Source organism: Mesorhizobium sp. M0140, from assembly GCF_040322475.1.
Classification (GTDB): Bacteria; Pseudomonadota; Alphaproteobacteria; order Rhizobiales; family Rhizobiaceae; genus Mesorhizobium.
The window spans coordinates 1-51,678 of record NZ_JAMYTM010000040.1 but is presented as its reverse complement, the minus strand read 5'-3'; the positions used below and the strand labels follow the sequence as shown (position 1 = coordinate 51,678).

Sequence of the window (51,678 nt, the reverse complement as noted above, 5' to 3'; positions counted from 1 at the left end):
ACGTCTACGGCGCTGGCTACTTCTACATCCCCGGCACCGAAACCTGCCTGCGCATCGGCGGCTATGTCCGTTATGACATCGGCGCTGGTGACATTGGTTCGTTTAATGGTGCTCGTGCTATCGACCGGATGGATGGTGACGTCCAGGATACCTGGAGAAAAAATGCACGCTTCACGCTGAAGACCTGGACCGGCCAGGAGACCGAACTCGGTACCTTGAAGACCTACACCGAGACTCGTATCAATTTCGGCAACACGAATTTTAGCGACGAAGCCTTCAATAAGGGCATTTCGCTTAATTTCGCTTGGATCCAGCTCGGTGGCCTGCGCGTCGGTAAGGACGAATCGGCGTTCGATACGTTTACCGGTTATGCTGGCAACGTCATCCAGGATACGCTCGTTCCTTATGGTGGCTTCGACACGAACGTGATTCAGTACTACTTCGACGCTGGGAACGGCTTCTCGGCTGTGGTCTCTCTCGAAGAAGGCTATGGCGACTTCACGATCGACAGCTACGTCCCTCATGTCGTTGGCGGCGTGAAGTGGACGCAGGGTTGGGGTGGCATCAGCGGTGTCATTGCTTATGACAGCAATTACGAAGAAGTTGCTGGAAAGGTTCGTTTGGATGTGAACGCCACGAATGAACTTTCGCTGTTTATCATGGGTGGCTACGGCACTGATGATAATATCAACGACTTCGGCGGTGGTCGCTCCATGTACAAGCTGTGGGGCGGCAACTGGGCAGTCTGGGGCGGTGGCACCTACAAGTTCAACGAGAAGACCTCGTTCAACGCCCAGGTGTCGTATGATGAAGACGAGAACCTCGGCATCGCGGCGAATATCGCCTATGACGTCGTTCCCGGCTTCACGGTCACGGCCGAAGTCGACTACGTCAATGCGGGCAGCTTCCCGGCGTCCAACTGGACCGGCGCTGACGATGACAGCAGCATCGGCGGTATCCTCCGCTTCCAGCGCTCGTTCTAAGGGCTGGTTCCTTACAGGTGAAATCCAGCCCGGGCGCACAACGCCCGGGCTGTTTTTGTTTCGTGACTGGATCAAGGCAAACGGAAGGATGGGGGTAACGGTAGCTGAATAAATCCGTGGGGTGATTTCGTGGGATCCGCTGATGGGCGGATGAAATCACAACTGCGTGATTAAAATCTCTTGAAAGGACGCTTCCAAGCGGGTAGGGCTGACCTATCCCACTCGGGGGTGTGGCAAATGATGACGAACGAAGCGATTCAAGAGGGCGAGACCTCTGATCATTTTTCGATGTTTTCTTCTCAAAGTCCGAAGATTCGATACACCTACAACAAGATTAGAGAAGTAAAGTCGCATCGGGTCGGAGATCTTTTTTCAGCATATCGGGACATATTATGGGATGATGGGCGGCATAAGTATAATGTCAGCTCGTTCATCGGCGAAATAGACGAGATTCTCCTTGGGGAGCGTTTCAGCGCCTTTGACCAAAGTACCCTGGACAACCTTATCGGCACCTTGCGCCAGCGCGGCAACAGCAACGCAACCATCAATCGAAAGATGGCTGCCCTCAGCAAACTGCTGCGCAAGGCTCACAAGATGGGGGATATCCACAGCCTGCCCGAGTTCCGCCGCCAGAAGGAGCGGGCGGGTCGGATTCGCTTCCTCGAAAGGGACGAAGAGGCGCGGCTGTTCGCCGCCATCAAGAGCCGCAGCGAGGATGCCTACAGGCTTTCCGTCTTCCTGGTCGACACCGGATGCCGTCTCGGCGAGGCGCTTGGGCTGATCTGGAACGATATCCAGGAGCATCGCGTCAGTTTCTGGATCACCAAATCCGGCCGCAGCCGCACCATCCCGATGACCGAGCGGGTCAAGGAGGTCATCAAGCTGCCTCCCACTGAGGGTCGCCGGCCCAAAGGACCGTTCACCAAGCTCAGCCAGGCACAGTTTCGTGCCATCTGGAACGACGCGAAGGCCGAAGTCGGTCTCGGCGCCGACGATCAGGTGGTGCCGCACATACTGCGCCATACCTGCGCCTCGCGTCTTGTCCAGGGCGGCATCGACATCCGGCGCGTGCAGATGTGGCTCGGCCATCAGACGTTGTCGATGACCATGCGCTACGCGCATCTGGCCACCAACGATCTCGATGGCTGTGTCATCGTGCTGGAAACGCCTCGATCGACTCAGCCGGGCGGCAATCGCGCTGAAGGCTCCATGTTTTCTTCGCCCGTGACGACGCCTTCGTCGCCGACGGCAGGGCGAAAAAAGAGGGATGAGGCAGCCGCCGCCGCAAAAGAGTCGCCGAAAGCGGCTCGGAAAAATTCAAAAGCCAAGTAGGCTGAAGAATCCTGTCTATACTATTGTAGCTATCCCGTGACCTTGTTTGGTCATGGGATTTACTTCGAGATATTCCTGCGTTCGGCTTGGTCGAGAAAAGCGGCTATGTCGCCCGGCAGGCTGCCGGTCTCCAGGAATGGCGCATGGCCCTGGCCCTCGACAGTGATCGTCTCCATCATGGAATGTCGCTCTCTCATCTGGTTGAGCGTGTCCATGGACAGCAATCTCGAATTGGCACCACGTATGGCGAGCAACGGGATGGCGGCCAACGCCTCGAATTGAGGCCATAGATCAGGCAGCTTCTGCGTCAGATCGAGGCTCGCCACGGTATCCACCAACTTCGGATCGAAATCCGGCACCAGCCCACCATCCGTTTCGCGGTAGAGAGCCCAGACCATGCGATCCCAATCGGCGCCGGCAAGGGCGGGGAAGTCTTCGCCATGCACGCTGCGCTGGGCGGCCGCCGCCTGCGTGCGGGTTTTCGGTCCCGGGTCGCGCTCGAGATAAGACTGGATATGGGCAAGCCCGGCCGTCTCGATCACCGGTCCGATGTCGTTGAAAACAATGGCTTTCAGGACGGATGGCCGCATCATCCCGAGCACATGGATGATCAGCCCGCCGCGCGAGGTGCCGATGAAGGCCGCTTCTCCGATGTTCAGCGCCGTCAGCCCGGCCAGGAGGTCGCCGGCCTCCACGCCGACATTGTAATTTTTGACGTCGGGATCATAGGTTGACTGCCCGCGCCCACGGTAGTCGAAGGCGACGACCTTTCGCGGAGTTGCCGCATCCGTCGACAGATAGAGCGCCAGCTCGTGAAAATCCCTGGCATTGCGGGTCAGGCCAGGCAGGCAGACAACCGGCCAGGATCCGGTATTGGCCTCACCATAGATGCGCGCATGAAGGCGTAGCCCATCGGGTGCGCTGAAGAAGAAGTCGGAAAAGCCTTTGGTGCTCGACATCTGGATTCTCTTCCGCCATGCCTCAGCCGACTGCTACAGGCGAGCGCGGGGATGGTCAAATAGAGGGCGGGGCGCTGAAGCTGCCGATCTCCCCCCTTGCGGGGGAGATGGCCGGCAGGCCAGAGGGGGGTGTGAAGGATTGCCAACCTTGGCCCATTACTGGGAATGAGCCATTGAACTGATAGGCCGAGGGACAGCACCCCCCCCTCTGCCTTGCCAGGCATCTCCCCCGCAAGGGGGAGATCTCCAGCTTCGACGAAGTCGCCTCTTGAGCCGTCAACCCCGCCCGTTCACCAGATCCCCGACAATGTCGTATTTGCCCGAAATACGCATCTTGTAGACCTCGTAATTCTCCATCACGCGCTGAACGTAACTTCTGGTTTCCGTGTAGGGAATTCGCTCGATCCAGTCGACGACCGCGTCGATGTCCTTGCCGCGTGGGTCGCCATACCTGGCCACCCACTGGCTGGCCCGGTTGGGGCCGGCATTGTAGCCGGCGAAGGTCAGCACGTAGGAGCCGTTGAAGCGGTCGAGCTGTTCGCCGAGGAAGGCCGAACCAAGCGTCGCGTTATAGCCGGCATCAGTGGTCAGCCGTGTTTGTGAAAACTGCAGCCCGGCCTTCTTCGCCAGTTTCCTTGCGGTTCCCGGCATCAGCTGCAGCAGCCCGCGCGCGCCGGCGCTCGACACGGCGCCGATGTTGAATTCGCTTTCCTGGCGGGCGATCGCATAGGCCAGCGCCTTGCCCGAGCCGGAAATGTCGGCCGAATCGGGAATGACGCCGAGCGGATGCGACAATGCGCCGACATCGATGCCGCGCGCCCCGGCGATCTTGCCGATTTTCAGCGCCATGAAATGGTTCCCTTGCTTTTCGGCAAGGACAGCCAGCAGCGCCAGTTCTCCCGGACTGGTCAACTGCCCGGCAAGGTCGCGATAGAGCGTCTCGGCATAGCGGTCGTAGCCCGCCTCCTGCAGCCGCTTGATGGCGCTGACGGCCTCGCGGCCGGCAAAATTCTGCCGGTCGGCTGCACTTGGCGAGGGATAGACGATGTTCAGCGCCTGCCGCCCCACGCGTTCGGCGGCAAGCTGGCCGTAGAATGTCGTGCCATAGGCAGCGGCGCGCGCAAAATAGTCCTTGGCATTGCCCGGACCGCCGACTTCCGCGGCACGGCCGAGCCAGTAATAGGCGCGCGACAGCGTCATCGGCCCCTGGGCGAGGTCCGCGATGCGAGCGAAATGACTGGCCGCGGTTTTTGGGTCGTTCAGGCCGCGCAGCGCGTACCAGCCAGCATGGAATTCGGCGTCCGCCGCATTGGTGGCACTTTCGGCGGCGTGTGTGGCGACGATCTTGTACGCGGTCTTCATGTCGCCCTGGTCTACCAGTTCGCGCGACAGCACCCGGCGCTCGACCCACCAGGCATCCGGATCGACCAGAGCTTCGCGATCGGTCGGCGCCTGCATCACAATGGCCGCGGCGCCGGCAAAATCCTCCTGCTTGCGCAGATATTCGGCCTGCGCGAAGAAGTAGCCGGCCGAACGTTGCATTGCCGGCACGGCCTTCAGCAGCTTGGGCGCGTTCTTGTCGCCTTTGTCGGCCGCCGCCCATGCATCGGCGAGCTGCTGGGCACCGGCAAGGCCGGCGACACGCAGGGCGGAATTCGCACGGTCGGCATAGAACATGCGCTCCATGCGAAAGCGGTGGTCGGCGGCCGGGATCAGGCTACCGAATTCCTTGATCAGCGCCGCCTCGTCCTTGGCCTCCAGGATCGCGGTGCGCCAGAAGGGCGACAGCACCGAACGTGCCGCCTTGATATTGCCTGACGCCACATAGGCGCGGGCAAGAACCATCACGCCTTCGAATGTCTGCGGCTGGCCGCCGTCGAATGCCGCAATGACGGCATCGGGGGCAGGGTTCTCGCGATAGAGTGCGCGTTCGCTGTTTTTGCGCAGGGTGACGGTGCCCGGCCAATTGGGCAGCATCTTGGCCGCAGCAGTGATATCGCCGCTCGGAATCTTGTCGCCGCCATAAAGCGCGATCGCCCAGGCAAGGATATGCTGGTCGAGCGACTGAGCGGGAAGGCCATCGCGCACACCACGAGCGCGGGGACTATCGCCCGCCGCCAACGCATCCAGCCCGCTTTTCAAGGGGGCGACGTCGGGCAAGGGCGGCTGTGGGATCCTGCCCTGCAGGTCAGGCAGCGCAATTGCCGCGCCTGGCATCGGAATGGCTGAGGTGACCCGTACGTCCACGCTACCACTGATCGCCATGCCCGGCATCAGCGCGAGCGTGGCGCCAAGCAGCGCGAGAATGTGAGGCCGACCGCCCGGCATGATCCTTAAATCTTCCTTGTCCTGGCATTCCACAAGCAGGCGGAGATGCCTCGAAGCCTAAACTTAGGTCGTGAAGAGCTCGTAAACAAAGAGTTATCGAGGCCGTTCGAATTGCGCTTGCTGGCACCATGGCAATGCTTGCCGTGCAACCATGTCGAGACTATGGTGCGCCGCTTCGCTTTCGGCTAGAAGGCGCGCACAACAAAACACCGACACAAAATAGAAGTGCCAAGGAGTTGGACGATATGCTGAGAGGCTCGCTTACTGCGCTCGTGACACCGTTCGAAAAGAGCGGGCGTTTCGACGAGAAAGCCTTTCGCGCATTCGTCGAATGGCAACTCGGCGAGGGCACGACTGGACTGGTGCCGGTCGGCACCACCGGCGAGTCGCCGACGCTGTCGCATGACGAGCACCGCCAGGTCGTCAAGGTGTGTATCGAGGTGGCCAAGGGCCGCGTTCCGGTCGTCGCCGGCGCCGGCTCCAACAACACCGAGGAAGCGGTCGGCCTCGTGCAGTATGCCGAGAAGGCCGGTGCGGATGCTGCACTCGTTGTCACGCCCTATTACAACAGGCCGACACAACGCGGCCTGTACGAGCACTTCGCGGCGGTCGCCAGGGCGACCAAGCTGCCGATCATCATCTACAACATCCCGCCGCGCTCGGTGATCGACATGATGCCGGAGACGATGGGGCGGCTTGCGCACGACTTCAAGAACATTGTCGGCGTCAAGGATGCCACCGGCAAGGTCGAACGGGTCTCCGAGCAGCGCGCCACGTGCGGCATGGATTTTATCCAGCTTTCGGGCGAGGATGCTTCGGCGCTTGGATTCAACGCGCATGGCGGCGTCGGCTGCATCTCGGTGACCTCGAATGTCGCGCCGCGGCTGTGCGCGGAATTTCAGGAGGCGACGCTGTCCGGCGACAGCGCCAAGGCACTGGAATTGCAAGATCGTCTGCTGCCGCTGCACAAGGCGATCTTTATCGAACCTGGCGTTTCCGGGGCGAAATATGCGCTGTCGAAGCTGGGCAAGGTCGAAAATGTGCTGCGTTCGCCGCTAATGACGGTCGAACATTCGACCGCCGACAAGATCGATGCGGCGATGAAGCACGCCGGCTTGATTAATTAGGGATGAGGCGCCACCTCTCCGCATCATGAATCAAGTCAGAAAAGCCGATCCCAACAACAAGACCGTTTCGGAAAACCGCAAGGCGCGGTTTTCCTATGAGGTGCTCGACACGGTCGAGGCCGGTCTGGTGCTGACCGGCACCGAGGTCAAGTCGCTGCGCCAGGGCCAAGCCAACATCCAAGACAGCTATGCCTCGGTCGAAGGCGGCGAGATCTGGCTGATCAACTCTTATCTGCCGGAATATCTGCAGGCCAACCGCTTCAACCATGAGCCGCGCCGGCGCCGCAAGCTGCTGCTCAACAAGCGCGAGATGGCGAAACTGTCGCAGAGTGTCGACCGCGAAGGCATGACGCTGGTGCCGCTGAAAATCTATTTCAACGACCAGGGTCGCGCCAAGCTGTTGCTCGCCGTCGGCCGCGGCAAGAAACTGCACGACAAGCGCGAATCCGAGAAGCAGCGCGACTGGTCGCGCGAGAAGGGCCGGCTCTTAAAAGAGCGTGGGTAGGCTGGGGCCATTCGCTTGACGAACCGGATTGTTCTTTTCGGTCTAGCGAGCCTGGTCTCGGTGTGCCTCATCACGGCAGGCGGCTATCTCTACTTCCGCACATTCTCGCCGGATCGCGATAAATATCCGGTCAGGGGCATCGACGTCTCCCATCATCAGGGCCAGATTGATTGGCGGCGCGTAGCCGCCGACGATGTCGCCTTTGCCGTCATCAAGGCGACCGAAGGCGGCGATCATGTCGATGATGCTTTCGCACGGAATTTGGAAGAGGCCCGGGCCGCCGGTCTCGCCGTCGGCGCCTATCACTTTTTCACCTTTTGCCGGCCGGGTGCGGACCAGGCGAAGAATTTCATCTCGGTGGTGCCGCACGATCAGCCCCTGCTGCCACCCGTGGTCGATATCGAATTCGGCGGCAACTGCCCGCAGCGGCCGACGCCCGAACAATTGAACGCCGAACTGGCCGCGTTCCTCGCTCCAGTCGAGGCGGCGTTCGGCAAGCCGGCGGTGGTCTATCTGACCGACGACGCAGCGGAAGCGTATGCAGCGCGGATTGCTGCCCGTCCGCTCTGGCTCCGCTCATTGCTCCTGGAGCCGGATCGCGACGACTGGGCCTACTGGCAGTACCACAACAGGGGTCGCGTCGACGGCATCAACGGCGATGTCGACCTGAATGTGCTGCAGGGTGGGCCGGAGAAATTGGCCGAGCTGTTCGCTGCACCTTGATCAGACGAATTCCGCTGGCGAGATGGAGAACCAAATGTCGGCGCGCTGATTCGTGTTACGCAGCGTTCCGTCCTGCCTGCGCGCTCACGAAGGTCAGTTTCAGACCAAGCGCCTCGGCCACTTTCATGATCGTTGCGAATTCGGGATTCCCTTCGCCGCTCAGGGCCTTGTAGAGAGCCTGTCGCGTCATACCGGCTTTCTCGGCAAGTCTCGTCATGTTCTGCGCACGCGCAATGACGCCAAGCGCATGAGCAATCTCCGCTGCGGTGCCATCTTCGCACGTCGCTGCCAGATATGCTTCGATTGCCTCTGGAGTGTCGAGATATTCGGCCCCGTCAAAGGCTGTGACTTTCATTGCCATATTGCCTTGTCCTTCCATTCCTTGGCGAGTTTTTTTGCGGCTGCGATGTCTCTGCTTTGCGTTCCTTTGTCGCCACCGCAAAGGAGCAGCACGCACAAGTTGCCTGCTTGGAGGAAATAGATGCGATAGCCAGGACCATCGTCGATCCGCATTTCGCTTATGCCCTCGCCAACGGGCTTGACGTCTCCCGGATTGCCTACAGTCAGTCGGTCGATGCGCCGAACAATGCGGGCTTTTGCTTGCGCGTCGCGGAGGTCTTCGAGCCAGCGTTTGAATGTATCGGTTTCGAAAACCTGCATCATGGTAACTGTAAACCATGGTTGACTATTGTCAAGGGGAGAAGCTGATTGCTTATCGTGCCTACTTGCCCAAGAACGCCGCTATCTGGCTGAAAACGCTGACGAACATTGCCTCGGTCAGCACGCCGGTATTGGTGTTGTAGCGTGAGCAGTGATAGCTCGAAAACAGCGTGACGCCACCGGCCGGCAGCTGCCCGCCATGCTTGAACGGGTAGGCGGCGACGCGCCCACCCAGTGCCCGCACGGTCGACTGGTGCGCGATCGATCCCAGTGCCAGCACGGCGCGCAAATTGGGGAACCGCGCGATCGTCGGCACCAGGAATGTCCGACAGGTGGCAATCTCTGCGCCCACCGGCTTGTTCTCCGGCGGCACGCAGCGCACCGCGTTGGTGATCGCGGTGCCGACAAGCTCCAATCCGTCGTCGGGTCTGGCCTTGAATTCGCCGCGTGCAAAACCGTGCGAAATCAGCGTCGAGTAGAGCAGGTCGCCGGCATAGTCGCCGGTGAACGGGCGGCCCGTTCGGTTGGCACCGCGAAGGCCGGGCGCCAGCCCGACGATCAGCAGTTGGACCGTCGCGTCACCTTCGGGAGGCAAAAAAGTCGGCACCGGCGCATTGAACCAGGACGGCTCGCGCTGCCGCCATTCGGCGATGAAGTCATGCAGCCGCGGGCAGAGCGGGCAATCGCGGCCGGGTTCGGAGGCGGAAAGGGCGGTCAAGGCGACTGGCCTCAGTAATCGTCCTCGTCGACTTCGGCCGGCTCGGGCCGCCGCACCGACCGCTCGGAGGGATCACGGCCGACCTCGTTCTTCAATGTCATCAGGTCGATGAAATGGTCGGCCTGGCGGCGCAGGTCGTCGGAGATCATCGGCGGCTGCGAGGCCATGGTCGAGACGATCGACACCTTGCGGCCACGCCGCTGCAACGCCTCGACCAGCGTGCGGAAGTCGCCGTCGCCGGAAAAGATGACGTAGTGGTCGACGACATCGGCGAGCTGCAGCGCATCGACCGCAAGCTCGATGTCCATATTGCCCTTGATCTTGCGGCGACCGGTCGAGTCGGTGAACTCCTTGGCCGGCTTGGTGACCACCTTGAAGCCATTATAGTCGAGCCAGTCGATCAACGGACGGATCGAGGAGTATTCCTGATCCTCGACCAGCGCCGTGTAATAATAGGCGCGCAACAGATAGCCGCGCTTCTGAAAGCTCGACAGGAGCTTGCGATAGTCGATGTCGAAGCCGAGTGCACGCGACGTCGCGTAAAGATTGGCGCCGTCGATGAATAGGGCGATTTTTTCACGAGGGTCGAACATGGAAAATATTCCTTCTCGAAATAAACGGCCGTCTAAACGAAATGCGATAGCGTTCGGTCAGGCTCATAATAAACCGGCTGACCTCCATGCCATCCGAGATAGCGCCAGTTTCGCGGCAATCCAAGGGTGCGTGCGGTACTGCAAGCAATTGTGATCGGGACACCGAACACATAACCACAGACAGGTTTTGCCAAATCGGGTGTTTGAACCAAGGTTTGGGCGCCATGCAGCCCGGCCATTGCCATGATGCTTGTATTTTGGCGGCGTTCGGGTTATGGACCGCGCCTGTTTTCCATCAAATCCATCGCATGAAAGGGGCAATCCATGGCCCGCGTAACCGTTGAAGATTGCATCGACAAGGTCGACAACCGCTTCGAGCTGGTGCTCTTGGCCGGCCACCGCGCCCGCCAGATCAGCCAGGGCGCGCCGATCACCGTGCCGCGTGACAACGACAAGAACCCGGTCGTGGCGCTGCGCGAGATCGCCGATGAGACGCTTTCGCCCGACGACCTCAAGGAAGATCTGATCCATTCGCTGCAGAAGCATGTCGAGGTCGACGAGCCCGAAGCCGACGGCGAGGCGATTGCCGATCAGACCGGCGCCGCCGTTGCGGCCACCGACGCCGATGACACCGAGGAGAACGTCACCTTCGACCGGATGACCGAGGAAGACCTCCTGGCCGGCATCGAGGGCCTGGTGCCGCCGGAAAAGAGCGACGACTACTAAGCCAGCGCTCTGGACCTGCCTGGAATACGTTTCCGGCACTTCCGTCCAGTCAGTTTCGTGGCTATCTATGGGATGCGCCGTACGCTAGTGCGGCGCATCAATCATTTCAGCACCGCGAGATCCCGCCCATGATGCGTCAGTATGAGCTTGTCGAGCGCGTCCAGCGCTACAAGCCTGACGTCAACGAGGCGTTGCTCAACAAGGCCTATGTCTATGCCATGCAGAAGCATGGCCACCAGAAGCGCGCTTCCGGCGACCCGTATTTCTCGCACCCGCTCGAAGTCGCCGCCATCCTCACCGAGATGCATATGGACGAGGCGACGATCGCGGTCGCCCTGCTGCACGACACGATTGAGGACACGACCGCCACACGGGCCGAGATCGACGATCTGTTCGGCCCCGAAATGGGCAAGCTGGTCGAGGGCCTGACCAAGCTGAAGAAGCTCGATCTCGTCTCGAAGAAGGCCGAGCAGGCGGAAAACCTGAGAAAGCTTCTGCTGGCGATTTCGGAAGATGTCCGCGTGCTGCTGGTCAAGCTCGCCGACCGTTTGCACAATATGCGCACCCTCGACCACATGCCGGAAGCCAAGCGCCTGCGCATCGCCGAGGAGACGATGGATATCTATGCGCCGCTGGCCGGCCGCATGGGCATGCAAGGCATGCGCGAGGAGCTGGAGGAGATCGCCTTCCGCTTCATCAATCCGGAGGCCTATCGCGCCGTCACCGCACGGCTTGCCGAAATCTTCGAGCGCAACAAGGGCGTGCTGACGGACATCGAAAAAGCGCTGTCCACGCTGTTCGAGAAGCATGCGATCAACGCCGGCGTGAAGAGCCGGCAGAAGAAGCCGTGGTCGGTGTTCCGCAAGATGGAGGCCAAGGCACTGTCCTTCGAGCAGCTCTCGGATATTTTCGGCTTCCGCGTCGTCGTCGACACGGTCGAGGACTGTTACCGGGCGCTTGGCGCCATCCACACCGCGTGGTCGATGGTGCCGGGCCGCTTCAAGGACTACATCTCGACGCCGAAGCAGAACGATTATCGGTCGATCCACACCACCATTGTCGGCCCGTCGCGCCAGCGTGTCGAGCTGCAGATCCGCACCCGAGAGATGAACAAGATCGCCGAATACGGCGTCGCCGCGCATTCGATCTACAAGGACACAGGCGGCAAGACGAATGGCGCCGCCCACGCGATTTCAAAGGAAACCAACGCCTACGCCTGGCTGCGGCGCACCATCGAGCAGCTTGCCGAAGGCGACAATCCCGAGGATTTCCTCGAAAATACCAAGCTGGAACTGTTTCAGGACCAGGTGTTCTGCTTCACCCCGAAAGGCATGCTGATTGCGCTGCCGCGCGGCGCGACACCGATCGACTTCGCCTACGCGGTGCACACCGATGTCGGTGACACCTGCGTCGGTGCCAAGGTCAACGGCCGCATCATGCCGCTGATGACGGAACTGAAGAACGGCGATGAGGTCGAGATCATCCGCTCCAAGGCGCAGGTGCCGCCGGCGGCCTGGGAATCGGTCGTCGTCACCGGCAAGGCGCGCTCGGCCATCCGCCGTGCCACCAAGAACGCCATCCGCAAGCAATATTCGGGTCTCGGCATCCGCATCCTGGAGCGCGCCTTCGAGCGTGCCGGCAAGACCTTCACCAAGGAGAGCCTGAAGCAGGTGCTGCACAGGCTGGCGCGCAAGGACATCGAGGATGTGCTGGCCTCCGTCGGGCGCGGCGAGCTCGCCTCCACCGACGTCATGAAGGCGGTATTCCCCGACTACAAGGATGAGCGCGTCACCACGGCCGTCCCCAAGCCGCGCGAGGAGGGCTGGTCGAAAATCCGCAATGCCGCCGGCATGCTGTTCCAGATTCCGGGTCGCGCCGCGCGCAAGGACAAGGACCAGCCACGCGATGGCGCCGTGCCGATCCGCGGCGTGCGCGGCGATCTGCCGGTGCGCTTCGCGCCGGAAGGGGCAGTGCCTGGCGATCGCATCGTCGGCATCGTCCAGCCCGGCACCGGCATCACCATCTATCCGATCCAGTCGCCGGCGCTGCAGGCGTTCGACGATCAGCCCGAGCGCTGGATCGACGTGCGCTGGGACATCGACGAGCGCACCAAGGAACGCTTTCCGGCGCGCGTATCGGTCACCGCCATCAACGCGCCGGGGTCACTCGCCGATATAGCGCAGGTGGTTGCGTCGAACGACGCCAACATCCATACGCTGTCGATGGTGCGCACTGCTCCCGACTTCACCGAAATGCTGATCGATCTCGAAGTCTGGGATCTAAAGCACCTCAACCGGCTGCTGTCGCAGCTCAAGGACAATTCGAGCGTCAGCGACGCAAGACGCGTCAATGGCTAGACCATGCTCCGGTTTCGGACAAAGTCGTGGTCAATCAAAAAAGAGGCAGACATGAACACCGATGAAGTGCTGGGCATTTTCCGCGAGGCGGGTGCTGTTCTGGAAGGGCATTTCATTTTGACCTCGGGCCTGCGCAGTCCGGTCTTCCTGCAGAAGGCGCGCGTGTTCATGCATGCCGACAAGACCGAGCTTCTGTGCAAGGCGTTGGCCGAGAAGATCCGCGCTGGCGTGCCAGGCAAGATCGATTATGTCGTCGGCCCGGCGATCGGAGGGCTGATCCCGGCCTATGAGACCTCGCGTCATCTCCGCGTGCCGGCGATCTGGGTCGAGCGGGAAGGCGGCAAGTTCCGCTTGCGCCGCTTCGAGATCGCCAGGGGCTCGCGTGTCGTCATCGTCGACGACATCGTCACCACTGGCCTGTCGATCCGTGAGACCATCGAGTGCCTGCGCGATCTTGGCGCCGAGGTGATGGCCGCGGCCTGCATCATTGATCGTTCGGCCGGCAAGACCGATGTCGGTGTGCCGCTCATCGCGCTTGCCGAGTATGAGGTCCCGGCCTATCCGGTCGACCGGCTGCCGCCGGAGCTTGCCGCCATCCCGGCGATCAAGCCCGGCAGCCGCAACATCTGACGGGGCATTTTTTTCGCCCAACAGTGTGCGGCGGTTTTGGGGAAAGCGACATGCGTGAAGACAGATTGGAAATGATCGCCGGCATCGATCATTTCGTGCTGACGGTCGCTTCGCTGGAAGTGACCTGTGAGTTTTACCAGCGCGTGCTGGGTTTTGAGCGCATCGACGCGGCGGATCGGCCGACGGCGCTGGCTTTCGGGACCCATAAGATCAATGTGCATGAGGTCGGCCGCACTTTCGAGCCCAAGGCGAAGTCGCCGACATCAGGATCAGGTGATTTCTGCCTGATCACCGACCGGCCACTGGATGAGGTCCGTGCCCGCCTCGCGGCCAATGGTGTGGCGGTGGAACTCGGCCCGGTCGAACGTGTCGGGGCTAGAGGTCCTATGATGTCGGTCTATTTCCGTGACCCAGACGGCAATCTGGTCGAGGTCAGCGAATACCTGCGGTAGCCGCCGGCGGCGATGCGCCTTTCGGCGATGCGACTGCCGGTTCCCTAAATTCGCCGCGATTATCCAATGTTCGAAGCAAGACCTGCCGCCCCGAAGGGCGGCGACAAGCGCGGCGCATAGAAGGTGTTTGGTTGTTCTTGCGCCAGCGCGTCGTTATATAAGGTGGCGATTGCCATAGGGTGATAGTCAAGCGCAAGATGTGGCTGCCACGCCCGGCTGAAGGTGCCGTTGCGGGCGCTGTGGAACGGGAACAGAGTGCTTTTTCGACGCCGCAAGCCTGATGGCCTTTATGAGCGGGTGCGTACCTACCTTTGGCCGCGCCGCTCGTTTTCGCGCTCGCTTCAGTATTTTTCCAAGCGCATCCTGCGGCTGAAGGCCACACCGCATGCGGTTGCGGCCGGTGTTGCGGCCGGTGTCTTCGCTTCATTCTTTCCCGTCGGTTTCCATTTCATCATCGCTGCCCTCCTGTGCTGGGTGATCGCCGGCAATCTGGTGGCGGCCGCTCTCGGCGCGGTTTTTTTCGGCAACCCGCTGACCTTCCCGTTGCTATGGGGCGCGTCGTGGGAAACGGGCAAGCTCATCCTGCATGACCGCCTGCCGACGCATGGGCCGCCGGCACATCTGGGCGAGATGCTGCATAATCTCTCCTTCGCGCAATTGTGGAAACCGGTCCTCGAACCGATGCTGATCGGCGCGGTTCCGCTCGGGCTCGCCTTCGGGCTGCTGTTCTACGCCATCACGCGCTGGGGCATGAACGCTTTCCGCGAACAGCGGCGCAAGCGTCTGGCCGAGCGTGCAAGCCGGCATGCGCAATCGTCCCATCCCGGCGCAAGCATCGGTTCCACCGCGCGATGATCATCGGCATCGGCAGCGACCTGATCGACATCAGACGCATCGAAAAGTCGCTGGAGCGTCACGGCCAGCGCTTCATCCAGAGAATCTACACCGAGATCGAACAGGCCCGCTCCGAAAACCGGCGGGCGCGTGCTGCCTCCTATGCCAAGCGTTTCGCTGCCAAGGAGGCCTGCGCCAAGGCGCTGGGCACCGGTCTGGCGCAGGGCGTGTTCTGGCGCGACATGGGTGTCGTCAACCTGCCCAGTGGCGCGCCGACCATGGCGCTGACGGGAGGAGCGCAGGCCAGGCTGGACAAAATCCTGCCAAAGGGCCACCGGGCGGCGATCCACCTCACCATCACGGATGATTTCCCGCTCGCTCAAGCCTTTGTGATCATCGAGGCGTTGCCCGTCGAAGAAGCGCCACATTGATTGCCTCTGACGACCGGCATTGACGTTGCCCAGCGCGCGCCGAGACTCTATACCATCCAACGCACAATCGAGGACGACATGAGCGTGGCTGAAAAATCCGAGAAGAAATCCGGCGGGCTTGGCGAGACCGTCAGCGTCATCGTCCAGGCGCTTTTGCTCGCCCTGGTCATCCGCACGCTGCTGTTCCAGCCTTTTTCGATCCCGTCGGGATCGATGCGGCCGACGCTTTTGGAAGGCGACTATCTGTTCGTCACCAAATGGTCCTACGGCTATTCGCGCTACTCGCTGCCTTTCGGACCCGATATTTTTTCAGGCCGCATCTGGGGCTCCGAGCCGAAGCGCGGCGACGTAGCGGTTTTCAAGTTCCCGCCTGATCCGTCCGTCGACTACATCAAGCGCGTTGTCGGCCTGCCGGGTGACAAGATCCAGGTCAAGGACGGCCAGCTTTTCATCAACGGCGTCGGCGTGCCGCGCGTGAAAACAGGCCAGATCGACAATCCCGACATCACCGAGGAATCGCGCCCGATCGATGTGTATCGTGAGACCTTGCCCAACGGCGTCAGCTACGACACGCTCGACCTGAATTCGAACTCGATCGGCGACAACACCCGCGAATTCGACGTGCCGCCCGGCCACTATTTCATGATGGGCGACAACCGGGACAATTCCGCGGACAGCCGTTTCACCGTCGGCTACGTTCCCGCGGAAAATCTGGTTGGCCGCGCCAATCTTGTTTTCTTCTCGATCGCCGGCAAGGCGAGCCCTCTCGAAATCTGGAAATGGCCGTCGCTGATGCGCGCTTCGCGCCTGTTCCACTTCGTCAATTGATGGCTTTGAAGCGTCCGACAGGCGAAACTCTGGCCGGTTTGGTGAAGGCCAAGACCGGCCACGTCTTCAAGGATGTCCGTTTGCTCGAGACCGCCCTGACGCATTCCAGCGCCGTCAAGGCGGCCACCAACAACCAACGTCTTGAATTTCTTGGCGACCGCGTGCTCGGGCTCGTCGTCGCCGATATGCTTTTCGAGAAATTTCCTAATGCGCCGGAAGGTGAAATCGCCCCGCGCTTCAATGCGTTGGTCGATGCGCGGACATGCTCGGAAATCGGCATCGAAATGCAGCTCGAAGATCTGGTCCGGGCCGATGCTGCCTTGAAGATGCGGTCGCGTGGCTCAGGCGGAAACTACCTCGCGGATGCGGTCGAAGCTCTGATCGCGGCGGTTTACGTCGACGGTGGCATCGAGGCCGCGCGGCGGTTCGTCCTGCGCTACTGGGAACCGCGCTCTCATACGGTGATCGCAAAACCGCTCAATCCGAAATCCGATCTGCAGGAATGGATTGCCAAGACCAGCGATGCGCGCCCCGAATATGTGATCGAAAAACGCGAAGGCCCGGACCACCAGCCCGTCTTCACCGTGTCCTTGCAGGTCCGTGGCTTTGCGCCGATAAGCGGTACTGGCGGCTCCCGCAGGGTGGCCGAAGAAGCGGCGGCTTCGGCATTTCTTTTGCGCGAAGGCGTCTGGACCACCACATCGGCCCAAAAATCGGAGCGCGCGCGCTCAAGTGAAGGGAGTGCGGCATGACCGCCACCGAAGAACCGGCAACGGAAGCTGCCCCCACGCATTCCGGTTTCGTTGCCCTGATCGGCGCGCCCAATGCGGGCAAGTCGACGCTGGTCAACCAATTGGTCGGCGCCAAGGTGTCGATCGTCACCCACAAGGTGCAGACGACCCGCGCCATCGTGCGCGGCATCGCCACGCATGACAATGCGCAGATCGTTTTCGTCGACACGCCCGGCATCTTCAAGCCGAAGCGGAGGCTCGACACGGCGATGGTGACCACCGCCTGGGGCGGGGCCAAGGACGCCGATATCGTGCTGCTTTTGATCGACGCCGAGCGCGGCATCAGGGGCGACGCCGACGCCATCCTCGAACGGCTGAAGGATGTGCGCCAGCCGATGGTGCTGATCCTCAACAAGGTCGACCGCGTCAAGCACGAAGCGCTGCTGGCTCTGTCGGCGGCAGCGAACGAAAGGGTGCCGTTCAAGCGCACCTTCATGGTTTCGGCGCTGACTGGTTCCGGCTGCAAGGACGTGCTCGATTACCTGGCCGAGGCTCTGCCGGTCGGTCCCTGGTACTATCCGGAAGACCAGATCTCGGACCTGCCGATGCGCCAGCTCGCGGCCGAGATCACCCGCGAAAAACTTTATCTCAGGCTGCATCAGGAACTGCCCTATTCCTCGCATATCGAGACCGAGAAATGGGAAGAGAAGCCGGACGGCTCGGTGCGCATCGACCAGACCATCTATGTCGAGCGGGACAGCCAGAAGAAGATCGTTCTCGGCCACAAGGGCGAGACCATCCGCGCCATCGGCCAGGCGGCGCGGATGGAGATAGCAGGCATTCTCGAACAGAAGGTGCATCTGTTCCTGTTCGTCAAGGTGCGCGAGAACTGGGGCGACGACCCCGAGCGCTATCGCGAGATGGGGCTCGAGTTTCCGCGCTAGGCTCGATGGTCAGCAAGCCGAATATCGACATAGCACTTGTCAGCCGATTGATCGCCACGCAGTTTCCCAAGTGGAAGGATCTTGCGATCAGGCCGGTTGCATCAGGCGGCTGGGACAACAGGACCTTTCATCTCGGTGACGAGATGACCGTGCGGCTGCCGAGTGCCGGGGCCTATTCCCTGCAGGTGGAAAAGGAGCATCGTTGGCTGCCGAGACTGGCGCCTCTGTTGCCGCTGCCGGCGGACCGGCGCCGGGACAGCACAATTTCTTTCGCGGCGGAGCACTCAGCGTCTACGATGGCGAGGCCCGGCAAGCGATTGCCGCCCTCGACGGCAAGATCGATACGGACGCCGCCAGCGCGGTGTGGGAGGCAGCACTTGCCGCACAATGGCACGGTGCACCGGTCTGGTTCCACGGTGACGTCAGTTGGGGAAACCTGCTGGTCAGGCAAGGCCGGTTGAGCGCGGTGATCGACTTCGGAACCTCCGGCGTCGGCGATCCCGCCTGCGATCTGGCGATTGCGTGGACGCTGTTGGAAGGCAAAAGCCGGGAGGCGTTTCGTGCCGGCCTTCCGGCCGACGGGGCGATGTGGGCGCGCGGTCGTGGCTGGACGCTTTGGAAGGCGCTGATCACGGTTGCCGGGCAGATCGACGTCAACCCTGTCGAGGTTGAAAGATCCCGTCATGTGATCGATGAAGTGCTTGCCGATCACGCGCACGGGGCGTGAGGCGCCAAACGTTCAAGCCGCTCTCGCCCACCAGATCCTGATCCTGTGGCCGAACCATCCTCGCATGGCGCGACCAGGGACATTCTGACCGAAACGACGCTTTCCCGGACTTATGGAGTGCCGATCCGCCTGATCGAGGCGGGCGACCACGTCGCCTGCGTCGCCAAGGTCGACTGAGAGGCGTCGCGAAGGAATCGCCTTCAACGGTTGACTGCTGTCACAATCAGCGACGCGACAGCGCTCCAGGGGGTTTCGATCGCTTTGGAAGAGGCAGACAGGCTTGGAGGCGTCATCCCGCTTTTCGCCTCGGTATCAAAGTGGGTTTGGCGGATCGGCGGCATCTGACGATAAAGGGGGCGGCAAGATTCAGGCGATTTCGGCGTAAATCAGGTAGATATTCCGCATTATGCGGTCATTTTGGAAATATAGCACGTCACAATTGTATTTATCCGCGAAAGTATCGGTATATATATTTAATAAATGACATTGTGCCAGTTGTGCCACTCGTCGGATTCGCAAGTGTTATTTGTGCAACACAGTATTAATCTGTTCAAGGAATTGGCATTATTCGAGAAATCGTCATTGAAGACAGATGATCGATGGGTATGTTCGCCGCTGAAAAGGGCGAGCGATGCGAGCCTTTTTCGCTGTGGGGGTGAGGCGGGAAAACATTGCCGCCAGCCACAAATCCGAAGCCATTTATAACTATGACTGGAGAGGTCAGAAAATGAACATCAAGAGCCTCCTTCTCGGCTCAGCCGCGGCCCTGATCGCGGCCAGCGGCGCGCGCGCCGCGGACGCTGTCGTCGTTGCCGAGCCGGAACCTGCCGAATACGTCAAGATTTGCGACGTCTATGGCGCCGGCTACTTCTACATCCCGGGCACCGAGACCTGCCTGCGCATCGGCGGCTATCTCCGCTACGACATGGGCGTCGGCGATTCCGGCACGTTCGATGGTGTCAACAACGTTGCCGATCACATGGACGGCGATAGACACGACACTTATTACAAGAACATGCGCTTCACGCTGAGGACTTATACCGGCCAGGAAACCGAGCTCGGCACGTTGAAGACCTTCACCGAGACCCGGTTCCAGTTCGGCAACTCCTCTGGCGACTATGACGGAAGCTCAAGCACTGGCTGGCAAGCCGGCAATAACAAGGCAGATGGAACCAGCAAGACTTCGCTGAATTTCGCCTGGATCCAGCTCGGTGGCCTGCGGGTCGGCAAGGATGAAACGGTATACGACCAGTTCATCGGCTATGCCGGCAATGTCATCCAGGACACGCTCATCCCGTATGGTGTCAAGGATACCAACCTCATCAGCTACTACTTCGACGCAGGCAGCGGCTTCACGGGCGTGGTCTCGCTCGAAGAAGGCACCGCCGTCAACACGATCGACAGCTACGTTCCGCATGTTGTCGGCGGTTTGAAGTACAAGGGCGACTGGGGTGCGATCACCGGCGTCGTGGCCTATGACAGCAACTATGAGGAAGTGTCCGGCAAGGTCCGTCTGGACGTCAACGTCAGCAAGGAACTGACGCTGTTCGTCATGGGCGGCTACGGCACCAACGACAACATCAACGACTTCGGCACAGGCCGTACCCAATACAAGCCATGGGGCGGAAACTGGGCGATCTGGGGCGGCGGCACCTACAAGTTCAACGACAAGACCTCGTTCAACGCCCAGGTCTCCTATGACGACTGGAAGAACCTCGGCGTCGCGGCCAACGTTGCCTACACCATCGTCCCCGGTTACACGATCACGGCCGAAGTCGATTACCTCAATGCAGGAAAATTCGACGACTTCGATTTCAACAACTGGACCAAGGCCGACAAGAAGAGCAGCGTCGGCGGCATCGTTCGCTTCCAGCGCAATTTCTAACAGATCGACTGACCTCACCAGCCCGCCCGCAGCACATCGCTGCGGGCGGTTTTTTATGCCATTGGCATGAGAGTTACCCAGGGCCAAGCCGATACCTTGATTTCGCCACCCGATCGGTGAAAAGCTCCTGAAATGGAATGGCGCGATGAGGGAATCATTCTCGGCACCCGCAAGCATGGCGAAACCAGCGCCATTCTCGAGGTGTTGACGCGAGCGCATGGCCGTCATCTCGGCCTTGTTCGCGGCGGCCGTTCGCGCAAGCAGCAGCCTGTTCTCCAGCCCGGCAACCGTGTCGACCTGTTGTGGCGAGCGCGCCTTGACGAGCACCTCGGCACGTTCCAGGCCGAAGCGATCGAGATGAACGCGGCCCGGCTGATGGACAGCGCCGTCGCCGTCTACGGCTTGCAGACCATGGCCGCGCATCTGCGCCTGCTGCCCGAGCGCGATGCGCACGAAGGTCTTTACGAAACGCTTGCCGTAATGATCGTCCATCTCGACGATGCCGAAATTGCCGGCGAACTGGTGGCGCGCTTCGAGCTTCTGGTGCTGGACGAACTCGGCTTCGGCCTCGATCTCAGTCAATGTGCCGCCACCGGCACGCGACAGGACCTGGCCTATGTCTCGCCGAAGTCGGGACGCGCGGTATCGCGCGAAGCCGGTTTGCCTTGGCGCGACAAGATGCTGACTCTGCCGGCTTTCCTGCAGCGCGGCTCCGGCCTGCGCGCCGATGCGGCAGCGGTCGAGGACGCCTTCCGGCTCACCGGCTTCTTCTTCAACCGCCATGTCTATGAGCCGCGCGGCTTCGAGCCGCCAGACGCTCGTACCGGCTTCCTCGCCGCCTTGCGCAAACATCACGCGCGCGGCAAGGCCATAGCTGGCGAGGACGCAGCCAGAGAAATCATCACATGAGCGAGGTCGAACTTTATCCTGGCCGGGTCTCACCGCTCGGCCTCGGCACCATTCCGCACGCCGACATCCTGAAATACACCGGTTTGGAATTGCTGCAGCGCATCGTCGACGGCAAGTATCCGGCGCCGCCGATTTCCTTTCAGCTGAATTTCACTCTCACCGAAGTCTCGGAAGGGCGCGCTGTCTTTCGTGGCATGCCGAGCGAGCGCCATCTCAATCCGCTGGGCAGCGTACATGGCGGCTGGGCGGCGACGCTGCTCGATTCGGCACTGGCCTGTGCCGTGCAGACGCTGCTCGAAAAGGGCGAGGCCTATACGACGGCGGAGTTCAAGGTGAATTTGACGCGTCCCATCACGCCGAGGACCGGCGAGGTGGTGTGCGAGGGCAGGGTTGTTCACAAGGGCCGCACGTTGGCGGTGTCGGAAGCGACGTTGAAGGATGCCGGCGGCAAGCTGCTGGCTTTCGGCACCGAAACATGCTCGATCTTTCCGGCCGCCAATCTGGCGGCGCGTTGACTGGCGGCGCATTGAGTTTTCCGAGCTTGATTTTCTGGCCGCTTGGCCGCCGCATTTGAATGTCAGTACGACGGATGTCAGTGAAAACTGGCCTGGTTTGGGGGAACCGCCATGTTTGAAAGCCTGATCGGCCTTGTCGCCATCATCGCTTTGTTCGTCATCATTTCGCGCCAGCAGAGCCGCATCGGCCTTGTCGAGCGCGAGCTTGGCGCGCTGCGCAGCCTGGTCCTTTCCGGTGCCGTGCCGCCTGCGGCCCAGTCGTCCGAACAGGTGGACGACAACGCGCCCGCCGACATGGCTCCGGACGCAGCGGCTGCGACCGATATCGTTCCGCCGGAGGTAAGCGCATCAGTCACCGCCCCGGCGCCAGCCACGGACACGGAAGACTCGACCGGCGAGATCGTCTCCGGGCCGTGGACCGCTCCAGAACCGGCACCGAAGGCGGTGGATCCCGCGGAGCTTCCCGGAGCGGCGAAAGCCGCCCGCCAATCCGATGTCGAAACCGCGCTCGGAACCCGCTGGGCGGTCTGGGTTGGCGGCATCGCACTGGCGCTGGGCGGCCTGTTCCTGATCCGCTACACCATTGAAGCCGGCATTTTCGGTCCCGGCGTGCGGCTGGCCATGGCCGGCGTGCTCGGCCTGGTGCTGGTCGCCGGCGGCGAGTTCATCCGCCGCACCGGCTTCAAGGTGCCGGTGCAAGGGGCCGCCGGCGCTTATATTCCAGCAATCCTGACTGCTGCCGGTGCCTTCATCCTGTTCGGCACCGTCTATGCCGCGCATGGCATTTACGGCTTCATAGGCCCGGCACTCGCTTTCACGCTGCTCGGCGTCATCGGCGTGGCGACGATCGCGGCAGCCCTCGTCCATGGCCAGGCGCTGGCCGGCATCGGTCTCGTCGGTGCCATGGTGACGCCGGTGCTGGTCGCCTCGCAGGCGCCCAATCCCTGGGCGCTGTTCGGCTATCTCGCGATCGTGCTCGCCGCCACCGGCGTCATCGCCCGCATGCGCGCCTGGACGTCGCTGATGGCGGCGGCCTTTTTCGGCACCGGTGTCTGGACCATCCTTTACATGACCGATGCGCGGGGGGCGAACCTCTCCGCCATCCTGTTCATCGACGCCGTCACGCTGGCTGTGCTGGCCCTTGTCTGGCTCGCTCGCCGTGGCGATGAAACCGGGCCGGCCAGGGTTTTCGACTGGCCGTCTATCGTGCCTGGCTTGTTCATCGCATTCTCGGCGCTTGGCCTGTCGGTCGACCCGGTCTTTGCAGCCGCCGGCGATGCCTTGCCGGGCGCGGTGGTGATCGCCGCAATGGTGGCTGTCGCGCTTTATCGTCCGCTGGCGCTGCCGCTCCTCTATGCCGCGGGACTGGTCATGATGCTGATCTATCTCGGCATCATCCCGCCAACCTCGATCGCTTCCGATTTTTCGGGCGGTGCCCTGGGCGTCGACGGACTGCCGGTGGCCACGTCCAACGCGCTGACCTTGCGCATCGGCATCGTACTTGGCCTGGTTTTCATCGGCGCCGGCTTCTGGGCCGCACGCCGGTTCGCCGCCGGCACGCAGATCCGCGCGGCCTCATGGGCAGCGTGGGGCGTCATCGTCCCGCTGGTCGTCCTGCTGGCGCTCTGGTTCACTTTCGGCAATCTCGACCGTGACTTTGTCTACGCTGCCGCGGCGGCACTGCTGGTCGTCATTTTCGCCGCCGGTGGCGAGTGGATCGCGCGGGCCGAGGAGCCGCCGCTCAAGGGCGGTGTCGCGGTGTCGTTTGCCCTGGGCGGCGCGGCCATCGCCGGGCTCCTGCTCATGCATATGGCTTTCGATTCCGGCTGGACCACCATCCTGCTCGGTGCGGCGGCCATCGTGCCGGCGCTGGCCACGCGCCGGCGCGCCTATCCGGTGCTCGGCTGGATTTCGGTCGGCGCTGTGATCGCGGTGCTTGGCCGCGTCGCTTTCGACCCGACCATTGTCGGCGCCGGGTTCCTGTCGAGGACACCGGTCTTCAACTGGCTGTTGCCCGGCTACGGCGTGCCGGCGCTGGCCTTCGGCTTCGCCGCCTGGCAGCTCGCCCGCACCACGAATGGCCGGCCGCGCCTTGCCATGGAGGCGGCAGCGGCACTGTTTGCGCTGCTCACGCTCGCCATACTGGTGCGCCATGCCATGCATGGCGGCGTCATCGACACGGGTGCCATGACGCTCGCCGAACAGTCGATCTACACGCTGATCGCCATCGGCGCCGGCGCCATCCTGGTCGCCATCGACATGCGCTCGCCAAGCTCGGTGCTGCGCTATGGTTCGATGGCCGCCGGCGTGGCCTCGGTCGCCTTTATCATTGTCAGGCACTTCGTGCTGCTGAACCCATTGTTCACAGACGAATCGACCGGCCAGATCCCGGTGTTCAACCTGTTGTTCCTCGCCTATCTCCTGCCGGCGGTCGCCGCCGGGGGACTGGCGCTCTACGCCAGGGACAAGCGGCCGAAATGGTATGCGCAAATGCTGGCCGTGGTGGCTGCCGCGCTTGCCTTCGCCTATGCCACGCTGTCGGTGAGGCGCCTGTTCAAGGGCGAATTCATCGGCCTGTGGAGCGGGCTTGGCCAGTTGGAAACCTACACCTACTCGGCACTCTGGCTGGTTATCGGTGTGGTCTTGCTCACCGCCGGCGTCTGGCTGAAATCGCAGGTGCTGCGCATCGCCTCCGCCGCGCTGATCGCGATCGCCGTGCTGAAGGTCTTCATCTTCGACATGTCGGAGTTGGAAGGCGTGCTGAGGGCGCTATCCTTCATCGGCCTCGGCGCGGTTCTGATCGGTATCGGCCTGTTCTATCAGCGGCTTTTGACACGGGCGGCGAAGGAGGGATGATGCGCTTGCTTCCGTGAATAGCCCTTACCCGTTCATGTACCGGTTTGTCCGCTATTTTCGGACGACGCCGCGCACGCGGCGCTGTACGATTGCCTCTTTGATGAGGCCCGCGATCTTCCGGACAAACGCTGGGCTGAAGGAGCCGATTGGCCTCGTCGTGACGAGATCATAAGCTTCATCGATCTGTACGCGGTTGTACTCGTCTAGGATCAGCCATGACGGGAAATCGAGCCCACCTCTGCGACACTCGATTTCGCTCACGGCAACATGCGTGCGGGACTGGTCGGGCTTTTGCGAGGTGAGCGGGAACAAGAACAGTGCGGCAGGCGTTGCCGGCGTCCTGACCACAATGCAGACGGGCCGCGCCTTGCGGCCGAATTTCTCGCCGGCGTCAGCCTGTCGTGCCCATAGATAATAGTATCGAAGCAAATCGCCGGGCTTAAGCATCCGGCTTGTCGCTGGTTGTGATGGCCTCCAATCCGGACATGAGTTCATCGTGAACCTCGTCCGGCGCGTCCTCAAGCGTGTAGGCTACCGCATGAGGCGAACTAACGAGCTGCCGATATTGGGCCGCTGATAGGATGATCAGCTTCTCTTTGCCGCGTTTCGTGAGAGCGACAGGCTCGATCATTGCCGTTTCGAGAATTTCGCCGGACGCCCGATTCATATCCGAAAAGGTGAATTGTTTCATCGAGTGACCCTCATACGTATTTTACATATTGTGCATATTTTACGTATTTTGGCAATCGATTTACCGCTGCCTTCGATCGGGAATAAATCGGCACCGGCCATCGTTATCTCATTGCTTGGGTGACCGGGGCGGGAGACCGCTTCGCGCTGGCCGCTTGCGCCGCGCCCGGAAGGCGCGTTCAATTGGGATCAACAAGGGCGACCTCGAAACCTGCGGTCATGGACGAAAAGAAGGCAGCAATCCTTGGCGAAATACCGCGCCTGCGCCGTTACGCACGCTCGCTTTTGCGCGACCGCGACGCTGCCGACGACCTTGTCCAGGATTGCCTCGAGCGGGCGCTTGTGCGGCTCGACAATTGGCAGACAGGAGAAAGCCCCCGGAGGTGGCTGTTTACGATCATGCATCATTTGTTCATCGATCAGATGCGCAAGGTGAACCGCCGCGGCGAGGCGGCGATGCTGCCGCTGGAGGCAGGCGAGGCCGTTGCCCAGCCGGCCGAGCAGGTGGAGAACATTGCCTCGCGCGAGATCATCGACGCATTGCAGGCGATCAGCCCCGACCGTCGCGCGGCCCTTGTCATGGTTGCCATCGAAGGTTTTTCCTATGCCGAAGCCGCCAACATTCTGGGCGTGCCTGCCGGCACGCTGATGTCGCGCATTGCGCGCGGGCGTGAGGAATTGCGCGGGTTGCTGGACGACACGGCGCGCCGCCGCGCGATAAGGATCGTCGAGAAATGATCCGCCGCGACTTTTCCGAACGTGACATCCACATGGCGCTCGATGGCGAGCTGCCCAGCGATGAGCGCTCGGCCTACGATGCCTGGCTCGACGCCAATCCCGAGATGAAGGCCAAGAGCGCCCGTTTCACCGCCGACCGGGCGGCGCTGCGTGCCGCCTTCGCCGACGTGCTGGACGAAGCCGTGCCTGCGCGGGTGCGCAAGGTCGTGCTTGGCGAGGTGCCGGTCAAGGCATCTGTGCCACGCTCACGCTGGTGGCTTGCCGCTGCTGCCGCCGTGCTTCTGGTCACCGGCGGACTTGGTGGCTACTTTGCCGGCATCGACGGCATCGGCCAGGAGGACCCGGCGGAAGATCGGCTGGCCGAGCAGGCAATCGCGGCCCATGTCATCTATGCCGCCGAAAAGCGGCATGCCGTCGAGGTGCCGGCCAGCGACAAGGACCATCTGCAGACCTGGCTGTCCAACCGTGTAGGGCTGAAGCTGGTGGCGCCGGACCTGACCGCCGACGGATTCCAACTGGTCGGCGGCCGGCTGTTGCCGGCAGGCGAGAGCAAGGCCGCCATGCTGCTTTACGAGGACGGCAATGGGCAGCGTATCTCGCTGTTCGTCACCACGGAATCGACGGAGAATGCCAAAGGCACCTACGCCGCCGCGCAAGACGGACCCGAGGCCGTCTACTGGCTGGACAAGGGCTATGGCTGCGCCGTGGTCGGCTCCTTGCCGCGCGAGCGGCTGGCCGAGGTCGCCAGGAGCGCCTACACGCAACTTGTGAACGGGCTGGCAAGCTGAACGGCATTGCTTTTGCCGGTGCCGTCGATCCGCGAATGCCGATCCGGCCGAAAGACCTTTTGCGCCCGTCGGGCCGGCGTCGGATGTGTCACAATTCGGCCCTAATCGAGGTGCGATAGCGCTTGATGAATGCTGTCGCATCGCCCCGAAAATCGGAAACGGTTTTTGGAAACACGAGGCGAAAATTCAAGGTGGTGGAGCGGACTTCGTGCGCCCAGGTGGACGCCGGTTTTCCCAACGCCCTGGTTGGCGTCAAGGACGTGTTCGAGTAGGGCCATTCCACCATCAATCGAGGTTTTCTGAAGCCGCATGCCTGCCGAGATCCGCACGGCCCGCGCGTCTGACGTCGATGATCTCGCCGCCATTGAGAAAGCTGTTTTCTCAAGCGACCGTATTTCCCGCCGCTCCTTCCGCCTGTTCATCGAGCGTGAAACCGCCGAGACGCTGGTCGCCGAAGTCGACGGCCGCGTGGCCGGCTATGCGATCGTGCTGTTTCGCAAGGGCAGCGGCGTGGCGCGCCTCTACTCGATTGCGACCAGTCCGTTTTTCGGCGGGCTGGGTGTCGGCCGCATGCTGCTCGGATCCGCCGAAGATGCCGCCTTCGAGCATGACCGCATGATGCTGCGTCTCGAAGTTCGCGAGGACAACAGCCGCGCGATCCGCATCTACGAACGGGCCGGTTATCGCAAGATCGGCCGCGAGCCCGGCTACTATGAGGATGGCGAAACGGCACTTCGCTACGAAAAGACCTTGCGTGGCGACATTCCGATCGCCACCAAGGTGCCGTTCTACCCGCAGACCTGCGAATTCACCTGCGGCCCGTGCTGCCTGATGATGGCGATGGCCAATTTCGATCGCGGCTTCGTGCCGGATCCGGTCATGGAAATCCGCCTGTGGCGTGAAGCGACGACCGTCTTCATGATGTCGGGTCCCGGTGGTTGCGAACCGTTCGGCCTCGCTGTCTCCGGGTACGAAAGCGGGCTCGCGGTGGAGATCTACGTTTCCTTCTATGGCGCGCTGTTCCTGCAATCGGTGCGCAGTGAGGACAAGCGCAGGGTGATGGAACTGGCCCAGGTCGACTTTCGCCGACGCGCGGAACTTTACGGCATCCCGGTGAATTACCGTGCATTCACAATCGACGATATCCGCGCTGCGATCGCTGGAGGAAAGCTGGTGCTGGTGCTGATCAGCGGCTTCCTGATGTTCGGCAAGAAGGTGCCGCACTGGGTGCTGGCGATCGGCGATGACGGCGACCATATCCTGATCCACGACCCTTGGGTCGAGGATGAAAGGCAGGAGACCGTCCTTGATGCAGCCAACATTCCCGTGCCTTACGGCATCTTCATGAACATGGCGCAGTTCGGTCGCGATGGACTGCGTGCCGCCATCACTCTGGGAAAGCGTGACAGATAATGACCTGGGTCATCCTTACCGGCAGGCAGAGCGATCTCGACCAGGTGGCGACACCGCACAAGATCATCACCAATCGCGACTATCTCGCGCATCCATCATTGTTTCGCGGCCAGCGGCCGAAGGTCATCAACCTGTCGAACAATTACGCCTATCAGAGCCGTGGCTACTATGCGTCGCTGCTGGCAAGCTCGCGCGGCCACAAGGTGATCCCGACGGTCGAGACGATGATCGACCTGTCGGAGCGCAAGCTTTATGAGCACGCGCTGCCGGAACTGGAACTGGCGCTCAACAAATGCCGCAAGGATCTCGGTGGCGCCTTTCCGCAAAAGGTCTGCATCTTCTTCGGCATCGGCCCGTCGAAAATCTGGGACCGCTTCGCCAAACTTCTGTTCGACTGGTTCCGCGCGCCGGCGCTCGAAGTCCACATCAAGGACAGCGCTGAATGGGCCTCGATCCGCAAGATCGGCTTCCATCCGTTGGCGCGGATGACCGAGGACGAGGAAAAAAGCTTCATCCAGTGCCTGGAAACCTACACCAACCGGGAGTGGCGCGACACCAAGGGCCGCACGCCGGCGCGCTACACCTTCGCCACGCTGGTCGACCCGCATGAGGAATTGCCGCCCTCGGAGATATCGTCGCTGCGCTATTGGGCCAAGATCGCGGAGAAGATGGGCGTCGAAATCGAGCCGATCACCAAGCGGGATCTGGCCAAGCTCGCCAATTACGACGCGCTGTTCATCCGCGAGACCACCTCGATCTCCAACCACACCTATCGTTTCGCCCGCCGCGCCCAGCAGGAAGGCATGCCGGTGATCGACGATCCGCTGTCGATGATCCGCTGCACCAACAAGGTCTATCTCAACGAATTGATGGCCTACAACAAGGTGCCGGTGCCGCCGACGGTGATGATCGCCGGCACCTCGGATCTCGAACTAGCGGCGCAGACGCTGGGCTTTCCGCTGGTGCTGAAAATCCCGGATTCGTCGTTCTCGCGCGGCGTCAAGAAATGCGCCAATTTCGAGGAACTGAAGACGCTTGCCACCGCATGGCTCGAGGATTCCGACCTTCTGATCGCGCAGAAATTCATTCCGACCGAGTATGACTGGCGCGTCGGCGTGCTCGGCGGCCAGCCGCTGTTTGCCGTGCATTATCTGATGGCCAAGAAGCACTGGCAGATCGTCAACCACAAGGCCAACGGCAAGCCCGACCAGGGCGGCATCAAGACCTTCACGCTGAAGGAGACGCCGGCGCATGTCGTCGAGACGGCTGTGAAAGCGGCGCGCTGCATCGGCGACGGGCTCTATGGGGTCGACCTCAAGGAGACCAAGGACGGCGTCTTCGTCATCGAGGTGAATGATAATCCCAACCTCGACCATGGCTGGGAGGATTCCGGCGAGAAGGACGAGGTCTGGGTGCGGCTGACGCAGTGGTTCCTGGAGCGGCTGGACCGGCCGGGGCGGTAATTTGATCGGGGGTAGAACATGCAGTTTATCGTGATCGAGGATTTCACAGGCTGTGATCGCAAGGAGATCTACCGCCGCTTTCGCGACCGCGGCCGCCTGAAGCCGGACGAGCTTCTCGTGCACCACAGCTGGATCGCGGCGGACATGAGCCGCTGCTTCCTGCTGGTGGAAGCCAATGACGTCACGCTGCTGCAGCGCTGGGTCATCGAATGGGCGGATCTGGTGGAATTCGAGATCGTTCCCGTGGCGACAAACAAGGACATGGCTGAGGCATTGAGCGGGCACCTCTGATCATCGCCGCACACTACGTCAACGCAGTGCCGGCGAGCCGACTGCGCGCCGACACTCGTCGATCAGCCACAGGCGAAACGCGGCCACGACATCGCGCCTGGCGCTGCGCTCCGGGATCGTCAGGCAATAGGGCTGGCGCAGCTCCAGTGCCTGGGCGAGGGGCCTGACAAGTCGGCCGTCTGCCAGCGCCGCGGCACAGTAGATCCCTTGCGCCAGCGCCACGCCCAATCCCGAAATGGCAAGGTCGAGTGCCGCGCGCGATGAGTTGGCCGAGAGGCCGCGCTGCGCTGCCCGGCCGGGCTCGATGCCGGCCGCCTCGAACCAGTTGTGCCAGGACGGAAAGGACGCACCAGTCGGTCCCCAGCCCGTGTGGATAAGCGGCAGGCTGGCCAGGCCCTCGGGTTTGATTGTGTCCGCCAGCCCGGGGGCACACACGGGATAGACTGCGTCCTGGACGATGTCCTCGGTCGGGTGCTCGCGATAATGCGGCCCATAGGAGAGCCTGATGTCGATCAGTTCACGGTCGAACGGCACCGGGTCGTCGTCGCCTCTGAGCGATATGTCGACGACGCCATGGCTTGAGGCAAAACCAGCGAGACGCTGCGAAAGCCAACCCATGGCCATGGATGGCGGCACCGACACCACAAGGCGTGGGCGGAACGTATCGCCGCCCAGCTGGCGCGCGACGCTGCCGATCTCCTGGAAGGCCATGGTCAGCCTGGGCAGCATCTCGACGCCTGCCTCGGTGAGGACGACGCGCCGGTTGACGCGGTGGAACAGCTTGCGGCCCATCTGCTCCTCGACCGTGCGGATGAGCTGACTGACGGCAGCGGCCGACACCGAAAGCTCTTCCGCCGCCGCGGCAAAGCTGCCTATACGGGCCGCAGCCTCGAAAGCTTGAAGCCCTTTGAGAGAAGGAGGTACGGCCATAATCACCGAATAGATAAGTTCAGCTTATCTAGATTGCGGAAATCGTCGTTTTTGGAAAGGTTGTTCATTGGCTACAGTGGGTTCATCAAACTCCAGTCTGGATCGAAGCACGTGGATCATCGTGACGTAATTTCATCGCTGACGCAGGAGGAGCGCAATCGGCTGACCGCCAAGTCTGATGTTGCGGGCCTCGTTCAGCTTGCTGCTCATTGGGGCGCGATCATGGTCGTCGGATCGCTGATCGCCGTCAAGGTGCCGTTCTGGCCACTGCTGATGCTGCCGCAAGGTATCCTCATCGTCTTCCTGTTCACGCTGCTGCACGAAACGGTCCATCGCACGGCCTTTGAGTCGCAATGGCTGAACGATGCCGTGGCGCGGGTGTGCAGCCTGGCGATCGCGCTGCCGGCGGACTGGTTTCGCTATTTCCATTTCGCCCACCATCGATACACGCAGGACCCGCAGAACGACCCGGAACTGGCCTTCCCCAAACCGGAGACATGGCGGCAATATCTCGTCCACATATCCGGCATCCCTTTGTGGTGGGGCCACCTCAAGACGCTTTATGCCAATGCGATGGACCGCGGCCGGGAAAGCTACGTTCCGCCAAAGGGCTATGACAAGGTGCGCATCGAGGCACGCGCCATGATTGCCTTTTACGCCGTGGTCCTTCTGCTGGCCGTCTATTTCCGGCTCTCGGTGCTTCTCTATGTCTGGATCTTGCCCGCTCTGTTGGGGCAGCCGTTTCTGCGCCTCTATCTCTTAGCCGAGCACGGCCGTTGTCCGTTCGTCGCCAACATGCTGGAGAACACCAGGACCACGCTGACCAACTGGCTGGTCCGCAGGCTGGCGTGGAACATGCCGTTCCATGCCGAGCATCATGCCTATCCAGGCGTGCCGTTTCATCAACTGCCGCGGTTTCATGCGCTGATCGAGCGGCATCTCAAGGTGGTCGAGCCCGGCTATGTCAGCTTCCACGGCAAATACATCGACACGCTGCGTTGACGATGGCCGGCCTCAGCCGGTCTGGCTGTGGAGCGCTCGGGATTTCAACAGACGCTGGATCTCGGCGGCCGTTGACGGCACGCCGATCAGATAGCCCTGCGCCTCTGTACAGCCATTGCCGCGCAGGATGTCGAGTTGCGCCTCGGTCTCGACCCCCTCGGCGGTGACAGTGATGCCAAGCTCGGCGCCCAGCCCGATGACGGTGCGAACGATCGCCGCGGCGTCACGATTGCCCAGGTCGTGGATGAACGAACGATCGATCTTGATCTTGTCGACGGGAAAACGCCTGAGATAGCCGAGCGAAGAATAGCCGATGCCGAAATCGTCCAGCGCGATACGGACGCCGAGTTCGCGCAACTGCCGCAGCGTCCTTAGCACCGCCTCGCTTTCGTCCATCAGCACGGTTTCGGTTATCTCCAGTTCCAACCGATCGGCTGGCACGCCGGAGAAAGCCAGCGCCGAGATGACGCTGCGGGCGAAGCTGCCGCTTTTAAGTTGCACGGCCGAGACATTGACCGCGACGCGCAGGCCGGCGGGCCAGTCGGCCGCCGCCGTGCAAGCTTTCCTCAGCGCCCATTCGCCAAGCGGCACGATCAATCCAGTGTCTTCGGCGACCGGAATGAAGCTGTCCGGCGCCACCGTGCCGCGTGTCGGCGAATGCCAGCGCATCAAGGCTTCCGCGCCGACGATCTCCCCGGATGCGATGTTCATGATGGGCTGGAAGTCGAGGTCGAATTCCTGGCGCGGCAGCGCGGTCTCGAGGTCGATCTCCAGCGCACGCCGTGCCTGTACCATAGCGTCCATTCCGGGTTCGAAGAACCGATACTGATTGCGCCCTTCGCTCTTCGCCCGGTAAAGCGCCGTATCGGCGTTCCTCAGCAGCGTGTCGGCATCTCCACCGTCGTCGGGGAAAACCGCTATGCCCAGGCTGATGCCGATATGCATCTCGCGGCTCTTGTCGCGGAACGGTTTTCCTATTGTCTCGATGATGCGCTTCGCGAGTTTTTCAGCATTGGCAATGCCCTTGAAATTGAACTGGATGATGACGAATTCGTCACCGCCGAAGCGGGCAACGACGTCGTTTTCATTATGAAGGCAGCGCTGCAGCCGCTCGGCCACGCTCTTCAGCAGCCAGTCGCCGGCCGGATGTCCCCAAGTGTCGTTGACCGCCTTGAAGCGATCGAGATCGAGCGAGAAGATCGCCAGCGGCGTGGCCGCCGTGTCCTCCAGCGCAAGGTCGAGCCGTTCGCGAAACATCGAGCGGTTGGGCAGTCCGGTCAGCATGTCGTGATGCGCAAGATGGGTCATGCGCTCTTCGGTACGGCGGCGCTCCGTAACATCGTCGAAGGTCGCCACCCAACCGCCGCCGCTCATCGGCTGGCGGGTGACCAGAACCGTCCTGCCGTCGGTAAGATGCCGATAGGCCGAATGCATTTTTCTCGCCACCAGGCAGGCTTCGGTCTTGGCGACTTCGCTGTCGACATCGATCTTCGTATAGATGCCGAGTTCCAGCAATCGTTCGAGCGCGTCGCGGTGCGTCGTTCCAAGCGGGAAGTCCGCCGCGGTGACGTTGTAGAGTTCTAGGAAACGCCCGTTGCGCACGATCATCTTGCCGTCGGCGTCATACATCAGCAGGCCTTGCGACATGTTGGCGAGCGCTGCGTCGAAGCGGCGGTGCTGCTCCTTGAGATCCTCTTGCGCGCGGCGCTGCTCAGTGATGTCCTCATAGATCGAGACCCAGCCGCCCAGAGTCAGAGGGCGGTGCGAGATGCTGACGATGCGGCCGTCCGACAGTGTTTCTTCGTAGGTCGAGGGCTTTGCCTGATCGATATAGGGCTTGCGGATGGCGTAGAGTTCGTCGGCGGTTTGCGAGGCGATGCCGATATCGGCGCTGTGGCGCAGAATGTCGAGGAACCGGATGCCGGGCCTTATCACGCTGGCTTCGAGGCAAAAGATGTTCAGGTAGTTGCCGTTGCAGATGATCATCCGCTCGTCGGCGTCGAACATGCACAGGCCGTGCGACATGTTCTCGACCGCAGCCGAAAAGCGTTGGTTCTGCTCGCGCAGTTCGTCTTCCATGTGGCGGGAGCGGTCCATGCCTTCGGCCTCCCGTTTCGGGTTGGTCGAACCATCCTTGGCATCAGCGACGGGCATGAGCGCGCCTGCGGACCGTGATCGAACGCGCTATTGTGGCCGCCGCCGGTTAATTTAGCGTTTTTAGTCGATTGCGGTCGCCGAAACCTGGTGTCGCGATGTCTCGATCGCGGAAAACCGCTTCAGGAACGCATTTTGCGCCCAGGTCACCGAGCGTGGCGTGAAATCGAAGCGGTCGGCATTGAAGCCGCGCGGACGGCCGAAGAACTCGGTCGCCTCCGCGGTCGAAAAGCCGGCGAGCAGCGTTGCCTCGAAATAGGCGGCGATCTGGTCGGCGCGCTTGATCTCCTTGCGCAGCGCAGCACCCGGTTCCGGCAGCGAGAAGCGCAGATGGATGGCGCGCTGCAGCCGCAACTCACAATCCTTGTAGCTGCCGCCCATTACCGATTTGAACGGTGAGATCATGTCGCCGATGACATATTCGGGGGCGTCGTGCAGGAGGGCCGCCAGCTGGGCGTCGGCCGAAGCCTCGGGTACCAGGTCGCGGAACAGCGCTTCGACCAGCAGCGAGTGCTGGGCGACCGAAAAGGCATGCTCACCGCTGGTCTGGCCGTTCCAGCGGGCAACGCGGGCGAGCCCATGCGCAATGTCTGAAATCTCGATGTCGAGCGGCGAGGGGTCGAGCAGGTCGAGCCGGCGGCCCGACAGCATGCGCTGCCAGGCGCGTGCCGGTGCGCCGACGCGGTCGGCCGCCATCAGACCCCCTCCGCGCTGGCGGCTTCCTGCGGGAAGGTGAATTTTGCCCAACCGGGAATGGCCAGCGTAACTGGAACGTCCGCCGCCATGATCGGCAGATCGGCGTCGAGCGCCGCCTTGATCCGGTCGATACGGACAATCGCCAGACCAGCCGTGCCGGCAGTCGAGCCAAGCGTGCCAACCGGCCTGCCTTCGACGGTCAGCTCAGAGCCGGGCGCGGGCAGGGGCCGGTCGGCTGACACAATCAGCACGCGCCGCCTGGCGGTGCCGCGATGCTGCATGCGCGAGACGACCTCCTGGCCGACATAGCAGCCCTTCTTGAAGCCGACGCCACCGGTTTCGTCCAGCAGCACGTCGTGGGGGAAGGCGTCTCCGAGTTGGTAGTCGCTGCCGCTTTCGGCAATGCCGCCGGCAATGCGGAAGGCTTGCCACGCGGCAAGATCGCTGCGCTCATCTGTTTCGCCATAGGAACGCGTGACGGCACCCTTCGGAAAGCGTGTGTCGGCGGCTGCCGTTGAATCAGATTGTGAGGGTGTTGATTCATGTCCCCATGCGACGGTGACAAATGCCTGATCGGATTTTGCAATCTCGACCTTGGCGCGCAGTTTGTAGAGCGTCAGCCGGCGTATGAAATCGTCCGCTATGTCGGCACGGCATTCGAGCCGGAATGCATTCTCGCCGGTGCGCGAGATCAGGAAATCGAACAGGATCTTGCCTTGCGGCGTCAGCAGCGCACCGGGCTTGGCTTCGCCGGGAGCCAGAATGTCGAGATCGGTGGTCACGATGTTTTGCAAAAAATGCTCGGCATCCGGACCTGATACGGAAATGAGGGCGCGGTCTTTGAGCTGGGCAAAGGGCATGGGCGGAAAAGCAACCTGATCTTGCAAAATGGTCGGCCTTTACGTAAGCCGCTGGCACTCCCCCCGCAAGAGAGCATGGCCATGATCTACGACCTCATCCTGACAGGCGGCACAGTGGTCAACCATGACGGCGAAGGGGCTCGCGACATCGGCGTGAAGGACGGGCGCATCGCTGCCATCGGCGGTCTCCGCCAGGCCTCGGCCGGCGAGACGATCGACTGCCGCGGCCTGCATATCCTGCCGGGTGTCATCGACAGCCAGGTGCACTTTCGCGAGCCGGGACTGGAGCACAAGGAAGATTTGGAAACGGGGTCGCGCGCGGCCGTGCTTGGCGGCGTCACCGCCGTGTTCGAGATGCCCAACACCAATCCTTTGACCACCAGCGAGGCAGCGCTTGCCGACAAGGTCCGGCGCGGCACGGATCGCATGCATTGCGATTTCGCCTTCTGGGTCGGCGGTACCCGCGAAAACGCCGGGGATGTCGGCGAGCTTGAGCGGCTGCCGGGCGCTGCCGGGATCAAGGTTTTCATGGGCTCGTCCACTGGCGACCTGCTGGTCGAGGATGACGAGGGCGTGGCGTCGATCCTGAGAAACACGCGCCGGCGCGCCGCCTTTCATTCGGAAGACGAATTCCGGCTGCGCGAGCGTCTTGGCGAGCGCATCGAGGGCGACCCGGCATCGCACCCTGTCTGGCGCGACGAGATCGCCGCCTTACGCTGTACCGAACGGCTTGTACGCATCGCGCGCAGCGTTCGCGCCCGCATTCATGTCCTGCACATCTCGACGGCCGAGGAGATTGTGTTTCTCGAACAACACAAGGATGTCGCGACCTGCGAGGCAACGCCGCATCATTTGACGCTAAGCGCCGACGACTACGCACGCCTTGGCACGCTGATCCAGATGAACCCGCCGGTGCGCGCCGCCCGCCATCGCGACGGCGTCTGGCACGGCATTGCCCAAGGCGTCGTCGACGTGCTCGGCTCCGACCATGCGCCGCACACGCTGGCCGAGAAGGCCAAGCCGTATCCGGCCTCACCGTCGGGAATGACCGGCGTGCAGACGCTGGTGCCGATCATGCTCGACCACGTCAATGCCGGCCGGCTGACCTTGCAGCGCTTTGTCGACCTGTCCAGTCATGGCCCGCAGCGGATCTTCGGCATGGCCAGGAAAGGCCGCATCGCCGCCGGCTATGACGCCGACTTCACCATCGTAGACATGATGCGGCGCGAGATGATCACCAATGCGCAGGCCGGCTCGAAAGCCGGCTGGACGCCTTATGATGGCAGGGAAGTGACGGGTTGGCCGGTCGGCACCGTCATTCGAGGCCGACGTGTCATGTGGGAGGGCGAAATCGTCACGCCAGGCCAAGGCAAAGCGGTGGAGTTTTCCGAGGCATTGCCCGTCTAGGCTCCCGGATCTCTGCAAGGGCAGAGGCAGAAAGCTCAATCCCCGGCGACGAAGAACGACCACTGTCCGGCAGGCGTGATGCCGACACGGTAGAAGATATAGGCGCCGAACTGCTTCATATCATTGAAATCGCCGGCGGTGACGATCTTGAAGAGCTCGACCCGCTGCTTGGCGTCCAGCTTGTCCAGCGGCAGGGCGAAGAAATACGGCCACACATAGAGTTCTTGTGGCGTGCCGGCATCGAGGTGGACGTAGCCGGCATTAAGCACCTCCTCCAGGATGGCCAGAATCTCCTGGCCGTCTGGGTCTCCGGAGAGGCCCTTGAGGAAGGCGATGGCGTCGCCGTCTATGTCGGTCAGCGATATCTGTGTCATGCTCTCGCCCGTGCCGATCAACGGTCGCAGCTTTTCGATATCGCCGCCCTTGCAGGCTTCGACGATCAGATCGTGCATGCGCCGCACCGGTTCCGGCAGCTTGCCGAGATCGTAGACGACCTCAGGCACCGGCGTTTCCGGATCGACGCGCGGTCTGGTCACGCCGCCATCCGCCGGGCTGTCCGGCTCGGCTTCGGCAGGAGCAGTCGGCTGGCTGGCCGGCGGCGGTGTTCCGACCGGGTTGGGCATTGGCACGGCGCTTCCGGGGGGCGACATGTCGTCGTCGGCCGGCGGCGTGACTGTCGGGGGGAGCTCTTCGCGCTTGATTTCGCTCAGCGCATACACGGGGCTGCTCGCGAGACACACAAGCAGGGGAATCGCGGCACAGCAAGCGGCGAAGGAGATGCGAAGGATCAAGCCACACGGCTTGCCTGACATCGAAAAACTCACTGCCCGTTTCTCCCTGCTTCCGGGCATGACGCCCGAGCGGCATGTTCCCGTCAAAGAACCGGACGTCGGTTCAGTGCCGCAGCCGTTCAGGTTCGAAGGCGCCAGCAATCACCTTTTCACGCATACGGTCGAGCAGGGCAAGGGCCGAGGTCTCGCCATTGGCACGCAACATCTCGCCGAAGGCTGTTTCGAGCGCTGCTTCGGCGATGATCTCGGGCTCTATCCCGGCGGAGAGACCTTCCGCCCAGGCCTCGCTGTGGCTTTCCACGGCGGTCAGGCGTTTTTCTTCCCTGACCAGCGCGTCGATGTCGTTGACACCATGTTCCATAAGCGAATGTCCACCCTTTCAAGCTGCGATCCATCGATGTGGATCAGGCCTGATCTGTTCATTTCACACGCAGGGGCAATTAAGTATTTGTAAATACGACATTTTTTTGATCGTCTTTTACAAAGCCCGATTGCCTTGTGCGAAGCTGCGTTCAGCTCGAGTCAAACTTAGCCGATTGGGGCGGCCTGCGGGGCGAAAACCTTCAGTTTGAGTTAATTCCGCTTTCGCGCGGTAAGGTTTCGTTAATACTGTTGCAGAAGTGCAACATGAGGATTGCACCAAGATATCGCCTGGCACAAGCCGATATATCCGCTGTGCCCAGCAATGATCCGGATAGTTGTTGATGAGCGAGTGCCTAGTTGCCGTAACGCGAGGCGATATCGCGAGATAGCGTCTCGCCTTCCTTCATGTAGCGGCTGATGGCTTCGGTCGCCGAGGGCGTGCACCTCGTATAGGTGCCGCCGAAAGAGCGGTAGCCGCGATTGAAGCTGGCGATGAAGCGGGCGCGCCGCTCGGCGTCCGGATTTTCCGAATCGAGCAGTTTTGTCATCTCGACACGCCACTGCTCGCCCTTCTCGCCGCACAGATTGCGCAGGAAATGCAGCGAGCCCAGAACCTCCGCCAGCCGCATCAACCCAGGCTCGAACGGCGACTCGGCGCTGAGCGCGGGCCGTATCGAAACGGTCGTGCTGACGGAAAGACACACGGCGAGGAGCATGGATGGACGGTTCATAAGCCTTCTCTACCCAACGGCGTGGCTCTGCCAAACAGGATAAGTCTTTGTGGCGAAACAATTTGTCGCCTGCAAGGCGGTTTTCAGGGCAGCAGTCCGGCGTTTCTGCCAGGGGCCAACAAGTCTTCTGCGACCGCGAATACCGAGCCTGCTAGCGGCAGCGCCGCCATCTCGATGAGCGTATAGAAGGCCGCCGTCTCTGCATCGTCGCTGGCCACCGCCTCGCCGCCGGCATAGACGGCTCCGAAGACTGTGAGGAGATAGTCAACCGGGTGGCTGTCGTCCCTGCCGTCGATGTGGATTTCCCGAAGCCGGCGATAATCGGTGGCCCGCAAGCCGGTCTCTTCCAACAGTTCGCGAGCGATGGCTTGCTCCAGCGTTTCGTCGGGCTCGACCTTGCCGCCTGGAAAGGCATAGAGCCCCTGCGAGGGTTGCCGCGCCCGCTTGACCAGAAGCACGGTGTCTGCGCGCACGACGGCGACCGAAACTGCCGGAAGTGTCTTGCGCGCTTTGTTCATGGGTTCCCGATCAGGCGTGAAGCTGGTCTGTTGTGGAACCGCCAGCATGCGGAAGCTTTAGCGGTTGCGCAACGGCGGTTCTATCGCCACTTTCAAGCTGAACCATTCGAAGGGCGCCAATCGACCATGTGCGGACGTTTTGCCTTGACCGCGACGCCGGACCAGACTGCCGCCTTGCTAGGTTTGGCTGAACTGGAGGATTTCCCGGCGCGCTACAACATCGCACCAACCCAACCGATCCTGATGGCGGTCGCCGGCCCCCCGCAGGCGCCGGGCTCCAATCTGCCGGACCGGCAGCCGATGCTGGTGCGCTGGGGGCTGATTCCGACCTGGGTCAAGGATACCAGGGAATTTCCGCTGCTGTTCAACGCGCGCTCTGAAGGCGCAGCTGAGAAGGCCTCGTTCAAAGCCGCCATGCGCCATCGCCGCGCGCTGGTGCCGGCGTCGGGTTTTTACGAGTGGCGGCAAACTGGTGGCAAGAAGGGGCAGCCCTACTGGATCAGGCCTAGGCATGGCGGGTTGCTCGCCTTTGCCGGCTTGATCGAGACCTATGCCGAGCCGGGCGGTTCGGAAATGGACACCGGCGCTATCTTGACCGTCAACGCCAATGCCGACATCGCCCATATTCACGACCGCATGCCGGTGGTGATCGATCCCAGGGATTTCGCCCGCTGGCTGGATTGCCGCACGCTCGAGCCGCGCGATGTCGCCGACCTGTTGCGGCCGGCACAGCCTGATTTCTTCGAGGCAATTCCCGTCTCCGACCTCGTCAACAAGGTCGTCAACACCGGACCGGAGATCCAGGAGCGGGGCGAGATCGGGCCGGAGCCCGAAAAAGTCAAGCGCCAGAAGCCCGGCGCGGACGACAGTCAGCTGACGTTGTTTTAGCTGAGCTGTTCTTCAGGGCCGCATGTCAGCGCCCTCATGCCTGGCACCTTTGGCGCCAGCCACACACTGCTTCAGGCAGCGCGGGGCGATACGATCTTCTGCGCCGGCTTCTTCTTCTTCGCGGTGTGGAGAAGTGCGGCGACGATCGCGGCCGGGCCTATGGCGCGATAGTGGTTGGCCAGCGCCGGTTGCTTGGCGCGATTGGATTCCTGCTTGCTTCGGAGCATGTCTCTCTTCCCAGGTAACATTTTCGTGTCTGCGTTTGATGGCCGATTCTGACCAAATCGTGACGCCTGCTGATCTAGCCGGCGAATGTTTCATGACTGTGCCGACATGTTTAATAAAATGTTTCAGTGGCTCATTACCTGTGATCCAGCGACGTTTTTGCCGAAACTAGCGACTTGACGGCAACACTCGCCAAGGCGATAAAGCCGCCCATGAAAACGTCTTTCGCCATTTGTGGCATTTGCATTATTGGCTAGCCTCGCGCTGGTCCGGACGTTTTCGCCTCATCTTTCCCCAGATTGGACAAACGCCCCGGCCAGCAGGCTGGAGCCTGATTTGCGTCTTGGCGCGGGCTGGCTCCATCCAGATGAAAGATCTGAAACGGGAAGGCACGAATGTCTGACGCATCGCAGGGCCTGCGCCTCTACAACACGCTGACGCGGACGAAAGAGGATTTCGTCCCGATCGATCCGCTGAACGTGCGCATGTATGTCTGCGGTCCGACCGTCTACGACTTTGCCCATATCGGCAATGCCAGACCGGTGATCGTCTTCGACGTGCTGTTCCGCCTGCTGCGCCAAGTCTATGGCGAGGCGCACGTCACCTATGTGCGCAACATCACCGACGTCGACGACAAGATCAACGCGCGCGCTCTGCGCGACTTCGGCGGCGAGATCGCTTCCGGAACACTTTCGCTCAACGAGGCGATCAGGCGGGTCACCGAAAAGACCGCCGACCAGTTCCACAGCGATGTGGCGGTTCTCGGCTGCCTGGAGCCGACGGTCGAGCCGCGCGCCACCGAATTCGTCGAGCCCCGCGCCGACGGCAAAGTCGACATGATCACCTTGATTCAAAGCCTGATCGAACGCGGCCATGCCTATGTTGCCGCGGGCGAAGTCCTGTTCGATACGGCGTCGATGCCGGACTACGGCCAGCTGTCGAAGCGCAATCTCGACGAGCAGCAGGCTGGTGCTCGCGTCGCCGTCGACGCGCACAAGAAAAATCCCGGCGATTTTGTCCTGTGGAAGTTGTCGTCGCCGGAGGAGCCCGGCTGGAATTCGCCATGGGGCAGGGGTCGGCCGGGCTGGCACATCGAATGCTCGGCAATGTCGGCCGCCTATCTTGGCGAGGTGTTCGACATCCATGGCGGCGGCCTCGACCTGATCTTCCCGCACCATGAGAACGAGATCGCCCAGTCGCGCTGCGCCCATGGCACGGACGTGATGGCCAACATCTGGATGCACAACGGCTTCCTGCAGGTCGAAGGCCAGAAAATGTCGAAAAGCGTCGGCAATTTCTATTCGATCAACGAACTGCTGGAGACCGAGACCTTTGGCGGCCGCAAATGGCCGGGCGAGGTGCTGCGGCTGGCGATGCTGATGACGCACTACCGCGAACCAATCGACTTTTCCGTGCGCAAGCTGGAAGAGGCCGAGAACACGCTGCGCAAATGGAAGCGAGTAGCTGATGGAGCGCGTTATGAAACGGGCCCCCCTAGCAGCTTTGTTAAGGCACTTTCGGACGACCTTTCGACACCTCAGGCCTTTTACATATTGGCGGAGCTCGTTTCAGACGCGAGCAAAGGTCTGGGGTCGGAGGGCTCAGAAACGCCCTTTGTTGAAATTGATGGCGATCCAATAGACGTCGAATTTAAGTTGAATGCCGCTGCTGAGGTAAAGGCAGCTTTGTTATTTCTTGGTTTTGACTTTGCGGAAGCAAAAGTTGCCGAACATGCCATTGTTGAGGCAATTGAAACCCGACTTGCCCTCATAGCGTCGAAGAACTGGGCCGAGGCCGACCGCATCCGCGACGAACTGCTGGCGCAAGGTGTACAGTTGAAGGACGGTAAGGATCTGGTCACTGGCGAGCGAGTGACGACGTGGGAGGTCAAGCGGTGAGGTTGGCGCGAAACACTTTTGAAAGGTTGGCGGAGACCCTGGTGACAGCCGATCTCCCCCCTTGCGGGGGAGATGTCCGGCAGGACAGAGGGGGGTGTGAAGGAACGCCATCGTTTCTGTTTGCCTACCCTCGTTTCGACCGTTTCCTGAGAAGGCAGCGGTCTCCAATTGATAAGCGGGCGGGACAGCACCCCCCTCTGCCCTGCCGGGCATCTCCCCCGCAAGGGGGGAGATCAGCCCTCGTCGCCGATTTCGCTAATCACCGGCGAAGGGGTGTTTGATGGGACACGATCTCGTTCCGCAACGACACCGCCGGAATGCAAAATCCATGCGTCGCGTCATGACCGATGCGGAGTTGAAACTTTGGAATGAGTTGCGTGCTCACCAGCTTATGGGGATGAGCTTTCGACGGCAGGTGCCGATCGGACCTTATATCGTTGACTTTGCTTGCTCGGCCTATCGTCTCATCGTCGAGGTAGACGGCAGCCAGCATGCGGATAGCGAAAATCTACAACAAGACGAGACACGCAGCGCATATTTTAAGAGCAGTGGCTGGACCATCCTGCGCTTCTGGAACGACGACGTCATTCGCGATATCGACAATGTCTGCCAGCACATCGTCATCGAGGCCGGCCTGGCCGCTGCCGAAGTGCTGGCGATCGAACCAGCTAGGGAGGCAATTTCATGATAGACCATCTTGGCATCACCGTTGCCGATTTCGATGCTTCGAAGGCTTTCTATGACAAGGCGATGGCGCCGCTTGGTGCAGCGCTCCTCTACATGGTGCCGCTGGAATACACCGGCGGCGCCAAGGTCGGCGGCTATGGCCGTGACCGGCCGGTGTTCTGGCTGAGTTCGGCCAAGGACAAGCCCAGGGATCACCAGCACGTCGCCTTCACCGCGCGCAGCCGCGCCGAGGTCGATGCCTTCCACGCAGCGGCACTTGCTGCCGGTGGCAAGGACAATGGCGGGCCGGGCCTGCGCCGGCATTATCACCCGAACTACTATGGCGCCTTCGTCTTCGATCCCGACGGCAACAATGTCGAAGCCGTCTGCCATGCGCCGGAGTGAGCCGAGATGAGCCTCGACAACCGGCCGATCTACACCGGCGGCTGCCAGTGCGGCGCGGTGCGCTTTCGCGTTGAAGGCGCGCTCGGCGACGCTTCGGTCTGCCATTGCCGCATGTGCCAGAAGGCGTTCGGCTCGTTCTATGCGCCGCTGGTTTCGGTGCGTGGCGCCCGGCTCGACTGGACGCGCGGCGAGCCGAAATACTTCCGCTCCTCCAACCATGTCGATCGCGGTTTTTGCGCCGATTGCGGCACGCCGCTGACCTTCACCGCGCCGGACGGCGTTGGCCTCGCCATCGGCGCGTTCGACAATCCGGCGGAGATCGTGCCGCTGATCCAATGGGGTGTCGAGGCAAAGCTGCCTTATGTCGATACGATCCCGCAATTGCCGGGCGAGGAGACGATGGCCGACGTGTCGTCGGCCTCTTATCTGGCCGATCTCGTCTCCTATCAGCATCCGGACCACGACACCGAACAATGGCCGCCGAAGGAAAGACCATGACCGAGACAGTAAGAACTGGCGGCTGCCAATGCGGCGCCGTGCGTTTCCGCATTCATGGGGCGCTCGGCCGTCCCTCGATCTGCCATTGCCGGATGTGCCAGAAGCAGTTCGGCTCGTTCTTCGGTGCGCTGGTCACGGTGCCCAGGGATGGCGTCAAATGGACCCATGAAGAGCCAAGCTATTTCCAGTCGTCGGTCAACATCGATCGTGGTTTCTGCGCCCGCTGCGGGACGCCGCTGACCTACCGGCAGCCCGGTGGACTTGAGATCGCTATCGGTGCCTTCGACGACCGCTCAGATCTCGCCCCGCAGATCCAGGTCAACTACGCCGCGCGGCTGCCCTGGGTGGAGACGATCTTCGATCAGCCCGTCCACCAGGATCCCGACTACTATAACAGGCAGGAATCCATCATCTCCTTCCAGCACCCCGACCATGAAACAGCGGACTGGCCGACCAAAGGTTTGCAACTATGAGCAGTCAATTGCGTACCCTCTATCCCGAGATCGAGGCCTTCGAGTCCGGCATGCTCGATGTCGGCGACGGCCATCAGGTCTACTGGGAACGTTCCGGCACCAAAGGCGCCAAACCGGCGGTGTTTCTGCATGGCGGGCCGGGCGGCACCATCTCGCCAAAGCACCGGCGGCTGTTCGACCCGAAGCTCTACGATGTCATCCTGTTCGATCAACGCGGCTGCGGAAAATCGACGCCCAATGCCTCGCTCGAAGCCAACACGACCTGGCACCTGGTCGCCGACATCGAACGCCTGCGCGAAATGGCCGGCTTCGACAAATGGCTGGTGTTCGGCGGCTCCTGGGGGTCGACGCTGGCGCTCGCCTATGCCGAAACGCACCCCGAACGCGTCAGTGAGTTGGTGGTACGCGGCATCTACACGCTGACACGTGCGGAACTCGAATGGTACTATCAGTTCGGCGTCTCGGAAATGTTCCCGGACAAATGGGAGCGCTTTCTGGCGCCGGTCCCGGAGGCCGAGCGCGGCGACATGATGGCTGCCTACCGCAAGCGGCTGGTCGGCACGGATCGCAAGGCGCAGATCGAAGCCGCCCGCGCCTGGAGCCTGTGGGAGGGCGAAACGATCACGCTGTTGCCGGAACCGGAGACCAGTGGACCGTTTGGTGAGGACGACTATGCCATTGCCTTCGCCCGCATCGAAAACCACTATTTCGTCCATGCCGGCTGGCTTGAGGAAGGGCAGCTGCTGCGCGACGCGCACAAGCTGAGCGACATTCCCGGCACCATCGTCCATGGCCGCTACGACATGCCGTGCCCGGCGCGCTATGCCTGGGCGCTGCACAAGGCCTGGCCGAAGGCGGATTTCCATCTGATCGAGGGCGCCGGTCATGCTTATTCGGAGCCGGGGATTCTGGATCAACTGATCCGGGCGACGGATCGGTTTGCAGGGAAGATATAGTCGATGCACGGCGATCCTTCACACCCCCCTCTGTCCTACCGGACATCTCCCCCGCAAGGGGGGAGATTGGATGTCGCCTTCGCTTTCGCCAATCGCCGACGATGCAGGACCAGCGCTATCGTCAAAGCTGCCGATCTCCCCCCTTGCGGGGGAGATGGCCGGCAGGCCACAGGGGGGTGCTCAAGCACCTTGCTGTCATGAAAAAGGAAAGACTGTTCCTCTTCGACACCACCTTGCGCGATGGCCAGCAGACGCCGGGCATAGACTTTTCCGTCGAGGACAAGATCGCTATCGCGAAACTGCTCGACGCTTTCGGCCTCGATTATGTCGAAGGTGGCTATCCCGGCGCCAACCCGACCGACACAGCCTTCTTCCAGGAGAAACGTACGTCGCGCGCCAAATTCGTCGCCTTCGGCATGACCAAACGGGCTGGGGTGTCAGCTTCCAACGATCCCGGCCTTGCGTCACTCGTGCAATCCAAGTCGGATGCCATCTGCTTCGTCGCCAAGAGTTGGGACTACCATGTCCGTGTCGCGCTCGGCTGCACCAATGAGGAGAACCTCGACGCCATCAAGGCCTCCGTCGAGGCGGCGATCGCCGCCGGCAAGGAGGCGTTGGTCGATTGCGAGCATTTTTTCGACGGCTTCAAGGCCAATCCCGATTATGCGCTGGCCTGCGCCAGGACCGCCTGTGATGCCGGCGCGCGCTGGGTGGTGCTGTGCGACACCAATGGTGGCACGCAACCCTCGGAAGTCCGCGCCATCGTCGAGAAGGTTATTTCATCAGGTATTTCAGGCGATTATCTCGGCATCCATGCTCATGACGACACCGGCCAGGCAGTGGCGAATTCCCTCGCCGCTGTCGAGGCCGGCGTGCGCCAGATCCAGGGCACGCTCAACGGCATCGGCGAGCGCTGCGGCAACGCCAATTTGATCTCGATCGTACCAACGCTGGCGTTGAAACCGGCCTTCGCCGATCGTTTCGAGACGGGCATTTCGGCTGAGGCGCTGACCGGCATTTCGCGCCTGTCCCGCGCCTTCGACGAACTCCTGAACCGCGCCCCGGAAGCGCAAGCGCCCTATGTCGGGGCCTCTGCTTTCGCCACCAAGGCGGGCATCCATGCCTCCGCGCTGGCCAAGGAGCCGGCGACCTATGAGCATGTGCCCCCGGAAACGGTCGGCAACCGCCGCCGCGTCATGGTTTCGGACCAGGGCGGCAAGGCCAATTTCCTCGCCGAGTTGAAGCGGCGCGGCATCGACGTGCCGAAAGATGATCACCGGCTCGACGCGCTGATATCAGTGGTCAAGGAGCGCGAGGCCGAGGGCTACGCCTATGAGGGCGCCGATGCCAGCTTCGAGCTCCTGGCACGCAAGATGCTGCACGGCCTACCGGAGTTCTTCAACGTCACCTCGTTCCGCTGCATGGTCGAGCGCCGCTTCGACGCCAACGGCCAGCTGAAGACGGTCTCCGAAGCGATCGTCAAGGTGGTGGTCGACGGCGAGGAGAAGATGTCGGTGGCCGAGGGGCATGGCCCGGTCAACGCACTCGACATCGCGCTGCGCAAGGACCTTGGCAAGTTCCAGAGCGAGATCGCCGACATGGAACTGGCCGACTTCAAGGTGCGTATCCTCAATGGCGGCACCGAGGCGATCACCCGCGTTCTGATCGAATCGCATGACGGCACCGGCGCGCGCTGGTGGACGGTCGGCGTTTCCGAAAACATCATCGACGCCTCGTTCCAAGCGCTGATGGATTCCATCGTCTACAAGCTGATGAAGAACCGCGAGATGGCCGGACTGGTGGCCGCCGAATAGGGTTGAACCATCAGCGAAAGTCCATTGATCCATCAGAACTTTGCGATGGTCTTGCCAAGGTGGCTGGGCCATAGCGTTGGCCCATGGCCACTGAAACAATCACCCTGGATGCGGATTCCAAGGCCCGTCGCGGCTTCCTGCTGGCACTGGGGGCCTATCTGCTATGGGGGCTGCTGCCTTTTTACATGAAGGCGGTCGCTCATCTGCCGCTCGCCGAAGTCATTGCCCATCGCATCGTCTGGTCGGTGCCGATCGCCGCCGCCGTCCTGATCTGGGCCGGCCGCACGGCGGATTTCAAGGCGGCACTGCGTTCGCCGCGCACCATCGCCATGGCCGCGCTGACGGCTGCGCTGATTTCGGTCAACTGGGGCATCTATGTCTGGGCGATTGCCGTCGACCGCACTGTCGAGACCGCGCTCGGCTACTACATCAATCCACTGGTCAGCGTCGTTGTCGGCGCGCTGCTGCTTGCCGAGCGCCTCGACCGGCTGCAGATCGCGGCGGTGGTGCTGGCGGCCGTCGCGGTCGCGGTGCTGACCATCGAGGGCGGCAAGCTGCCCTGGGTGTCGCTGGCGTTGGCTTTTTCCTTCGCCGCCTACGGCTTCTTCCGCAAGACGCTGCCGATCGGACCGAGCCAGGGATTTTTGCTCGAAGTGCTTCTGCTGTCGGTGCCGGCACTTGGCTACATCGTTTATCTCATCGCGACCGGGCAGGACCACATCGTATCCAGCAGCGGTGCCGATAGGGCGCTGCTGATCGGCTGCGGTCCAGTCACGTCGATACCGCTGCTGCTGTTCGCCTTCGGCGCCAAGCTGCTGCGCCTGTCAACCATCGGCATCATGCAATATATCGCGCCGACCATGGTGTTCCTGATCGCCGTTCTGATCTTCGACGAGCCTTTCGGCACCACCCAGGCGATTGCGTTCGCGCTGATCTGGGCGGCCTTGGCGGTCTATTCCTGGTCGATGTTGACGACAGCGCGCCGCGCCGCGCCGCAGCCCGCACGGTAAGGAGTTTCGATGTACCTGCTGCATATCGCCAACAAGAACTATTCCTCATGGTCGCTGCGGCCCTGGGTGTTGATGCGCGCGCTGGATATCCCATTCGAGGAGCGGCTGACGCCATTCCCGACCGCATCGAGCTGGGAACTCTACCGGTCGTTTTCGCCCAGCGGCCGGGTGCCGTGCCTGATCGAGGACGGCTGGGCGGTCTGGGATTCGCTGGCCATCGTCGAATATCTGGCCGAACGCCACCATGGCGTGTGGCCCGTCGAAGCCAAGGCGCGCGCCTGGGCACGCTCGGCCGCCGCCGAGATGCATTCGAGCTTCACCGCATTGCGCGGGGCATGCCCGATGAGTTGCGGCGTGCGGGTAAAGCCGTTCCCGATGTCCGATGGGCTGAAGCAGGACCTTTTCCGCCTCGGTGACCTCTGGAATGATGGTCTTGCCCGTTTCGGCGGGCCGTTTCTGGCCGGCGCTCATTTCACCGCCGTCGACGCTTTCTTTGCTCCGGTGGCGTTCCGCGCCCAGTCCTATGGGCTCCCCTTCGAGGGTGCGGCTGCGGCTTATCCGGCGCAATTGCTTGCTCTACCGGCGATGCGCGAATGGTATGCGGCTGGCCTTGCCGAAATCTGGCGCGAGTCCGATCACGAAGCGGAAGTGGCCGCCGCCGGCACAGTCATCGAGGATCTTCGCGCCACGGCGTGATAGCCGCCGGCGGGTGCTACATCTGTCCGAGCCGCCTGACAAAGAGATAGGTCGCTCCCGCGATTACCATCGCTACCGCCGTCACCACCCAGAAGCCCATTGGCGTGTCGACCAGCGGCAGGCCGCCGACATTCATGCCGAACAGGCCGGAGATGATGGTCATCGGCAACAGCACCGCCGTCATCACCGACAGTACGTACAGCAGCCGGTTCGACTGCGTTGTCAGCTTGGCCATCAGCTCGTCTTGCAAAAGCCGGGCGCGGGCCTGCAACTGCTCGCCGTCATAGTGCAGCGTCTGCGCACGATGCGACAGCCGCGCCGCCATGTCGTTGATGGAATCCGGCAGGTCGTTGCGGTGCGAATGGTCGAGATGGCGAAACAGATTGGTCAGCGTCGCCATCTGCCGGTGGATCACCACCAGGTGCCGGCGCGCGTCGACCAGCGCCTGCCGCTCATTGTGCCATGCGTCGCAGACGATGCGATCCTCGATGCCGTCGAGACTGTCGCCAAGTGCCGCAAGTTCGGCCACCATGCCGTCGAACGACTGGCCGACGACCGCCTCGATCAGCGCGGCCGGCGAGCGGAGTTTGCGCGATCCGTTCTCGATCGCCTTGCGGATGTTATCGACAGACTGCAGCGGCTGCTTGCGGGCGCCGACCAGCATGGTGTCGTTGAGGGCGAAGCGGAAATGGCCAAGTCCGCCCGTTTCCGCCGAATAGTCATGGCGCAGATCCGGCAGGTCGCCATAGAGCCAGTCGTCCTCGAGGTCGATGTGGCAGCCATGGCTGGCGGACAGGAAAGCTTCACGCACCGGTGCCGGCAAAGCGTGATCGGTGCCGATCTCATGGCGAGCGCGCATGTCGGAAAGCTGGTAGCTGCGCCATGTCCAGTGCGCGGCGGCGGCGTCCCTGGTTCGCACGCCCTCAGCGATGAAGTGATAGATGAAGAACAATCCGTGCTCGTCGGGCAGGTAGGGCGACAGGTCGGTGCCTTCCGGGGCGAGAGTGATATCCATGGGGGCGGTGCCAGATGCATGTTCCGAAGATGGCACCGCACGGCGGCTGCCTGGCCTTGATTTCTAGCACGAGCGAACCCGGTTCCGTGTGACGGTTTCTTGACAGCCGATCACTGTCTGTCGATCACCTACGTCAATCCGGTGGTGACGGCCTTCGCCACCCCCGGATTGTGCCCCAGTCAGTGCTTCGGGCCGAAGCCGGGGTAGGGCTTGAGGGGCACGATTGCGGCAATGTCCATCATGCCGGCCTTGACCAACGGCAAGGTGGCGAGATGGCCGCGAACCTCTGCATCGTCAGCAGCCTCGAACATCATGCCGCTGCCCGGGATGTCGCCTCGGTTCCACATCTGGCGGACCGCGCCTTCGGCGTAGAGCGTGCGCCGCTGTTCGGCTTCGCCGGGTAGAAGCGGAGCGAAATCGGCATCGGCAAATTTTTCGGTGTTGCGGGTGAGAAGGGCAAAGAACTGCATGGCGGTCTCCTTTGGTTGGAATGGCCGAATTATCGCTCCCGCCGGTCAGACTGTCCAAGACTGGTTAGGCTAAAGTTGAGACCTGGGGGGACTGGAGCCCGGAGAAAAATGTTCGATCTGCGTCAGCTCCGCTATTTCGTCACCGTCGCCGAAACCGGCAATGTCGGGCGCGCCGCCGAAATGCTGCATATTTCTCAGTCGCCACTCAGCCGGCAGATCATCCAGCTCGAGGAGCAACTCGGCGTCGCTTTGTTCGAACGGGCAAAGCAGCGGGTCCACCTCAACGCCGAGGGCCGCGCCTTCCTCGTCGAAGCCCGCGCGCTGCTGTCCAATGCGCGACGTTTGGAGCAGTTCGGCCGCAACCTGGCCAGCGGCGCCGTCGGCCGGCTCGCCATCGGCTATGTCGAAGGCGCCGTTCATGCCGGGCTTGTCGCTGGGATGCTGCGCCAGTTCCGTCGCGACCGGCCGGATTTCCACCTGCAGCTGAGAAGCCTGCGTTCGGCGGCGCAGTTGGAAGGGCTACGGCAGCGGTCGCTGGATCTGGGCTTTGTCTACTCGCCGCCAGCCGATGATGACCCGGATGTCGCCGCGATAGCGCTGCGGCATGAGCCGCTGGTGCTGGCGATCCCCGAAGATGATCCGCTTGCTGAAGTGCCAGAGATTGGGCCCGACCACCTTGACGGTCGCACCTGGATCACCGTCGTGCGCCAGCCGGACGACACCAATCGCGGCCAGTTCCTTGCCGCCTGCGCCAAGGCCGGCTTTCTGCCCGACATCGCCTATGAGACGGCGGACCCGCTGACCTCGCTCGGCCTTGTCAGCGCCGGTCTCGGCCTTGCGACGGTGCAAGCCAGCCTGCGTGTCGCTGCGCCGCCGCGGATCGTATTTCGCGACCTGCCGTGGTTCGACCGCACGGTCTCCATCTATCTCGCCTGGCGGCGTCATGACCGACGGGCGGTGATTGCCGATTTGCGGCAGGCAGCTGAGGAATAGGGGAATAGGGGAATAGGGGAATAGGGGAATTGGGGAATCGGGGAATCGGGGATTAGGGTAATACGGGAATTCGGGAATAGGGG

At 62.0% G+C, this 51,678-nt stretch carries 56 protein-coding genes and 1 pseudogene; 38 read left to right on the top strand and 19 right to left on the bottom strand.

From position 1 onward, the window contains the following. The coding region (locus NKJ37_RS28350) for a porin (protein ID WP_352775991.1) at positions 1-983 on the top strand (983 nt) is incomplete at its 5' end. Positions 984-1,220: 237 nt separating this feature from the next. Further along, positions 1,221-2,315: a tyrosine-type recombinase/integrase gene (locus tag NKJ37_RS28345; protein WP_352775988.1), complete on the top strand. Its 1,095-nt coding sequence runs from the start codon at positions 1,221-1,223 to the stop codon at positions 2,313-2,315. 59 nt (positions 2,316-2,374) lie between these two features. Here NKJ37_RS28345 and NKJ37_RS28340 read toward each other — a convergent pair whose 3' ends face one another. Then, positions 2,375-3,274: an alpha/beta fold hydrolase gene (locus NKJ37_RS28340; protein WP_352441275.1), complete on the bottom strand. Its 900-nt coding sequence runs from the start codon at positions 3,272-3,274 to the stop codon at positions 2,375-2,377. A 276-nt stretch (positions 3,275-3,550) separates the two neighbouring features. Further along, positions 3,551-5,602 carry a lytic transglycosylase domain-containing protein gene (locus NKJ37_RS28335; protein WP_352775985.1) on the bottom strand — a complete coding sequence of 684 codons (2,052 nt, stop codon included), beginning with the start codon at positions 5,600-5,602 and terminating at the stop codon, positions 3,551-3,553. A gap of 245 nt (positions 5,603-5,847) precedes the next feature. On the opposite strand from NKJ37_RS28335, the gene dapA reads away from it, so the two are divergent. From dapA to NKJ37_RS28320, 3 genes are read left to right on the top strand one after another with little or no spacing between them, the layout of a single operon-like run. Further along, positions 5,848-6,729, top strand: a complete 882-nt coding sequence (gene dapA / locus NKJ37_RS28330; RefSeq protein ID WP_352775982.1) for a 4-hydroxy-tetrahydrodipicolinate synthase — start codon at positions 5,848-5,850, stop codon at positions 6,727-6,729. 25 nt (positions 6,730-6,754) lie between these two features. Further along, on the top strand, positions 6,755-7,234 hold the full coding sequence (smpB, locus tag NKJ37_RS28325; protein ID WP_013532594.1) for an SsrA-binding protein SmpB: 480 nt from the start codon (positions 6,755-6,757) through the stop codon (positions 7,232-7,234). A 15-nt stretch (positions 7,235-7,249) separates the two neighbouring features. Then, a complete protein-coding gene (locus tag NKJ37_RS28320) occupies positions 7,250-7,957 on the top strand; it encodes a glycoside hydrolase family 25 protein (protein WP_352775979.1) in 708 nt (235 codons plus the stop codon). Between the two features lie 55 nt (positions 7,958-8,012). On the opposite strand, the gene NKJ37_RS28315 is transcribed toward NKJ37_RS28320, so the two are convergent. From NKJ37_RS28315 to NKJ37_RS28300, 4 genes are read right to left on the bottom strand one after another with little or no spacing between them, the layout of a single operon-like run. Next, positions 8,013-8,318 (bottom strand): addiction module antidote protein, encoded by a 306-nt coding sequence (locus NKJ37_RS28315; protein WP_023812859.1) that lies wholly within the window; start codon positions 8,316-8,318, stop codon positions 8,013-8,015. After that, positions 8,309-8,620, bottom strand: a complete 312-nt coding sequence (locus NKJ37_RS28310) for a type II toxin-antitoxin system RelE/ParE family toxin (RefSeq protein WP_023812860.1) — start codon at positions 8,618-8,620, stop codon at positions 8,309-8,311. Before NKJ37_RS28310 ends, NKJ37_RS28315 begins: the two co-directional genes overlap by 10 nt. A gap of 58 nt (positions 8,621-8,678) precedes the next feature. Next, positions 8,679-9,335: a uracil-DNA glycosylase gene (locus NKJ37_RS28305; protein ID WP_128303033.1), complete on the bottom strand. Its 657-nt coding sequence runs from the start codon at positions 9,333-9,335 to the stop codon at positions 8,679-8,681. 11 nt (positions 9,336-9,346) lie between these two features. Further along, positions 9,347-9,928, bottom strand: a complete 582-nt coding sequence (locus NKJ37_RS28300; protein ID WP_023812862.1) for a LabA-like NYN domain-containing protein — start codon at positions 9,926-9,928, stop codon at positions 9,347-9,349. Between the two features lie 324 nt (positions 9,929-10,252). On the opposite strand from NKJ37_RS28300, the gene rpoZ reads away from it, so the two are divergent. The 15 genes and pseudogenes from rpoZ (at position 10,253) to NKJ37_RS28225 (ending at position 24,753) form a co-directional block, all read left to right on the top strand. Further along, complete coding sequence (rpoZ, locus tag NKJ37_RS28295; protein WP_023812863.1) at positions 10,253-10,654, top strand: DNA-directed RNA polymerase subunit omega; 402 nt, start codon at positions 10,253-10,255, stop codon at positions 10,652-10,654. A 128-nt stretch (positions 10,655-10,782) separates the two neighbouring features. Then, positions 10,783-13,011 carry a RelA/SpoT family protein gene (locus NKJ37_RS28290; protein WP_023812864.1) on the top strand — a complete coding sequence of 743 codons (2,229 nt, stop codon included), beginning with the start codon at positions 10,783-10,785 and terminating at the stop codon, positions 13,009-13,011. A gap of 51 nt (positions 13,012-13,062) precedes the next feature. Then, positions 13,063-13,641, top strand: coding sequence for an orotate phosphoribosyltransferase (gene pyrE, locus NKJ37_RS28285; RefSeq protein WP_352775975.1), 579 nt, complete (start codon positions 13,063-13,065; stop codon positions 13,639-13,641). A 50-nt stretch (positions 13,642-13,691) separates the two neighbouring features. After that, positions 13,692-14,093: a VOC family protein gene (locus tag NKJ37_RS28280; protein ID WP_352775973.1), complete on the top strand. Its 402-nt coding sequence runs from the start codon at positions 13,692-13,694 to the stop codon at positions 14,091-14,093. A gap of 255 nt (positions 14,094-14,348) precedes the next feature. Beyond that, on the top strand, positions 14,349-14,948 hold the full coding sequence (locus NKJ37_RS28275; protein ID WP_128303036.1) for a DUF2062 domain-containing protein: 600 nt from the start codon (positions 14,349-14,351) through the stop codon (positions 14,946-14,948). Further along, entirely contained in the window at positions 14,945-15,358 is a 414-nt protein-coding gene (gene acpS, locus NKJ37_RS28270; protein WP_023812868.1) for a holo-ACP synthase, read from the top strand. Before NKJ37_RS28275 ends, acpS begins: the two co-directional genes overlap by 4 nt. A 78-nt stretch (positions 15,359-15,436) precedes the next feature. Further along, complete coding sequence (gene lepB / locus NKJ37_RS28265) at positions 15,437-16,186, top strand: signal peptidase I (RefSeq protein ID WP_013532585.1); 750 nt, start codon at positions 15,437-15,439, stop codon at positions 16,184-16,186. Continuing rightward, positions 16,186-16,938 carry a ribonuclease III gene (rnc, locus tag NKJ37_RS28260; RefSeq protein ID WP_352441267.1) on the top strand — a complete coding sequence of 251 codons (753 nt, stop codon included), beginning with the start codon at positions 16,186-16,188 and terminating at the stop codon, positions 16,936-16,938. The genes lepB and rnc overlap by 1 nt, the downstream gene beginning before the upstream one ends. Continuing rightward, the gene (gene era / locus NKJ37_RS28255; protein ID WP_128303038.1) at positions 16,935-17,861 is read left to right on the top strand and encodes a GTPase Era; all 927 of its coding nucleotides are present in this window, start codon (positions 16,935-16,937) and stop codon (positions 17,859-17,861) included. Before rnc ends, era begins: the two co-directional genes overlap by 4 nt. Positions 17,862-17,866: 5 nt before the next feature. Next, positions 17,867-18,588: pseudogene (locus tag NKJ37_RS28250) on the top strand (phosphotransferase). 45 nt (positions 18,589-18,633) lie between these two features. Continuing rightward, positions 18,634-18,765, top strand: coding sequence for a hypothetical protein (locus NKJ37_RS28245; RefSeq protein ID WP_352609815.1), 132 nt, complete (start codon positions 18,634-18,636; stop codon positions 18,763-18,765). Between the two features lie 550 nt (positions 18,766-19,315). Continuing rightward, the gene (locus NKJ37_RS28240) at positions 19,316-20,473 is read left to right on the top strand and encodes a porin (RefSeq protein ID WP_023812874.1); all 1,158 of its coding nucleotides are present in this window, start codon (positions 19,316-19,318) and stop codon (positions 20,471-20,473) included. Between the two features lie 132 nt (positions 20,474-20,605). Further along, entirely contained in the window at positions 20,606-21,382 is a 777-nt protein-coding gene (recO, locus tag NKJ37_RS28235) for a DNA repair protein RecO (RefSeq protein ID WP_023812875.1), read from the top strand. Next, positions 21,379-21,897 carry a PaaI family thioesterase gene (locus NKJ37_RS28230; protein ID WP_023812876.1) on the top strand — a complete coding sequence of 173 codons (519 nt, stop codon included), beginning with the start codon at positions 21,379-21,381 and terminating at the stop codon, positions 21,895-21,897. The genes recO and NKJ37_RS28230 overlap by 4 nt, the downstream gene beginning before the upstream one ends. A 111-nt stretch (positions 21,898-22,008) precedes the next feature. Further along, positions 22,009-24,753 (top strand): DUF2339 domain-containing protein, encoded by a 2,745-nt coding sequence (locus NKJ37_RS28225; protein ID WP_352775970.1) that lies wholly within the window; start codon positions 22,009-22,011, stop codon positions 24,751-24,753. Between the two features lie 51 nt (positions 24,754-24,804). Here the strand turns inward: NKJ37_RS28225 and NKJ37_RS28220 are convergent, their stop codons facing one another. Both NKJ37_RS28220 and NKJ37_RS28215 read right to left on the bottom strand, forming a co-directional pair. Further along, positions 24,805-25,200, bottom strand: coding sequence for a hypothetical protein (locus tag NKJ37_RS28220; protein ID WP_352775967.1), 396 nt, complete (start codon positions 25,198-25,200; stop codon positions 24,805-24,807). Further along, positions 25,193-25,444 carry a type II toxin-antitoxin system Phd/YefM family antitoxin gene (locus NKJ37_RS28215; RefSeq protein WP_027038026.1) on the bottom strand — a complete coding sequence of 84 codons (252 nt, stop codon included), beginning with the start codon at positions 25,442-25,444 and terminating at the stop codon, positions 25,193-25,195. The genes NKJ37_RS28220 and NKJ37_RS28215 overlap by 8 nt, the downstream gene beginning before the upstream one ends. Before the next feature lie 218 nt (positions 25,445-25,662). On the opposite strand from NKJ37_RS28215, the gene NKJ37_RS28210 reads away from it, so the two are divergent. The 5 genes from NKJ37_RS28210 to NKJ37_RS28190 all read left to right on the top strand — a co-directional run bounded on the left by NKJ37_RS28210 (position 25,663) and on the right by NKJ37_RS28190 (position 30,136). Next, entirely contained in the window at positions 25,663-26,181 is a 519-nt protein-coding gene (locus tag NKJ37_RS28210) for a sigma-70 family RNA polymerase sigma factor (RefSeq protein WP_352775965.1), read from the top strand. Then, entirely contained in the window at positions 26,178-26,969 is a 792-nt protein-coding gene (locus NKJ37_RS28205; RefSeq protein WP_352775964.1) for an anti-sigma factor family protein, read from the top strand. The genes NKJ37_RS28210 and NKJ37_RS28205 overlap by 4 nt, the downstream gene beginning before the upstream one ends. 309 nt (positions 26,970-27,278) lie before the next feature. Then, the gene (locus NKJ37_RS28200) at positions 27,279-28,382 is read left to right on the top strand and encodes a peptidase C39 family protein (RefSeq protein WP_352775961.1); all 1,104 of its coding nucleotides are present in this window, start codon (positions 27,279-27,281) and stop codon (positions 28,380-28,382) included. Then, the gene (locus NKJ37_RS28195; protein WP_027038023.1) at positions 28,382-29,845 is read left to right on the top strand and encodes a RimK family ATP-grasp domain-containing protein; all 1,464 of its coding nucleotides are present in this window, start codon (positions 28,382-28,384) and stop codon (positions 29,843-29,845) included. The genes NKJ37_RS28200 and NKJ37_RS28195 overlap by 1 nt, the downstream gene beginning before the upstream one ends. Positions 29,846-29,875: 30 nt before the next feature. Next, entirely contained in the window at positions 29,876-30,136 is a 261-nt protein-coding gene (locus tag NKJ37_RS28190; RefSeq protein ID WP_352775958.1) for a DUF3303 domain-containing protein, read from the top strand. Positions 30,137-30,154: 18 nt separating this feature from the next. On the opposite strand, the gene NKJ37_RS28185 is transcribed toward NKJ37_RS28190, so the two are convergent. Beyond that, positions 30,155-31,066 (bottom strand): LysR substrate-binding domain-containing protein, encoded by a 912-nt coding sequence (locus NKJ37_RS28185; RefSeq protein ID WP_128303041.1) that lies wholly within the window; start codon positions 31,064-31,066, stop codon positions 30,155-30,157. 111 nt (positions 31,067-31,177) lie between these two features. Here NKJ37_RS28185 and NKJ37_RS28180 point away from each other — a divergent pair, with 111 nt between their 5' ends. Next, positions 31,178-32,068 carry a fatty acid desaturase family protein gene (locus NKJ37_RS28180; RefSeq protein WP_023812885.1) on the top strand — a complete coding sequence of 297 codons (891 nt, stop codon included), beginning with the start codon at positions 31,178-31,180 and terminating at the stop codon, positions 32,066-32,068. A gap of 12 nt (positions 32,069-32,080) precedes the next feature. On the opposite strand, the gene NKJ37_RS28175 is transcribed toward NKJ37_RS28180, so the two are convergent. The 3 genes from NKJ37_RS28175 to ygfZ form a co-directional block, all read right to left on the bottom strand. Beyond that, positions 32,081-34,222 carry a putative bifunctional diguanylate cyclase/phosphodiesterase gene (locus NKJ37_RS28175; protein ID WP_352759044.1) on the bottom strand — a complete coding sequence of 714 codons (2,142 nt, stop codon included), beginning with the start codon at positions 34,220-34,222 and terminating at the stop codon, positions 32,081-32,083. 63 nt (positions 34,223-34,285) lie between these two features. Then, the gene (locus NKJ37_RS28170; RefSeq protein ID WP_352443173.1) at positions 34,286-34,918 is read right to left on the bottom strand and encodes an HD domain-containing protein; all 633 of its coding nucleotides are present in this window, start codon (positions 34,916-34,918) and stop codon (positions 34,286-34,288) included. Beyond that, on the bottom strand, positions 34,918-35,778 hold the full coding sequence (ygfZ, locus tag NKJ37_RS28165) for a CAF17-like 4Fe-4S cluster assembly/insertion protein YgfZ (RefSeq protein WP_023812888.1): 861 nt from the start codon (positions 35,776-35,778) through the stop codon (positions 34,918-34,920). The genes NKJ37_RS28170 and ygfZ overlap by 1 nt, the downstream gene beginning before the upstream one ends. Positions 35,779-35,853: 75 nt before the next feature. On the opposite strand from ygfZ, the gene NKJ37_RS28160 reads away from it, so the two are divergent. After that, the gene (locus tag NKJ37_RS28160; protein WP_023812889.1) at positions 35,854-37,185 is read left to right on the top strand and encodes a dihydroorotase; all 1,332 of its coding nucleotides are present in this window, start codon (positions 35,854-35,856) and stop codon (positions 37,183-37,185) included. A 35-nt stretch (positions 37,186-37,220) separates the two neighbouring features. Here NKJ37_RS28160 and NKJ37_RS28155 read toward each other — a convergent pair whose 3' ends face one another. The 4 genes from NKJ37_RS28155 to NKJ37_RS28140 form a co-directional block, all read right to left on the bottom strand. Continuing rightward, the gene (locus NKJ37_RS28155) at positions 37,221-38,009 is read right to left on the bottom strand and encodes a hypothetical protein (protein ID WP_023812890.1); all 789 of its coding nucleotides are present in this window, start codon (positions 38,007-38,009) and stop codon (positions 37,221-37,223) included. A gap of 70 nt (positions 38,010-38,079) precedes the next feature. After that, complete coding sequence (locus tag NKJ37_RS28150; RefSeq protein WP_008874920.1) at positions 38,080-38,337, bottom strand: hypothetical protein; 258 nt, start codon at positions 38,335-38,337, stop codon at positions 38,080-38,082. Positions 38,338-38,692: 355 nt separating this feature from the next. After that, a complete protein-coding gene (locus NKJ37_RS28145; RefSeq protein WP_023812891.1) occupies positions 38,693-39,070 on the bottom strand; it encodes a TIGR02301 family protein in 378 nt (125 codons plus the stop codon). Positions 39,071-39,153: 83 nt separating this feature from the next. Further along, the gene (locus tag NKJ37_RS28140; protein WP_023812892.1) at positions 39,154-39,588 is read right to left on the bottom strand and encodes an NUDIX hydrolase; all 435 of its coding nucleotides are present in this window, start codon (positions 39,586-39,588) and stop codon (positions 39,154-39,156) included. Positions 39,589-39,714: 126 nt separating this feature from the next. Here NKJ37_RS28140 and NKJ37_RS28135 point away from each other — a divergent pair, with 126 nt between their 5' ends. Next, entirely contained in the window at positions 39,715-40,476 is a 762-nt protein-coding gene (locus NKJ37_RS28135) for an SOS response-associated peptidase (protein WP_023812893.1), read from the top strand. 71 nt (positions 40,477-40,547) lie between these two features. Here the strand turns inward: NKJ37_RS28135 and NKJ37_RS28130 are convergent, their stop codons facing one another. Continuing rightward, positions 40,548-40,703, bottom strand: coding sequence for a hypothetical protein (locus NKJ37_RS28130; protein WP_023812894.1), 156 nt, complete (start codon positions 40,701-40,703; stop codon positions 40,548-40,550). 393 nt (positions 40,704-41,096) lie between these two features. On the opposite strand from NKJ37_RS28130, the gene cysS reads away from it, so the two are divergent. From cysS to NKJ37_RS28085, 9 genes are all read left to right on the top strand, one after another. Continuing rightward, positions 41,097-42,599 carry a cysteine--tRNA ligase gene (cysS, locus tag NKJ37_RS28125; protein WP_023812895.1) on the top strand — a complete coding sequence of 501 codons (1,503 nt, stop codon included), beginning with the start codon at positions 41,097-41,099 and terminating at the stop codon, positions 42,597-42,599. Between the two features lie 280 nt (positions 42,600-42,879). Then, complete coding sequence (locus tag NKJ37_RS28120) at positions 42,880-43,287, top strand: endonuclease domain-containing protein (protein WP_023812896.1); 408 nt, start codon at positions 42,880-42,882, stop codon at positions 43,285-43,287. Then, a complete protein-coding gene (locus NKJ37_RS28115; protein WP_023812897.1) occupies positions 43,284-43,670 on the top strand; it encodes a VOC family protein in 387 nt (128 codons plus the stop codon). Before NKJ37_RS28120 ends, NKJ37_RS28115 begins: the two co-directional genes overlap by 4 nt. Before the next feature lie 6 nt (positions 43,671-43,676). Further along, positions 43,677-44,168, top strand: a complete 492-nt coding sequence (locus tag NKJ37_RS28110) for a GFA family protein (RefSeq protein WP_023812898.1) — start codon at positions 43,677-43,679, stop codon at positions 44,166-44,168. Continuing rightward, entirely contained in the window at positions 44,165-44,641 is a 477-nt protein-coding gene (locus NKJ37_RS28105) for a GFA family protein (RefSeq protein ID WP_023812899.1), read from the top strand. Before NKJ37_RS28110 ends, NKJ37_RS28105 begins: the two co-directional genes overlap by 4 nt. Then, positions 44,638-45,597 (top strand): prolyl aminopeptidase, encoded by a 960-nt coding sequence (gene pip, locus NKJ37_RS28100; RefSeq protein ID WP_023812900.1) that lies wholly within the window; start codon positions 44,638-44,640, stop codon positions 45,595-45,597. The genes NKJ37_RS28105 and pip overlap by 4 nt, the downstream gene beginning before the upstream one ends. Positions 45,598-45,794: 197 nt before the next feature. Continuing rightward, on the top strand, positions 45,795-47,411 hold the full coding sequence (gene cimA, locus NKJ37_RS28095) for a citramalate synthase (protein ID WP_352609793.1): 1,617 nt from the start codon (positions 45,795-45,797) through the stop codon (positions 47,409-47,411). Between the two features lie 83 nt (positions 47,412-47,494). Further along, the gene (gene rarD, locus NKJ37_RS28090) at positions 47,495-48,421 is read left to right on the top strand and encodes an EamA family transporter RarD (RefSeq protein WP_023812902.1); all 927 of its coding nucleotides are present in this window, start codon (positions 47,495-47,497) and stop codon (positions 48,419-48,421) included. A gap of 9 nt (positions 48,422-48,430) precedes the next feature. Beyond that, entirely contained in the window at positions 48,431-49,117 is a 687-nt protein-coding gene (locus tag NKJ37_RS28085) for a glutathione S-transferase family protein (RefSeq protein WP_023812903.1), read from the top strand. 16 nt (positions 49,118-49,133) lie between these two features. Here NKJ37_RS28085 and NKJ37_RS28080 read toward each other — a convergent pair whose 3' ends face one another. Together NKJ37_RS28080 and NKJ37_RS28075 are read right to left on the bottom strand one after the other, a co-directional pair. Beyond that, entirely contained in the window at positions 49,134-50,132 is a 999-nt protein-coding gene (locus tag NKJ37_RS28080) for a transporter (RefSeq protein ID WP_352775951.1), read from the bottom strand. A 179-nt stretch (positions 50,133-50,311) separates the two neighbouring features. Then, a complete protein-coding gene (locus NKJ37_RS28075; RefSeq protein WP_352775948.1) occupies positions 50,312-50,602 on the bottom strand; it encodes a muconolactone Delta-isomerase family protein in 291 nt (96 codons plus the stop codon). 108 nt (positions 50,603-50,710) lie between these two features. Between NKJ37_RS28075 and NKJ37_RS28070 the strand changes: the two genes are divergently transcribed. Then, complete coding sequence (locus tag NKJ37_RS28070; protein ID WP_023812906.1) at positions 50,711-51,595, top strand: LysR substrate-binding domain-containing protein; 885 nt, start codon at positions 50,711-50,713, stop codon at positions 51,593-51,595. The last annotated feature ends 83 nt before the right edge of the window (positions 51,596-51,678 follow it).

Bases quoted from the DNA above. Each gene is read 5' to 3' on its own strand.
- NKJ37_RS28345 (WP_352775988.1), top strand. From the start codon at position 1,221: ATGATGACGAACGAAGCGATTCAAGAGGGCGAGACCTCTGATCATTTT.
- NKJ37_RS28340 (WP_352441275.1), bottom strand. From the start codon at position 3,274: ATGTCGAGCACCAAAGGCTTTTCCGACTTCTTCTTCAGCGCACCCGAT.
- NKJ37_RS28335 (WP_352775985.1), bottom strand. From the start codon at position 5,602: ATGCCGGGCGGTCGGCCTCACATTCTCGCGCTGCTTGGCGCCACGCTC.
- dapA (WP_352775982.1), top strand. From the start codon at position 5,848: ATGCTGAGAGGCTCGCTTACTGCGCTCGTGACACCGTTCGAAAAGAGC.
- smpB (WP_013532594.1), top strand. From the start codon at position 6,755: ATGAATCAAGTCAGAAAAGCCGATCCCAACAACAAGACCGTTTCGGAA.
- NKJ37_RS28315 (WP_023812859.1), bottom strand. From the start codon at position 8,318: ATGGCAATGAAAGTCACAGCCTTTGACGGGGCCGAATATCTCGACACT.
- NKJ37_RS28310 (WP_023812860.1), bottom strand. From the start codon at position 8,620: ATGATGCAGGTTTTCGAAACCGATACATTCAAACGCTGGCTCGAAGAC.
- NKJ37_RS28300 (WP_023812862.1), bottom strand. From the start codon at position 9,928: ATGTTCGACCCTCGTGAAAAAATCGCCCTATTCATCGACGGCGCCAAT.
- rpoZ (WP_023812863.1), top strand. From the start codon at position 10,253: ATGGCCCGCGTAACCGTTGAAGATTGCATCGACAAGGTCGACAACCGC.
- NKJ37_RS28290 (WP_023812864.1), top strand. From the start codon at position 10,783: ATGATGCGTCAGTATGAGCTTGTCGAGCGCGTCCAGCGCTACAAGCCT.
- pyrE (WP_352775975.1), top strand. From the start codon at position 13,063: ATGAACACCGATGAAGTGCTGGGCATTTTCCGCGAGGCGGGTGCTGTT.
- NKJ37_RS28280 (WP_352775973.1), top strand. From the start codon at position 13,692: ATGCGTGAAGACAGATTGGAAATGATCGCCGGCATCGATCATTTCGTG.
- acpS (WP_023812868.1), top strand. From the start codon at position 14,945: ATGATCATCGGCATCGGCAGCGACCTGATCGACATCAGACGCATCGAA.
- lepB (WP_013532585.1), top strand. From the start codon at position 15,437: ATGAGCGTGGCTGAAAAATCCGAGAAGAAATCCGGCGGGCTTGGCGAG.
- rnc (WP_352441267.1), top strand. From the start codon at position 16,186: ATGGCTTTGAAGCGTCCGACAGGCGAAACTCTGGCCGGTTTGGTGAAG.
- era (WP_128303038.1), top strand. From the start codon at position 16,935: ATGACCGCCACCGAAGAACCGGCAACGGAAGCTGCCCCCACGCATTCC.
- NKJ37_RS28240 (WP_023812874.1), top strand. From the start codon at position 19,316: ATGAACATCAAGAGCCTCCTTCTCGGCTCAGCCGCGGCCCTGATCGCG.
- recO (WP_023812875.1), top strand. From the start codon at position 20,606: ATGGAATGGCGCGATGAGGGAATCATTCTCGGCACCCGCAAGCATGGC.
- NKJ37_RS28230 (WP_023812876.1), top strand. From the start codon at position 21,379: ATGAGCGAGGTCGAACTTTATCCTGGCCGGGTCTCACCGCTCGGCCTC.
- NKJ37_RS28225 (WP_352775970.1), top strand. From the start codon at position 22,009: ATGTTTGAAAGCCTGATCGGCCTTGTCGCCATCATCGCTTTGTTCGTC.
- NKJ37_RS28220 (WP_352775967.1), bottom strand. From the start codon at position 25,200: ATGCTTAAGCCCGGCGATTTGCTTCGATACTATTATCTATGGGCACGA.
- NKJ37_RS28215 (WP_027038026.1), bottom strand. From the start codon at position 25,444: ATGAAACAATTCACCTTTTCGGATATGAATCGGGCGTCCGGCGAAATT.
- NKJ37_RS28210 (WP_352775965.1), top strand. From the start codon at position 25,663: ATGGACGAAAAGAAGGCAGCAATCCTTGGCGAAATACCGCGCCTGCGC.
- NKJ37_RS28205 (WP_352775964.1), top strand. From the start codon at position 26,178: ATGATCCGCCGCGACTTTTCCGAACGTGACATCCACATGGCGCTCGAT.
- NKJ37_RS28200 (WP_352775961.1), top strand. From the start codon at position 27,279: ATGCCTGCCGAGATCCGCACGGCCCGCGCGTCTGACGTCGATGATCTC.
- NKJ37_RS28195 (WP_027038023.1), top strand. From the start codon at position 28,382: ATGACCTGGGTCATCCTTACCGGCAGGCAGAGCGATCTCGACCAGGTG.
- NKJ37_RS28185 (WP_128303041.1), bottom strand. From the start codon at position 31,066: ATGGCCGTACCTCCTTCTCTCAAAGGGCTTCAAGCTTTCGAGGCTGCG.
- NKJ37_RS28175 (WP_352759044.1), bottom strand. From the start codon at position 34,222: ATGCCCGTCGCTGATGCCAAGGATGGTTCGACCAACCCGAAACGGGAG.
- NKJ37_RS28170 (WP_352443173.1), bottom strand. From the start codon at position 34,918: ATGGCGGCCGACCGCGTCGGCGCACCGGCACGCGCCTGGCAGCGCATG.
- ygfZ (WP_023812888.1), bottom strand. From the start codon at position 35,778: ATGCCCTTTGCCCAGCTCAAAGACCGCGCCCTCATTTCCGTATCAGGT.
- NKJ37_RS28160 (WP_023812889.1), top strand. From the start codon at position 35,854: ATGGCCATGATCTACGACCTCATCCTGACAGGCGGCACAGTGGTCAAC.
- NKJ37_RS28150 (WP_008874920.1), bottom strand. From the start codon at position 38,337: ATGGAACATGGTGTCAACGACATCGACGCGCTGGTCAGGGAAGAAAAA.
- NKJ37_RS28145 (WP_023812891.1), bottom strand. From the start codon at position 39,070: ATGAACCGTCCATCCATGCTCCTCGCCGTGTGTCTTTCCGTCAGCACG.
- NKJ37_RS28140 (WP_023812892.1), bottom strand. From the start codon at position 39,588: ATGAACAAAGCGCGCAAGACACTTCCGGCAGTTTCGGTCGCCGTCGTG.
- NKJ37_RS28135 (WP_023812893.1), top strand. From the start codon at position 39,715: ATGTGCGGACGTTTTGCCTTGACCGCGACGCCGGACCAGACTGCCGCC.
- NKJ37_RS28130 (WP_023812894.1), bottom strand. From the start codon at position 40,703: ATGCTCCGAAGCAAGCAGGAATCCAATCGCGCCAAGCAACCGGCGCTG.
- cysS (WP_023812895.1), top strand. From the start codon at position 41,097: ATGTCTGACGCATCGCAGGGCCTGCGCCTCTACAACACGCTGACGCGG.
- NKJ37_RS28120 (WP_023812896.1), top strand. From the start codon at position 42,880: ATGGGACACGATCTCGTTCCGCAACGACACCGCCGGAATGCAAAATCC.
- NKJ37_RS28115 (WP_023812897.1), top strand. From the start codon at position 43,284: ATGATAGACCATCTTGGCATCACCGTTGCCGATTTCGATGCTTCGAAG.
- NKJ37_RS28110 (WP_023812898.1), top strand. From the start codon at position 43,677: ATGAGCCTCGACAACCGGCCGATCTACACCGGCGGCTGCCAGTGCGGC.
- NKJ37_RS28105 (WP_023812899.1), top strand. From the start codon at position 44,165: ATGACCGAGACAGTAAGAACTGGCGGCTGCCAATGCGGCGCCGTGCGT.
- pip (WP_023812900.1), top strand. From the start codon at position 44,638: ATGAGCAGTCAATTGCGTACCCTCTATCCCGAGATCGAGGCCTTCGAG.
- cimA (WP_352609793.1), top strand. From the start codon at position 45,795: ATGAAAAAGGAAAGACTGTTCCTCTTCGACACCACCTTGCGCGATGGC.
- rarD (WP_023812902.1), top strand. From the start codon at position 47,495: ATGGCCACTGAAACAATCACCCTGGATGCGGATTCCAAGGCCCGTCGC.
- NKJ37_RS28085 (WP_023812903.1), top strand. From the start codon at position 48,431: ATGTACCTGCTGCATATCGCCAACAAGAACTATTCCTCATGGTCGCTG.
- NKJ37_RS28080 (WP_352775951.1), bottom strand. From the start codon at position 50,132: ATGGATATCACTCTCGCCCCGGAAGGCACCGACCTGTCGCCCTACCTG.
- NKJ37_RS28075 (WP_352775948.1), bottom strand. From the start codon at position 50,602: ATGCAGTTCTTTGCCCTTCTCACCCGCAACACCGAAAAATTTGCCGAT.
- NKJ37_RS28070 (WP_023812906.1), top strand. From the start codon at position 50,711: ATGTTCGATCTGCGTCAGCTCCGCTATTTCGTCACCGTCGCCGAAACC.